Source organism: Xenophilus azovorans DSM 13620, from assembly GCF_000745855.1.
GTDB lineage: Bacteria > Pseudomonadota > Gammaproteobacteria > Burkholderiales > Burkholderiaceae_C > Xenophilus > Xenophilus azovorans.
The window spans coordinates 107,570-162,115 of the sequence record NZ_JQKD01000011.1; the positions used below are offsets into that span (position 1 = coordinate 107,570).

Genomic DNA, 54,546 nt, shown 5'->3' on the forward strand with positions numbered 1-54,546 from the left:
CGCGCTCGTCGGCCGAGATCAACCAGGCGCCCTGAGCGCGTCTTCGGTTCACACCTTCTCAGGCCTGCCGCAGCGTCGCCGGCGCGCTGCCGGGCAGCACCACCGTGCCTTCGCGCAGCGCCCGCAGCAGCACGTGCGGCGTGGCCCAGATGTGGGCCTCCAGCGCCAGCGCGGCGCGCGCCTCCAGGCCGGCGATGGCCAGCTCGTAGATCTCCCGGTGCTCGGCGTGCACGTCGCGCTCGCTGCCGGGCAGGCCCATCGCATAGCTGCGGTAGCGCTCGCTGTGGCGCGACAGCAGGCGCAGCACGTGCAGCGTCCACGGCGAGGCGTGGCCCGACAGCAGCGCCTCGTGGAAGCGCAGGTTCAGCACCTCCCACTGGCGCCGCCGGCCGGGCGCGATCGGCCGCTCCTCGGCCGACAGCGCCTCGTAGGCCGCCGTCAGGGCGTCGCGCCAAGCCGCGTCGCCGTGCCGTATCGACAGCCGCAGCGCCTCGGTCTCGATGTGCACGCGCAGCCGCGTGATGTCCTCCAGTTCCTCGATGGCGATGGGCGCCACGCGAAAGCCGCGCTGGCCCTCGGCGCTGACCAGCGCGTCGCTGACCAGCCGCGTCAGCGCCTCGCGCAGCGTGCCGGCGCCCACCTGGTGCGCCACGCGCAGGTGCTCGATGCGCAGCTTGCTGCCGGGCGCCAGCCGTCCTTCGACGATGGCGTCGCGCAGCGTGGCGTAGGTCTGCTCGATCAGCGTGCGGGAGCCGTTGGTGTCCGGCGCGTCGTTGGCGGGCAGGGCCCGCAGGGGCAGGAATGAACGTTTGGCCATGCTGTGTCAGGAGGCATTGCGTGCGCGCTCCTGCAGGCGCGAGAGGCGATAGCTGAGCTGTGGACGCGTGATGCCGAGCGCGCGCGCCGCCGCGGCCAGGTTGCCGCCGGCGCGCTGCACGGCCTCGCGGATCAGGGCGTCTTCCATCGCGTCCAGGGTGAGGCCGCTGCGCTGCAGCGCCTCGTAGAGCCCGGCGGGGGGCGCGCACACGGCCGGGCTTTCCAGCTGGCCGGCGGCGTTCAGCGTCAGGGCGTCGGCCGAGGGCGCCTGGGGGAACAGCATCGGCGCGTCCACCAGCTCGCCGTGCACGGCCAGGATCACGCCGCGCTCGATCAGGTTCTCCAGCTCGCGCACGTTGCCCGGCCAGTCGTGGTGGCGCATCGCGGTCATCGCCAGGTCGGTGAAGCCGGCCACGCGCTTGCCGTGCGCGGCGGCGTACTGGTGCAGCAGGTGCATGGCCAGCGGCTCGATGTCGTCCACGCGCTCGCGCAGCGGCGGGATGCGGATCGGGTAGACGTTCAGGCGGTAGAGCAGGTCGCGGCGGAAGCGGCCTTCCTCCACCGCCTTCTCCAGGTCGACGTTGGTGGCCGCCACCACGCGCACGTCGACCTTGCGCGGCTGGCTGGCGCCCAGGCGCTCCACCTCGCCCTGCTGCAGCACGCGCAGCAGCTTGGCCTGGGCGGGCAGGGGCAGTTCGCCCAGCTCGTCCAGCAGCAGCGTGCCGCCGTGCGCGCGCTCGAAGCGGCCCACGCGCGCGGCGGTGGCGCCGGTGTAGGCGCCTTTCTCGGCGCCGAAGAGTTCGCTCTCGATCAGCTCGGCGGGCAGCGCGGCGCAGTTCACCGCCACGAAGGGCTTGTCGGCGCGCGGGCCCATGGCGTGCAGGGCGCGGGCGAAGCGCTCCTTGCCCACGCCGGTCTCGCCGGTCAGCAGCACCGTCACCTGCGTCGGCGCGGCCTTGCGCAGCAGCGCCACCGTCTCCTGGAACGCGCGTGAGCGGCCCAGCAGCGGGCCCTGTTCGTCGGCCGGCTCGAGCTGCGTGCGCAGCGCCTCCACCTGCGACTGCAGCTCGTCCAGGCGCACCAGCATCGAGTCGGGGTCGTAGTCGCGCGCGAGCTGCTCGCCGTCGGGCCACTCGTGCACGAAACGGCCTTCGATCAGGCAGTGCTCGGCGCCGCAGGCGGTGCACTGCACTTCCTTGAACAGTGCCGGGCGGCGGAAGAAGCCGCTGGTGTAGCCCGAGGCGTAGCCCAGCAGCATCCAGCACACGGGGGCGTCCTGCGGGCCGAAGTCGCGCTGGTGCACCTCGGCCTCCCAGCTGTGGTCCCACTGGAAGACACCGTGGAAGTGGCCGGCCGCCTCGTCGAGGTCGAACACGCGCGGCGCCACGCGCACCATGCCTTCGAGCATGTGCAGCTGCGGCCCGACCGAGAAGGCATCGAAGACGGAGGCGTCGGGGCGCACCTGCCGCGCCAGCAGCGCGTCGCGCTCGCCCGAGGCGTAGCCCGCGCGCATCAGCAGGCGGCGCGTGTGCGCCGGGCCGATGCTGCTCATCAGCTCGCGCCGCAGCGCCTGGATGGCCGCCGCATGGACCAGCAGCATGCGCTGGCCCGACAGCCAGATGCGGCCGTCGACGGTGGAGAAGTGCACCAGCCGGCGCAGGTCGTCGTCGGAGGGCAGAGGCGGGATCGGCGGCGGCATGTCGGAAAGTATCGATAAATTGGCCTGGACCGTCCACCCGGGGCAATCCCTCGACGCTCCGGGATTGATCTTTTCATGCAGCCGCCCGGCGGGGCTTCATCAAATCATCATGCTGCTGCGCAGCAATCACGCCGCGCCGGCGGGTGCGATCCGCCGAAACGCCGCCGATGCCGGCCGGGACAGGCCGATTCCTAGGGGCAAACCCTCAATTTATCGACATTTTTGGGCGACTGGCACGCACCGTGCAAAACAGGCTGCGCAACGCCGACCTCACGAGAACGCCATGCCCATCCCTGCCACAGACCCCCCCGCCTGCGACCTGAGCCAGCGCTTCGTGCGCGTGCTGGGCCGGCGCGACAACGGCTTCGTCGAGTTCGCGTTCTCGCTCGGCTGGCCCGAGCTGTCGGTGGACCTGCTGCTGCCCGAGCCGGACTTCGAGGCCTTCTGCCGCACGCACCGGGTGCAGCAGCTCGACGACTGAATCCCTTCACCCCGAGGAGACAACGCCCCATGAACATCGACCTGCAGGCGCGCGAGATCCAGCCGCTGCGCCAGACCTTCGCCCGCGTGGCGGCCTACACCGGCGACAAGCCCGCGTCGCGCTACCTCGAGGCCACGCTGGGCGCGCAGCCCGCGGCGAACTTCCACTACCGGCCGACCTGGGAGCCGGAGTTCGAGCTGTTCGACACCGGCCGCACGGCGGTGCGCATGGCCGACTGGTACGCGCTGCGCGATCCGCGCCAGTACTACTACGCCACCTGGACCATGGCCCGCGCGCGCCAGCAGGACGCGATGGAGTCCAACTACCAGTTCGTCGAGTCGCGCGGGCTGGTGGGCAAGATGTCCGACGCGCTGCGCGCCAGGGCCTGCGCCGTGCTGATGCCGCTGCGCCACGTGGCCTGGGGCGGCAACATGAACAACTGCAACGTGTGCGCGCGCGGCTACGGCACCGCCTTCACCGCGCCGGCCATGTTCCACGCGATGGACCACCTGGGCGTGGCCCAGTACCTGACGCGCCTGGGCCTGGTGATGGACGAGCCCGGCGTGCTGGAGGCCGGCCGCAACGACTGGCTGCAGGCGCCGTGCTGGCAGGTGCTGCGCCGCTACGTGGAAGACACGCTGGTGCTGCAGGACCCCTTCGAGCTGTTCGTGGCGCAGAACCTGGCGCTCGACGGCCTGCTGTACCCGCTGATCTACGGCCAGTTCGTCGACGAGCACCTGGCGCTGCAGGGCGGCACCGCGGTGGCGATGCTCACCGCCTTCATGCCCGAGTGGCACGACGAGAGCGCGCGCTGGATCGACGCGGTGGTCAAGGTGGCGGCGGCCGAGTCGCCGGAGAACCTGGCGCTGATCTCCGGCTGGTATGCCGCCTACGCCCAGGCCGCACAGGCCGCGCTGGCGCCGGTGGCCGACCTGGCGCTGGGCGAGCAGGGCGCCGGCGCGCTGCAGGCCGTGCGCGAGGCGCTCGACGCCCGCGCCCGCAAGGCCGGCCTGGCCGTCTGAGGAGCACGCCATGAGCAGCAGCATCTCCAACGTCTTCATCGCCTTCCAGGACAACGAGGAAGCGCGCCCCGTGGTCGAGGCCATCCTGGCCGACAACCCCGATGCCAGCGCGGCGCACACGCCGGGCCTGGTCAAGATCGACGCCCCCGGCCGGCTCACCATCCGCCGCGCCACGATCGAGGAGCAGACCGGCCGCGCCTACGACCTGCAGCAGATCCACGTCAACCTCGTCACCCTCTCGGGCCACATCGACGAGGACGACGACCAGCTCACCCTGAGCTGGAGGCACTGAACCCACACATCACAGGAGACACACGCATGGACACCCGCGTCGCCAAGAAGAAGCTGGGCCTGAAGGAGCGCTACGCCGCCATGACGCGCGGCCTGGCCTGGGACACCAGCTACCAGCCGATGGACAAGGTCTTCCCCTACGACCGCTACGAAGGCATCAGGATCCACGACTGGGACAAGTGGGAGGACCCCTTCCGCCTGACCATGGACGCCTACTGGAAGTACCAGGGCGAGAAGGAGAAGAAGCTCTACGCCGTCATCGAGGCCTTCGCGCAGAACAACGGCCAGCTCGGCGTGGCCGACGCGCGCTACGTCAACGCGCTGAAGCTCTTCATCCAGGGGGTGACGCCGCTGGAGTACTACGCGCACCGCGGCTTCGCGCACGTGGGCCGGCACTTCACCGGCGCCGGCGCGCGGGTGGCGGCGCAGATGCAGTCGATCGACGAGCTGCGCCACTTCCAGACCGAGACGCATGCGCTGAGCCACTACAACAAGTACTTCAACGGCATGCACCAGGCGAACCACTGGTTCGACCGCGTGTGGTACCTCTCGGTGCCCAAGTCCTTCTTCGAGGACGCGCTCACCGCCGGGCCCTTCGAGTTCCTCACCGCCGTCAGCTTCAGCTTCGAGTACGTGCTGACCAACCTGCTGTTCGTGCCCTTCATGTCGGGCGCGGCGCACAACGGCGACATGTCCACCGTCACCTTCGGCTTCTCGGCGCAGAGCGACGAGTCGCGTCACATGACGCTGGGCATCGAGTGCATCAAGTTCATGCTGGAGCAGGACCCGGCCAACGTGGCCGTAGTGCAGAAGTGGATCGACAAGTGGTTCTGGCGCGGCTACCGCGTGCTGACGCTGGTGGCCATGATGCAGGACTACATGCTGCCCAAGCGCGTGATGAGCTGGAAGGAAGCCTGGGAGATGTACGCCGAGCAGAACGGCGGCGCGCTGTTCAGGGACCTGGCGCGCTACGGCATCCGCGAGCCCGCGGGCTGGAAGGCCGCCTGCGAGGGCAAGGACCACATCAGCCACCAGGCCTGGAACACCTTCTACAACTACGCCGCCGCCGCGCCCTTCCACACCTGGGTGCCCAGCGACGAGGAACTGGACTGGCTGTCGCAGAAGTACCCCGACACCTTCGACAGGTACTACCGCCCGCGCCTTTTGCACTACCGCGCGCAGCAGCAGGCCGGCAAGCGCTTCTACAACAAGACGCTGCCGATGCTGTGCACCACCTGCCAGATCCCGATGCTCTTCACCGAGCCGGGAGACGCCAGCCGGATCTGCTACCGCGAGTCCAGCTACCTGGGCGACAAGTACCACTTCTGCAGCGACGGCTGCCAGCACATCGTCGAGGAGGAGCCCGAGAAGTACGTGCAGTCCTGGCTGCCGGTGCACCAGATCTACCAGGGCCACTGCTTCAAGGAGGGCGTCGATCCGACGCAGCCCGGCTTCGACCCGCTGATGGCCGTGCTCGACTGGTACGAGCTGAACGTGGGCCGCGACAACTTCGACTTCGAGGGTTCGGAGGACCAGAAGAACTTCGCCGCCTGGCGCGGCGATGCGCAGCCGGCCGCCGGCGAAGGAGATGCAGCATGAGCACCGTCGCCCTGCACCCTTACGAATTCCCGGCCAAGGACGTGCGCGAGAACTTCCCTGCACCGCTGCTGTACATCGGCTGGGAGGAGCACCTGATGTTCTGCGCCCCCTTCTGCCTGCCGCTGCCGCCGGACATGCCCTTCGGCGCACTGGCCGAGCAGGTGCTGCCCGGCATCTACGGCGAGCACCCGGACTTCGAGCGCATCGATTGGTCGCAGGTGCAGTGGTTCAGGTCCGGCCAGCCCTGGACGCCCGACCCGGCGAAGAGCCTGGCCGACAACGGCCTGGGCCACAAGGACGCGATCCGCTTCCGCACGCCGGGCCTGGCGGGCATCGAGGGATCCTTCTCCTGAGCGGAGGCCGCGATGAGTTACCAGCTCACCATCGAGCCCCTGGGCGCGACCATCGACGTCGAGGAGGGCCAGACCGTCCTCGACGCCGCGCTGCGCCAGGGCATCTACCTGCCGCATGCCTGCTGCCACGGCCTGTGCGGCACCTGCAAGGTGCAGGTGTGCGACGGCGAGGTGGAGCACGGCGCGGCCAACCCCTTCGCGCTGATGGACTTCGAGCGCGACGACGGCAAGACGCTGGCCTGCTGCGCCACGCTGCAGTGCGACGCCACCATCGAGGCCGACATCGACGAGGAGCCCGACGCCGCCGTCATCCCGGTGCGCGACTTCGCGGCCACGCTGGAGCGTATCGAGGCGCTCACGCCGACCATCAAGGCGCTGCACCTGGCACTGGACAAGCCGATCCGTTTTCAGGCGGGGCAGTACGTGCAGCTGGAGATCCCCGGCCTGGGGCAGAGCCGCGCCTTCTCCATCGCCAACCCGCCGGATGCCAACGGCGAGGCGGCGCGCATCGAGCTGAACGTGCGCCACGTGCCCGGCGGCGCCGGCACCACCTGGCTGCACGAGTCGGCGAAGGAGGGCGGCCGCCTGCGCCTGGCCGGGCCCTACGGCCGCTTCTTCGTGCGCCGTTCGGCTGGCCTGCCGATGCTGTTCATGGCGGGCGGCTCGGGCCTGTCGAGCCCGCGCTCGATGATCCTGGAGCTGCTGGCTTCCGGCTGCACCGAGCCGATCACGCTGGTCTACGGCCAGCGCACGGGCGAGGAGCTGTACTACGACGCCGAGTTCCGCGCGCTGGCCGAGGCGTACCCGAACTTCCACTACCTGCCCGCGCTGTCCGGCGAGCCCGAAGGCTCGGCTTGGACGGGCGCCCGCGGCTTCGTGCACGAGGCGGCGAAGGCGCACTTCGACGGCGGCTTCGCCGGCCACAAGGCCTACCTGTGCGGCCCGCCGGCCATGATCGAGGCGTGCATCGCCACGCTGATGCAGGGGCGCCTGTTCGAGCGCGACATCTACACCGAGAAGTTCATCTCGGCGGCCGACGCGCAAGGTGCGCGCAGCCCGTTGTTCAAGCGAGTCTGACGGTGCAGTTCAGCCCCCGACCCACGCTGCAGGTGCACGTCGCGCAGACCGGCGAGTGCTACGCCTGCGCCGGCGACGAGAGCCTGCTCAGGGGCATGCTGCGCCTGGGGCGGCGCGGCATCCCGGTGGGCTGCGTCAACGGCGGCTGCGGCGTGTGCAAGGTGCGCATCGTCGAGGGCAGCGTGCGCGCCCTCGGCCCGGTCAGCCGCGCCCACGTCAGTGCCGACGAGGAGGCGCAGGGCTACACCCTGGCCTGCCGCGTGGCGCCCACCGCCGCGGTGCGGCTGGAGGTCGCCGGGCGGCTCGTCAAACCCTTTTCCGGCGCCAGCGCCATCCCGGCGCGCGCGCATTCACCCACGACCCAACCCAAGGAGACATGACATGGGCGTTCTACGCATAGGCCACGCAAGCCTGAAGGTGATGGACATGGCGGCCGCCGTGCAGCACTACGAGAAGGTGCTGGGCCTGAAGACCACGATGCAGGACAAGGCCGGCAACGTGTACCTCAAGTGCTGGGACGAGTGGGACAAGTACTCGCTCATCCTCACGCCGTCCGACCAGGCCGGCCTGAACCACATCGCCTACAAGGTCGAGAAGGACGCGGACCTGGACACGCTGCGCGAGCGCATCGAGGCCTGGGGCGTGAAGACCGAGATGCTGCCGGAGGGCTCGCTGCCGGCCACCGGCCGCATGCTGCAGTTCAGGCTGCCCAGCGGGCACGAGATGCGCCTGTACGCGATGAAGGAATTCGTCGGCACCGAGGTCGGCTCCACCAACCCCGACCCGTGGCCCGACGGCCTGAAGGGCGCCGGCGCCCACTGGCTGGACCACGCGCTGCTGATGTGCGAGCTGAACCCGGAGACCGGCGTCAACACGGTGGCCGACAACACGCGCTTCATGACCGAGGCGCTGGACTTCTTCCTCACCGAGCAGGTGCTGGTCGGCCCGAACGGCGACATGCAGGCCGCCACCTGGATGGCGCGCACCACCACGCCGCACGACATCGCCTTCGTCGGCGGGCCGCGCAGCGGGCTGCACCACATCGCCTACTTCCTCGACTCCTGGCACGACGTGCTCAAGGCGGCCGACGTGATGGCCAAGAACAAGGTGCGCATCGACGTCGCGCCCACGCGCCACGGCATCACGCGCGGCGAGACCATCTACTTCTTCGACCCCAGCGGCAACCGCAACGAGACCTTCGCCGGCCTGGGCTACCTGGCGCAGCGCGACCGGCCCGTGACCACCTGGACGGAGGACATGCTCGGCAGCGGCATCTTCTATCACACGGGCGACCTGGTGCCGTCCTTCACCGAGGTCTACACCTGATGGACGCCGCCGTGCGCCACAGCGTGCCGCAGCGCTGCATCGGCTGGCAGGCCGCGCATGCCGCGGCCGGCGCGGCGGCGGCCGAGGCCGCGCGCCTGGGTGCGGCCGTGAACATCGCGCTGGTCGATCCGGCCGGCCTGCTCGCCGCCTTCGTGCGCATGCCCGGCGCGCCGCTGCATTCGGTGGAGATCGCCATCGACAAGGCCTACACCGCCGCCAGCTTCGGCCTGCCCACCGCGCAGTGGCACGCGGCGCTGGAGGGCCATTCGCCCGCGGTGCGCGACGGCCTGTTGCGGCGAGCGCGCTTCGTCGCCTTCGGCGGCGGGCTGCCGGTGCTGGAGGGCGGCGAGCGCATCGGCGGCATCGGCGTCTCGGGCGGCAGCGAGGCGCAGGACGAGGCCATCGCCCGCGCCGGCCTTGCGGCGCTGGGCCTCATTGACAAGGACCCGACATGAAACAGATCCTGAACTTCATCCACGGCGAATACGCCGCCGCGGGGCGCACCTTCGACAAGCATTCGCCGCTCACCGGCGAGGTGATCGCCCAGGTGCACGAGGCCGGCCGCGCCGAGGTGGATGCCGCCGTGGCCGCCGCGCGCGCCGCGCTGGCCGGCCCCTGGGGCCGCATGAGCGTGGCCGAGCGCGTGGAGCGCCTGTACGCGGTGGCCGACGGCATCCACCGCCGCTTCGAGGAATTCCTGGCCGCCGAATGCCAGGACACCGGCAAGCCGCGCAGCCTGGCCAGCCACATCGACATCCCGCGCGGCGCGGCCAACTTCAAGGTCTTCGCCGACGTGGTGAAGAACGTGCCCACCGAGTTCTTCGAGACCGCCACGCCCGACGGCCGCGGCGCCATCAACTACGGCTGGCGCACGCCGGTGGGCGTGGTGGGCGTGATCTGCCCGTGGAACCTGCCGCTGCTGCTGATGACCTGGAAGGTCGGCCCGGCGCTGGCCTGCGGCAACACGGTGGTGGTCAAGCCCTCGGAAGAGACCCCGCAGACCGCCGCGCTGCTGGGCGAGGTGATGAACGAGGCCGGCATCCCGCCCGGCGTCTACAACGTGGTGCACGGCTTCGGGCCGGACTCGGCGGGCGAGTTCCTGACCACGCACCCGGGCGTGGACGCGATCACCTTCACCGGCGAGACGCGCACCGGCGAGGTCATCATGAAGGCCGCCGCCCAGGGCGCGCGGCCGGTGAGCCTGGAGATGGGCGGCAAGAACGCGGCCATCGTCTTCGACGACTGCGACTTCGACGCCGCCATCGAGGGCACCATGCGCAGCGTGTTCGCCAACTGCGGGCAGGTGTGCCTGGGCACCGAGCGCGTGTACGTGCAGCGCCCGCTGTTCGAGCGCTTCGTGGCCGCGCTGAAGCAGCAGGCCGAGGCGCTGAAGCTCGGCGTGCCCGACGACGACGCCACCGGCATGGGGCCGCTGATCAGCAAGGAACACCAGGACAAGGTGCTGTCGTACTACCGGCTCGCGGTGGAAGAGGGCGCCACCGTGGTCACCGGCGGCGGCGTGCCCGACATGGGCGCACGGCTCGCGGGCGGCGCCTGGGTGCAGCCCACGATCTGGACCGGCCTGCCCGAGACGGCGCGCGTCATCAAGGAGGAGATCTTCGGCCCCTGCTGCCACATCGCCCCCTTCGACACCGAGGAGGAAGTGCTCGCCAAGGCCAACGACAACGCCTACGGCCTGGCCACCGCGATCTGGACGCGCGACCTGGCGCGCGCGCACCGCGTTGCGCAGCGCATGCAGGTGGGGCTGTCCTGGGTCAACTCCTGGTTCCTGCGCGACCTGCGCACGCCCTTCGGCGGTGCCAAGCAGTCGGGCATCGGGCGCGAGGGCGGGGTGCACTCGCTGGAGTTTTACACGGAGCAGAAGAATGTCTGCATCAAGCTCTGACGCAAACCCGGAGATCGGCCGCACGGTGCGGGCGAACGGCGTCCGCACCAACTACCACGACCTGGGCAGCGGCGCGCCGGTGCTGCTGATCCACGGCTCGGGCCCCGGCGTGTCGGCCTGGGCCAACTGGCGGCTGGCGATGCCCGAGTTGGCAAAGCGCGCACGGGTGATCGCGCCGGACATGGCCGGCTTCGGCTACAGCGAACGCCCGGCAGGCTTCGTCTACGGCATGGACGCCTGGGTCGGCCAGGCGGTGGGCCTGCTCGATGCGCTGGACATCGACCGCACCGACCTGGTGGGCAATTCCTTCGGCGGTGCATTGGCGCTGGCGCTCGCCATCCGCCACCCGCGGCGCGTGCGCCGGCTGGTGCTGATGGGCAGCGTGGGCGTGCCCTTCGCGATCACGCCGGGGCTGGATGCCGTGTGGGGCTACACGCCGTCCCTCGAGGCGATGCGCGGGCTGCTGGACATCTTCGCCTTCGACCGCCGGCTGGTGACCGACGAACTCGCGCAGTTGCGCTACGAGGCCAGCATCCGCCCGGGCTTCCAGGAGTCCTTCGCCGCGATGTTCCCCGCGCCGCGCCAGCGCTGGGTCGACGCGATGGCCAGCCGCGAGGCCGACATCCGCCGCATCGCGCACGAGACGCTGGTGGTGCACGGCCGCGAGGACCGAGTGATCCCGCTCGCGAACTCGCTCGCCCTGGCCGACTGGATCCCGCGCGCGCAGCTGCACGTGTACGGCCGCTGCGGCCACTGGACGCAGATCGAGCACGCGGCGCGCTTCGCGCGGCTGGTCGGCGACTTCCTGGCCGAGGCCCGGGCCGACGAACCCCTTCCCCTCCAGGACTGACCCCATGAACACCGAATCGATAGACCCGCTCGGCGACGAGCTGTACGAAGCGCTCCAGGCGCGCCGCGTGGTCGAGCCGCTGAGCGCTCGCCACCCGGACATCGGCATCGAGCAGGCCTACCGCGTGCAGCAGCGCATGCTCGCGCGCCGCCTCGAGGCCGGCGAGCGCGTGATCGGCAAGAAGATCGGCGTCACCTCGCAGGCGGTGATGGACATGCTCGGCGTGTTCCAGCCCGACTTCGGCTGGCTCACCGACGGCATGGTCTACAACGAGGGCGAGGCCGTGCCCGCCGCCTCGCTGATCCAGCCCAAGGCCGAGGGCGAGATCGCCTTCGTGCTGAAGAAGACGCTCAAGGGCCCGGGCGTGACGGCGGCCGATGTGCTGGCTGCCACCGAGGGCGTGATGGCCTGCTTCGAGATCGTCGATTCGCGCATCCGCGACTGGAAGATCAAGATCCAGGACACCGTGGCCGACAACGCGAGCTGCGGCGTGTTCGTGCTGGGCGACCGGCTGGTCGACCCGCGCGAGGTCGACCTGGGCACCTGCGGCATGGTGCTGGAGAAGAACGGCGAGATCGTCGCCACCGGCGCGGGCGCCGCGGCGCTGGGCCACCCGGCCAATGCGGTCGCTTGGCTGGCCAACACGCTCGGCGCGCTCGACATCGCGCTGGAGGCCGGCGAGGTCGTGCTGTCCGGGTCGCTGGCCGCGATGGTGCCGGTGAAGGCCGGCGACAACCTGCGCGTGACCATCGGCGGCATCGGCGGCTGCTCCGTCCGCTTCATCTGATTCCAACAAAGGACTCCCCATGAGCAAGAAGATCAAGTGTGCCCTCATCGGCCCCGGCAACATCGGCACCGACCTGCTGGCCAAGCTGCAGCGCAGCCCGGTGCTGGCGCCGGTGTGGATGGTGGGCATCGACCCCGAGTCCGACGGCCTCAAGCGCGCCCGCGAGCTGGGCATCAAGACCACGGCCGACGGCGTGGACGGCCTGCTGCCGCACCTGGAGGCCGACGGCGTGCAGATCGTGTTCGACGCCACCAGCGCCTACGTGCATGCCGAGAACAGCCGCAAGGTCAACGAGCGCGGTGCGCTGATGATCGACCTCACGCCCGCGGCCATCGGTCCCTTCTGCGTGCCGCCCGTCAACCTGGCGGAGCTGCTGGACTCCGGCGCCATGAACGTCAACATGGTCACCTGCGGCGGCCAGGCCACCATCCCGATGGTGCGCGCCGTCTCGCGCGTGCAGCCGGTGGACTACGCGGAGATCGTCGCCACCGTGTCCTCGCGCAGCGCCGGCCCCGGCACGCGCAAGAACATCGACGAGTTCACGCGCACCACCGCCGGCGCCGTGGCCCAGGTGGGCGGCGCCAAGCAGGGCAAGGCCATCATCGTCATCAACCCGGCCGAGCCGCCGCTGATCATGCGCGACACCGTGCACTGCCTGGTCGAAGGCGCGCCGCGCGAGGCCGAGATCCGCGCCTCCGTCGAGCAGATGCTGCGCGAGGTGCAGAAGTACGTGCCCGGCTACCGCATCGTCAACGGCCCGGTGTTCGACGGCCAGCGCGTCTCCATCTACCTGGAGGTCGAGGGCCTGGGCGACTACCTGCCCAAGTACTCCGGCAACCTGGACATCATGACCGCCGCCGCCGCGCGCACCGCCGAGATGTTTGCCGAGGCGCTGCTGGCCGGCCGGCTGGCGCTGCAGCCCGCCGAAGCCGCCGCCGCCTGAACCCACGAGGAGAAACACCATGAGCCACCTTGAAGGCAGGCGCGTCACCCTGCACGACATGACGCTGCGCGACGGCATGCACCCCAAGCGCCACCAGATGAGCCTGCAGCAGATGAAGGACATCGCCCGCGGCCTGGACGCCGCCGGCGTGCCGCTGATCGAGGTCACGCACGGCGACGGGCTGGGCGGCAGCTCGGTCAACTACGGCTTCCCGGCACACACCGACGAGGAGTACCTCGGCGCCGTCATCCCGCTGATGAAGCAGGCGAAGGTGTCGGCCCTGCTGCTGCCCGGCATCGGCACCGTGGACCACCTGAAGATGGCGCACGGCCTGGGCGTCGCCACCATCCGCGTCGCCACCCACTGCACCGAGGCCGACGTGAGCGAGCAGCACATCACGGCCGCGCGCAAGCTCGGCATGGACACGGTCGGCTTCCTGATGATGGCGCACATGAACAGCCCCGAGGGGCTGGTGAAGCAGGCGAAGCTGATGGAAGGCTACGGCGCCAACTGCATCTACGTGACCGACTCGGCCGGCTACCTGCTGCCCGAGCAGGTGAAGGAGCGCATCGCCGCCGTGCGCGCCGCGCTCCAACCCGAAACCGAGCTGGGCTTCCACGGCCACCACAACCTCGCGATGGGCGTGGCCAACTCCATCGCCGCCATCGAAGCCGGCGCCAACCGCATCGACGCCGCCTCGGCCGGCCTGGGCGCCGGCGCCGGCAACACGCCGATGGAGGTGCTGGTGGCCGTGTGCGAGCGCATGGGCATCGTCACCGGCGTGGACCTGTGGAAGATCCAGGACGTGGCGGACGACCTGGTGGTGCCGATCATGGACTTCCCGATCCGCATCGACCGCGATGCGCTCACGCTGGGCTATGCCGGCGTGTACGGCTCCTTCCTGCTGTTCGCCAAGCGCGCCGAGAAGAAGTACGGCGTGCCCGCGCGCGAACTGCTGGTGGAGCTGGGCCGGCGCGGCATGGTCGGCGGGCAGGAGGACATGATCGAGGACACCGCGCTGACCCTGGCGCGCGAACGCGGCCTGCTGGCTGCCTGAAGGGGAAGCGCATGGCACTCGACAGGAACACCATCGACCAGCTCGCCGCCCACCTGGAGACCTGCGAACTGGAGGCGCGGGACACGCCCAAGATCACCGACGAGCACCCCGGCATGGACTGGGACGACGCCTACGCGATCCAGGACGCGATCCTCGCGCGCAAGCTGGCCCGCGGCGCGCGCGTGGTGGGCCTCAAGGCCGGCCTGACCTCGCACGCCAAGATGAAGCAGATGGGCGTGGACAGCCCCGTCTTCGGCTTCCTCGTGGACGCGTTCAGCGTGCCCGAGGGCGCCTCGGTGAAGACGGCCGAGCTGATCCACCCCAAGGTCGAGCCCGAGATCGCCTTCGTGCTCAAGCACGCGCTCAAGGGGCCGGGCTGCCACATCGGCGCCGTGCTCGCGGCCACCGACTTCGTGCTGCCCGGCATCGAGGTGATCGACAGCCGCTACCGCGACTTCAAGTTCGACCTCAAGAGCGTGGTGGCCGACAACACCTCGGCCGCGCGCTTCGTGGTCGGCGGCCGCGCGCTGCGGCCCGAGCAGGTGGATCTGCGCACCGTCGGCATCGTGCTGGAGAAGAACGGCGCGCCGGTGGCGCTGGGGGCCGGCGCCTCGGTGCTGGGCCACCCGGCCGCCGCGGTCGCCATGCTGGCCAACCACCTGGGCCGGCAGGGCAGGGAGATTCCTGCCGGCAGCCTAGTCCTCTCGGGCGGCGCCACCGAGGCAGTGGCGGTGGAGGCGGGCGACGCGGTGACGCTGCGCGTGCAGGGCATGGGCAGCGTCGGGCTGCGCTTCGCCTGAGCGCAGGGAGGCACGGCCATGCCCTTCGCCCAGATCTACATGATCGAAGGCCGCACCGAGGCGCAGAAGAAGGCGGTGATCGAGAAGGTCTCGCAGGCGCTGGTGGAGGCCACCGGCGCGCCGATGGCCAACGTGCGCGTCTGGATCCAGGAGGTGCCCAAGGAGAACTGGGGCATCGCCGGCGTCAGCGCCAAGGAGCTGGGGCGCTAGCCGTCAGGCGCAGACGGTGGGGTTCACCAGCCGCTTGAGCGCGTCCGCGTCGAGGATGCGCACGTGGCGCTGGTTCACCTCGACCAGACCGTCCTCGACGAACTTGGAGAGCGTGCGGCTCACGGTCTCCAGCTTCAGGCCCAGGTAGCTGCCGATCTCCTCGCGCGTCATGCGCAGCACCAGTTCGCTGGCCGAGAAGCCGCGCGCGTGCAGGCGCTGCACCAGGTTCAGCAGGAAGGCGGCCAGGCGCTCCTCGGCGCGCATGCTGCCCAGCAGCAGCATCACGCCGTGCTCGCGCACGATCTCGCGGCTCATGATCTGGTGCACGTGGCGCTGCAGCGCCGTGACCTCGCGCGACAGCTCCTCGATGCGGTCGAAGGGCATCACGCAGACCTCCGCGTCCTCCAGCGCCACGGCGTCGCAGGTGTGGTGGTTGTTGACGATGCCGTCCAGGCCGATGATCTCGCCGGCCATCTGGAAGCCGGTGACCTGGTCGCGCCCGTCCTCGGCCGTCACCTGGGTCTTGAAGACGCCGGTGCGGATGGCGTAGAGCGCCGAGAAGCGCTCGCCGTTGCGGAACAGCGTCTCCTTGCGTTTGACCTTGCGCCGCGTGGCCACGAGGTCGTCGATGCGCTCCAGTTCGGTCGGCTGCAGGCCCACCGGCATGCAAAGCTCCCGCAGGTTGCAGTTCGAGCAGGCGACTTTGATCTTTTCGGGCGTCATGGTCATCAGGTGAGTCGGTCCGACGGTGGCGCCGACGGGCACGAGGCGCGGATCCGCGGCCCTCGACGGCATTGTGCGCGTGCAATCCTCCGGCGGATTGATCCAGGTCAAACAAGCCGAAGCCCAACCGCCGCACAGTGCAAGGGTACCCCCGCCACGGGGGCTTTGCCCACCCCGGCCGCCACGATGAGTCCGCTGACCCTCAACCCTTCTCCCGCCGCCCGCGATGCGGCGGCCGCCGAACCCGTGCTGTCCCCGGCGCTGCTGCGCCGCTTCGATGTGCCCGGCCCGCGCTACACCTCCTATCCCACGGCCGACCGCTTCGTGGAGGCCTTCGGCGCCGACGACTACGCCCAGGCGCTGGCCCAGCGCCGGCAGGCCGGCCGCGCGGCGGGGCTGCCGCTGTCGCTGTACGTCCACATCCCCTTCTGCCACTCGCTGTGCTACTACTGCGCGTGCAACAAGATCGTCACCAAGCGGCACGAGAAGGGGCGCGAGTACCTGCAGTACCTGCGCCGCGAGATCGCGCTGCAGGTCGAGCACCTGGGGCAGGGCGCGCCGGTCAGCCAGCTGCACCTGGGCGGCGGCACGCCCACCTTCCTGAACGACGGCGAGCTGGCGCAGCTGATGGACATGCTGCGCCAGGCCTTCGCCTTCGCGCCGCAGGGCGAATATTCCATCGAGGTCGACCCGCGCACCGTCGACGAGGCGCGGCTGGCCCGCCTGGCGGAGCTGGGCTTCAACCGGCTGAGCTTCGGCGTGCAGGACTTCGACCCGGACGTGCAGAAGGCGGTGCACCGCGTGCAGCCGGCGGCCGAGGTGTTCGCCCTGGTGGCGGCCGCGCGGCGCCTGGGCTTCGGCTCGATCAACGTCGACCTGATCTACGGCCTGCCGCGCCAGAACGCCGAGTCCTTCGAGCGGACGCTGGCCCAGGTGGGCGAGCTGCGGCCCGACCGCATCGCGCTGTACGCCTATGCCCACCTGCCCGAGCGCTTCAAGCCGCAGCGCCGCATCGACGCCGCCGAACTGCCGCCGGCCGGCGCCAAGGTGGAGATGCTCTCGCGCGCCATCGCGTCCTTCGCCGAGGCCGGCTACAGCTACATCGGCATGGACCACTTCGCGCTGCCCGACGACACGCTGGCCGTCGCCCGGCGGCAGGGGCGGCTGCACCGCAACTTCCAGGGCTACAGCACACAGCCGGATTGCGACATCATCGGCCTGGGCGTGTCGGCGATCGGACGCGTGGGCGCCACCTACAGCCAGAACGCCAAGTCGCTGGAGGAGTACTACGACCTGATCGGCCAGGGCCGCCTGCCCGTGGTGCGGGGCCTGGCCCTGACGCGCGACGACCTGCTGCGGCGCACCGTCATCATGGCCCTGATGTGCCAGGGGCGGGTGGACTTCGAGGCGGTGGGCGCGGCGCACCTGATCGACTTCCAGCGCCATTTCGCGGCCGAGCTGGAGGCGCTGCAGTCGCTGGCCGGCGAGGGCCTGGTGCGGGTGGACGCGCATGCCATCGAGGTCACGCCCACCGGCTGGTTCTTCGTGCGCGCCATCGCGATGGTGTTCGACCGCTACCTGCAGGCCGATCGCGCTCGCTCGCGTTTTTCACGAATTATTTGAATGCACCCCCAGTCTTCGCGGACTTCGTTCCGCTTCGCCAACCCCCTTCCAGGGGGCACACGCCGCGGCCCGGCCAAGCCGGTTCCGCGCGTGTTCCCGCATGGCCTGCTCCGCGGCCTTCGGAGTGTGGCGGGCCGGGCGAGGGGCGCATCGCTGGTATGAACGTCTCCCTGGCAGCGACGGTCTTCCTGATGGGCCTGGCCGGCGGTCCGCACTGCGTGGCCATGTGCGGCGCGGCCTGCGCCGGGCTGGGGCAGGCGGCCGGCGCGCACCGCGGGCGGGCGCTGTGGGGCTTCCAGGCCGGGCGGCTGGCCGGCTACTCGGCGCTGGGTGCGCTGGCGGCGGCCACGGTGCAGGGGCTGGGCTGGCTCGGCGGGCAGGTCGCGGCGCTGCGGCCGCTGTGGACGCTGCTGCACGTCGCGGCGCTGGTGCTGGGCCTGGCACTGCTGTTGCGGGCACGCCAGCCCGTCTGGCTGGACCGCCCGGCGCGCGGCGTCTGGCGGCAGGTGCAGCGCCTGGGCGCCACGCGCAGCGGGCCGCTGCTGCTGGGCGCGCTGTGGTCGCTGCTGCCCTGCGGGCTGCTCTGGTCGGCGTTGCTCGTCGCGGCGCTGGCGGGCGACGCCTGGGCCGGCGCCGGCAGCATGGCGCTGTTCGCGCTCGGCAGCGGCCTGTGGCTGCTGGCGGGGCCCTGGCTCTGGCTGCGCCTGGCCAACGCCGGCTGGCGCGGCGCGCAGGCCGGCGCCGCCACCTTGCGCGGCGAATGGGGCGTACGCATCGCAGGCGGGGCGCTGGCGGCCAGCGCGCTGTGGATGCTGCTGCACGGCACGCCCTCCGGCCGGGCCTTCATGGCCTGGTGCCTGGGCTGAGGGTTCAGGGCGGCCCGTCGCCGCGGCGGAAGGCCGCCGGCGCCACGCCCGCATGCTGCTGGAAGGCCTGGGCGAAGCGCCCGGCACAGGACCATCCGCATTCGGCCGCCACGTCCGCGATGGGCAGGCGCGTGCTGCGCAGGAGCCGCGTGGCCAGCGCCAGCCGCTGCGCCTTCACGTAGCGGTGGACGCTCAGCCCGGTGTCGCGGCGGAAGGCGCTCTGCAGGCTGGTGGCGTTCCAGGCCAGGCGGCGGGCGAGGGCGTCGACGCTCCAGGCCTCGCCGGGGCTGGCGTCGATCAGCCGGCGTGCGGCCTGCACCCGGCCCGCGCCGGGCGCCCGTGAGGGCGGCCGGCTGCGCGCGCCCTCCAGCAGCGACTCGAACTCGCGCGACAGCAGCGTCATCAGCTCGACCGAGCGGGCCATGAAGCGCGGCGCGAAGGCCGCGTCGTCGCTGTTCCAGGCCGACAGCTCGCGCAGCGCCGCCCCGGTGGCCGCGCTCCAGGCGGCGTTGCACAGCACCAGCGGGCGCTCCTCGCCCAGCAGCCGGGTCGTGCGTTGCGACAGCCCGGCGCCGGTGGTGCGCAGCCACTCCAGCAGGCGCGGCCGCTCGAAGCGGATCTGCACGAAGCGGTGCCGCTGCGCGCCGGGAATGCGGATGGCGTAGCCGCCGGCGCGGTTGGGCATGCGCACCATGGTGTGGCAGGGGCGGAACTCGAGGTCGTCCTGCCCGGTGCCGACGGTGCTGCCCGACAGGCAGCCGTCGAGGAAGAAGGAGGCCAGCACGTCGTCGCGCGGCGCCAGCGTGACCTGCATGTCGCTGCCCACGTCGAACTCGCAGTACAGGGCGTGGATGCCGGCGAAGGGCTCCACGCGCAGGTAGCGCACGCGGCCGCCGCCCAGCGGCCAGCGCGCGTCGGCGTCGTACACGTTGCCGCCGAAGGCGAAGCCGCCGCGCCAGCGCGAGTGCGCCACCAGTGCGTCGAACTGCGCCTCGGTCAGGAGATGGGGCGGTTGCTTCTGCACCAAAGTCCGTTGCTTCTGCATCGTGACGATCGCGGGGCCGTTCCTATAGTCGCTCGCAGCAGACACGATGCCTGCTGTCGTCCTGGAGGTCAAGAAACGGTGAAGCCCCTCTCATCCCGCGTCTGGTGGCGCATCGCCCTCGCGATCGGCATCGCGCTGCCCTTGGCCGTGCCGGCCGGCGCGCAGGACTACCCGAGCCGGCCGCTGCGCATGATCGTGCCCTTTCCCGCCGGCGGCGGCGGCGACGTGACGGCCCGCGTGGTGGCGCGCAAGCTGGAGGAGCAGCTCGGCCAGAGCGTGGTCGTCGACAACAAGCCGGGCGGCAATTCCCTGATCGGCGCCCAGGAGCTGGTCAAGGCGCAGCCGGACGGCTACACGCTGCTGTGGAGCATCGACCAGACCTACGTGCTCAACCAGGCGCTCTACCGGAAGCTGCCCTACGACCCGCGCAAGGATTTCGCGCCGGTGACGCTGACCATCGCCAGCCCGATCGTGCTGGTGACGCGCGCCGACTCCGGCATCGGCAGCGTGGCCGACCTGGTGGCGCGCGCCCGCGCCGAGCCCGGCAAGGTCAACGCCGGCGTGGCGGCGATGCTCGCCCACGTCGCCCAGGGGCTGTTCGACCAGTCGGCCGGCGTGCGCAGCACGCGTATCCCCTACAAGGGCAGCTCCGAGCTGGCGACCGGCACCATGGCCGGCGACGTCGACCTGGCTTTCGACGGCATCGCGCCTTTCCTGCAGTTCGCGCGCAGCGGCCGCGCGCGGGTGCTGGCGAGCACCGCGCCGGCGCGGCTGGCCGCGATGCCCAACGTCCCGACGCTGACGGAGCTGGGCTTCCGGGACATGAGCTTCGGCGTGTGGTTCGCGGTGGCGGCGCCGGCCGGCACGCCGCAGCCGGTGATCGACCGGCTGAACAGCGCGTTCTCGGCCGCGCTGGACGACGCCGGCGTGCGCGAGCGCCTCGCCACCTTCGGCTTCGAGCCCGTGGCGCAGCGCGGGCCGGCCGCGATGGCGCAGCGCATGGAGGCCGACCTGCAGCGCTTCGGCCCCGTGGCCCGCGCGCTGGGCCTGCAGCTCGACTGACGGAGCCGGACCCATGCAGACGCAGCCCGGCCCCGTGCCGCACTTCGACCTGGACCACCTCATGCTCAAGGTGGACGACCTGGCCGCGGCCCGCGCGGCGATGGGCCGGCTGGGCTTCACCACCTCGCCCTACCGCACCAACGACCCGATGGGCGGCGGCCGCACCGGCGGGCGCGGCGGCAACCACCTGGTGCTGTTCGAGCCGCTGGTGCCCGACACCACCAACATGCTCGAACTGGCCTACTGCGACGTGCCGCACGCCATGCCCGCGATGCGCGAGGTGCTGGGCGGTCCGCAGGGCTTCGCGATGCTGGTGGTCAGCCCGGCCGACCTGAGGGCCTTGCGAGCGTGGTGGACCGCGCAGGGCTTCGACTTCTCGCCGGTGATCGGGCAGCGCTTCGACTGGCAGGACCCGGAGACGGGCCAGCGCGACCTGATCCACTTCGAGGTCGTCGTGCCGCAATCGCATCCGTGGGTCTATCCCTTCAACGCGGCGAAGATGCTGGACTTCACGCACTACGAGCGGCCCGCCTGGCGGCGCCACGCGAACACGGCGCGCCACTGGACGGCCTGCACCGTGGCGGTGGACGACGCCGATTTCGAGGCCGGCCCGGCGATGCTGCAGCGCATCTACGGGCAGGAGAACGTGGCGGCCGAGGCGGGCGGCCTGCAGGTGCGGCGCGGCCCGCTGCGCTTCGTCGTCATGCGGCGCAGCGCCTTCGCCGAGCATCTGCGGGACGCGCTCGGCGACGCGGCGATGCCGTGCCATTCGTCCATCCATGTCCAGGTCGATTCGCTGGACCAGGCGGCGCGGGTGATGTCCGGCAACGGCGTTTCCTTCGTGCGCGCCGGCTCCGGCCTGCTGGTGCCGCCGGCCTGCGGCTGCGGCGTGGCCTACGCCTTCTCCGAAGCGCCGGCATGACGGCGCCGCCGCCCGGTTTCGAGCACGCCTTCGTGGCGCTGGAGGGAGGGCGCCGGGCGCACTGCGTGCGCGGCCCGCGCAACGGCCCGCCGCTGGTCTTGCTGCCGGGGCTGATGGACCCGTGGTCCGGCTTCGCGGCGGTGGCGCCGCCGCTGGCGGAGCGCTTCTGGGTCCATCTCGTGTCGCTGGCCGGGCACGGGCCGTCCAGCCCCACGGCCGACCGCCGCTATGCCGTGCCGGACTACGGCCGCGACGTGGCCGCGCTACTGGCGGATGCCTTCGACGAGCCGGCCTGCATCAGCGGCAATTCCCTGGGCGGCCTGATCGCGCTGTGGCTCGCCGTGCATCACCCGCGGCGCGTGCGCGCCATCTGCCTGGAGGATGCGCCGCTGTTCGTCACGGAGGCGCCTGCTTGGGACGCGCACTGGATGCGGCCCGGCTTCGCCCGGGTGGTGGAGGCGATGGAGGCGGCGCGGGGCGATGTCGAGGCCCTGGCGGCGCGCATCGCCGCCATGCCGGTCATCCGGCCGAAGGTGCATGCGACGCGGCAGGAGCGCGCCCGCACGCTGGAGCGCCTTCGCCGGCTGCTGGGGCCTGCGGCTTCGGAGCCCCGCCTGGCGGCGGCGTGGGCCGCTTACGAGGAAGAGGGCAGGCAGCCCGCGGTGGCGGACTTCTATCCGGCCGGCGCGGCGCGCGAGATGGCGCTCGCGCTGTCGGAGGTCGACGTGAACGCGCCGCGCGAGGTGGTGCAGGGCCGGCTCAACACGGGCTTCGGCCACGCGGACCACCTGGCGCGGGTGCGGCAGCCGGCGCTGGTGATGGAGGCCGACCGGCTGCTCAGCGGCATCGTCGAGCCCGCCCTGTTCGACGAGGCATGCCGCTTGCTGGGCCGGCACGGGCAGCGCGCCTATGCCGACGGCGCCGGGCACCTCGTCCACCTGGACGCGCCCGGGTGGTTCGCCCAAACGCTGGCGGAATTCTTCCTGCCGGCCTCCTAGCCGCTCAGGCCCTTCCAGAGCATGTACGCCGCCAGCAGATACAGGATGCTGGCGAACACGCGCTTGAGCTTCGACACCGGCAGCGCATGCGCCGCCTTCGCGCCCAGCGGCGCCATCAGCACGCTGCACACGGCGATGACCACCAGCGCCGGCAGCCAGATGTAGCCGAAGGAGCCCGCTGGCAGGCCCTGCAGCGACCAGCCGGAGACGACGTAGCCGGCCACGTTGGCCGCCGCGATCGGGAAGCCCAGCGCGGCGCTGGTCGCCACCGCGTTGTGGATGGCGACGTTGCACCAGGTCATGAAGGGCACGCTGATGAAGCCGCCGCCCGCGCCGACCAGGCCGGAGACGAAGCCGATCACGCCGCCCGCGGCGAGCTGCCCGCCGGTGCCCGGCATCTGCCGCGTCGGCTTGGGCTTCTTGTCCAGGAACATCTGCGTGGCCGAGAAGCCGACGAACAGGGCGAAGAAGATTGCCAGCGCCGTCCCCTTGAGCAGCGCGAACACGCCCAGGCTGCCCAGCAGGCTGCCGAGGACGATGCCCGGCGCCAGGCGCGCCACGATGTCCCAGCGCACCGCGCCGCGCCTGTGGTGCGCGCGCACGCTGGAGACGGACGTGAAGATGATGGTCGCCATCGAGGTCGCGATGGCCATCTTCACCGCCAGGTCGGCCGGCGCGCCGCGGTGGCCGAGGATGAAGGTGAGGAAGGGCACCATCAGCATGCCGCCGCCGATGCCCAGCAGGCCCGCCAGGAAGCCGGTGGCCAGGCCGAGCAGGGCGAGTTCGACGACGAGCAGCGGTTCGATCGGCATGTGCGGGGCGCTCTCCACAAGAAAACGGCCCGCCATCGAGGGGCGGGCCGTGGGAAGAAGGTGTCTGCTGGTGCCACCGGACCGTCATCCTGAACGCAGGGTTCAGGTGGGCGAGGGCAGCAAGGCATTGGGTTCGTCTGACGCGAGACGATCACGCCTGCCAAGCGATGTACCAAGCCCGGGCTCCGTAGAGCATTGGTTCAAGGAAATATAAAGCCCGGCATGCACCGCAGACGCCCTCGATTTTACCCACGGGGCGCGCGGCGTACAGGCTTGACAAGGACGCGCGGGCGTGTGCGCGGCGGCGGCCTACAGCAGCAGCCCGTCGCCGGCCAGGGCCTGGTCCAGCTTCTGGACGAGCTGGGCGGCGCGCTGCGCATCCGCGTCCGGGTCGCCGGCAGTAGCGGCCTGCGCCGGCGCGGCCGCCAGCTCGCGCTCGCGCTGCGCCAGGTCGAAGGCGATGTTGAGCGAGGCCAGCACCGCGATGCGGTCGCGCGCCTTGACCTTGCCGGCGTCGCGGATGCCGCACATGGCGGCGTCCACGCGCTGCACGGCCTCGCGCAACTGCGCCTCGCCGTCCTCGGGGCAGCCGAGCAGGTAGCTCTGGCCCATGATCTGCACTTCGATCTGTTTCACGGCGTGTCGTCGGGATGAAGGTCGGGGGCGCCGCCGTCTTCGGCCGGCAGCCGTTCGAGCATCGCGTCGATGCGGGTGCGCGCCGCCGCCAGCCGCGCCTTGAGCGCATCGCGCTCGCGCGTCAGCGCGTCGACCTGCTGCGTCAGCAGCGCGTTGGTGCGCTGCATCTCCTCGTGGCGCACGAGCAGCCGTTCCACGCGCTCGGCGATCTGATCGATGGGGCTGGGGGCGGGCATGGGGCGGCATTGTAGGTGGCTGCTTTCGGACGCCCCCGCGGCGGCGGCGCGCGGCCGCGTCGCATGCGTGCAGAATCTACAAAGCATCTTTTCATTTCCTGTCCGCATGGCACCCGGGGGCGCCGCTTAGACTGAATTTGATCTACATCGAAGTCAGGAGACAGGCCGATGCGCCTCCCCAAATACCTTGGCTGCCTGGTCGTGGGACTGGCGGCCTTCGCCGGCGCCGCCCAGGCCCAGCAGGCCACCCGGATCGTCGTTCCCTTCGCCGCCGGCGGCGGCACCGACCAGTACGCGCGGCTGCTGGCGGCCGAGCTGACCCGGCAGGGCACCCAGACCATCGTCGAGAACAAGCCCGGCGCGAGCGGCATCATCGCGGCCAGCTACGTCGCGCAGGCCCGGCCCGACGGCACCACCGTGCTGCTGACCTCGCTCAGCACCCTGGTCACCAACGCGGTGATGTACGAGAAGCTGCCCTACGACCCGGCGAAGAGCTTCGTGCCCGTTACGCAGATAGCCTACCAGCCCACCATCGTCGTGGGCCGCACCGACCTGCCGTACAAGGACATCAAGGGCATGGTGGCCTACGCCAAGGCCAACCCCGGCAAGATCAACCGCGGCTCGCCCGGGGCCTCGATCCTGACCAACCTGGCACCCGTCGCCTTCGAGGGCATGGCCGGCATCAGCACCACGCACATCCCCTTCAACGGCGACACGCCCGGCCTGCAGGCGCTGCTGGGCGGCCAGATCGACGTCCAGGGCACCTCGATCACCGGGCCGCTCTCGCACATCCGCGCCGGCAAGATGCGCGTCCTGGGCGTCATGGACGCCAGGCGCATGCCGCAGATGCCCGATGCGCCGACCTTCAAGGAGCAGGGCTACGACATCGAGGCGCTGCTCTGGTATGGCCTGTCCGCGCCGGCGGCCACGCCGCGCGGCGCGGTCGAGGAGCTGAACCGCAAGGTGAACCGGCTGCTGTCCGACCCCGAGTTCATCGAGCGTGCGCGCGCCATGGGCATGGAGCCGCGGGGCGGCACGCCGGAGCAGTACGGCCAGTACGTGCAGGCCGAGGCCGAGCGCTGGGTGCCGATCCTGCAGCGCCTGAACCTGCCCAAGCAGATGCATTGACGCGGCCACCGGCCGTGTTCGATGGCCGGCAGCCTCACGCCATGGACGTCCGCATCCGCAGAATCGGCGAGACGAAGGACCAGCTCGGCGAAAGCCCCTGCTGGCTGGAGGACGCGCAGGCGCTGTGCTGGATCGACGCGCTGGCCGGCCACCTCTGGCGGCTGCATCCCGGCAGCGGCGCGCTGGAGCGGCACCACCTGCCGGCGCCCGTCGGCTCCGTCGCGCCGTGCGGCGGCGACGCCGTGGTGGTGGCGTTGCGCAACAGCTTCGCGCGCTACGACTTCGCCACGCGCTCCCTGCGGGAACTGGGCACGATCCCGGTGGACGACCCCCAGGTGCGCTTCAACGACGGCAAGTGCGACCCCGCGGGCCACTTCGTCGCCGGCACCATGCACATGGCGCGCGCGCCCGGGGAGCGCGTGCGCGGCGGGCTCTACCGCCTGCGCGCGGACGACGGCCGCATCGAGCAGATCGCCGACGACAACGGTTTCGTCAACGGCCCGTGCTTCAGCCCCGACGGCGGCACCTTCTACGTGGGCGACAGCCTGGAGCGCGTCATCTGGGCCTACGACTACGACCCCGACGGGCCGTTGCGCAACAAGCGCCTCTTCCTCGCCACCGGCGAGTTCGACTGCGGGCCGGACGGCGCGACGGTGGACGCGCAGGGCTTCCTGTGGACGGTGCTGGCCCGCGCGGCGCGCATCGCCCGCGTGGCGCCCGACGGGCGGATCGAGCGGCTGATCGAGGCGCCGCCGACCTATCCCACGAGCCTGTGCTTCGGCGGCGCGCGCCTCGACCGGCTGTACCTCACCTCCATCTCCCGCAGCGCCCGGCTCGAAGGGCGCCAGCCGCAGGACGGCGGCCTGTTCCTGATCGAGGACCTGCCCGCGGCAGGGCTGGCGCCGCAGCGCTACCGGGGCGCCGCCTAGCGCAGCCCCGACTGCCGGTCTGCCGCGCTCACCAGTTGCAGCAGGCCCGGGCCGATGGTCTCGAGCAGCTGCGCCTTCTTCCAGCGGAAGCCCGGCACCGCGCAGTTGAACAGCAGCCGGCGCGGCCCGTAGCGCATGCGGGCCGCCACGCCCACCGCCAGCACGCCGAAGCCGGCGTCGCCCAGGTTGATCGCGAAGCCCCGCCTGGCGTAGTGCGCCAGGCTTTCGCGCACGCCTTCGCCGCAGCGGGCGACTTCGTCGGGACGCTCGCGCTTCGCGCGCGCCAGGAAGGCCTGCCGCTCGCCCGCCGGCAGCTGGGCCAGCCAGGCGCGGCCCATCGCGGTCTCCACGATGCCGCGCACCGCGCCCACGCCGGGGCGCTTGAGGGTGCCGTCCTCGTGGCTGCAGGTCTCCAGGTAGACCACGTCCAGGTCCATGGTCACGCCCACCGACACCGCGCCCTCGATGCGGTCGGCCAGCTGCTGCATGGCCGGCCGCACCAGGCCCAGCATGGGCGTGTTGATCACGTAGGGGTAGCCCAGCGCCACCGCGGCCGGGCCGATGAAGTAGCGGTCGAGGCGCTCGTCATGGTCCAGGAAACCCATGGTGAGCAGGCTGCGGCACAGGCGAGAGACGGTCGGGCGCGACAGCCCCAGCTTGGCCGCGAATTCGCTGTTGGCGTGCGCGCGCGGATCGCTCACGAAGGTCTGCAGGATGAGCAGCCCCTTGGCCAGCGTGCCGGCGAAGTAGGGGTCTTCATCGCGCAGGCGCCTCAGGTCCTGGTGGTCCTTCATGCTTTGGTGGGGCGGGTGGGCCTGGCGGCGATTCTGGGCGGGGCGGGCCATGAAAGCGGATCGGAATTTCAATAGTTGAAACGCAGTGCCGGTGATTGTGGACCTTCTCCATACAGTCGCGCCCACCATGATCCGAGACGACGACCGCATCGAAGCCCTGCTGGGCGACATCCGCGCCTTCGTGCGCGAACGCTGGCATCCGCTGGAAGAGCGCGTCAGCCGCGACAACGACATCCCGCCCGACGTGGTGGACGAGCTGCGCCGCAAGGGCTACTTCGGCTGGAGCATTCCCGAGGCCTACGGCGGCCTGGGCCTCACGACCGAGGAACTGGTCCTGTGCGCGATGGAGCTGTCGCAGTCGTCGGTGGCGCTGCGCGCCCGCGTGGGCACCAACACCGGCATCGGCTCGGAGGCGCTGGTGGCCGACGGCACCGAGGAGCAGAAGCGGCGCTGGCTGCCGCGCATGGCCAGCGGCGAGCTCACCGGCTGCCTGGCGCTCACCGAGCCCGAGGCCGGTTCGGAGGCGAGCAACGTGCAGACCACCGCGCGCCGCGAGGGCGAGCACTACGTGCTCGACGGCAGCAAGCGCTTCATCACCAACGCGCCGGTGGCCGACGTGTTCACCGTCGTCGCCCGCACGGAAGAGGGCACCCGGGGCAGCAAGGGCGTGTCGGCCTTCCTGGTCGAGCGCGGCCCGGGCCTGTCGACCGGCGAGCCCTACCGCATGATGGGCCAGGCCGGCTCCTTCGTGTCGGACGTGCGCTTCGAAGGCTGCCGCGTGCACGCCGGCCAGCTCATCGGCGGGCGCGAGGGCGCCGGCTTCCAGACGGTGATGAAGGTGCTCAACAAGCAGCGCCTGCACCTGGCGGCGCTGTGCACCGGGCCGGCCATCCGCATGCTTGACCTGGCCATCGCGCACACCACGCGGCGCCGCCAGTTCGGCCAGCCGGTGGCGGACTTCCAGCTGGTGCAGGCCATGATCGCCGACTGCCGCACCGAGATCTTCGCGGCCCGTTCCATGATCCTGGAGGCGGCGCGCGCGCGCGACCGCGGCGAGGACGTGGCGCTGCAGGCCTCCATGTGCAAGTACTTCGCCTCCGAGATGTGCGGCCGCGTGGCCGACCGCGCGGTGCAGATGTTCGGCGGCTCCGGCTACGTGGCCGACTTCAGCCCCATCGAGCGCTACTACCGCGACGTGCGCCTGTTCCGCCTGTACGAGGGCACCAGCCAGATCCACCAGCTCAACATCGCCAGGCTGGCGCTGCGCGAGGCGGACGGGCGATGAGCGGCCGGGTGGACCTCGTCGCGCGGGTGCGCCGCTTCGTCGAGCGGCACTGCATCCCGCTCGAATCGAAGGCGCACGTGCACGACCCGGCGGCGCTGGACGCCGCGCTCGCGCAGTTGCGTCCCGTCGCGCGCGAGCTGGGCCTGTACCTGCCGCAGATGCCGGTGGAGCAGGGCGGGCTGGGCCTGTCCTGGGTGGAGCGCGCCGCGGTGTTCGAGGAGGCCGGGCGCAGCTACCTGGGCCCGGCCGCGCTCAACTGCGCGGCGCCCGACCAGCCCAACATGATCAGCCTGCTGCGCCAGGGCACGCCGGAGCAGCAGCGGCGCTACCTGCGGCCGCTGGCCGAAGGCCGCATGCGCTCCTGCTTCGCCATGACCGAGCCGGCACCGGGCGCGGGCTCCGACCCGTCGATGCTGTGCACCACCGCGCGGCGCGAGGGCGGCGGGTGGGTGATCGACGGCCACAAGTGGTTCATCACCGGTGCGGTGGGCGCGGCCTTCTGCATCGTGCTGGCGCAGACCGGCGAGGGCCCCACGCAGTTCATCGTGGACATGGACAACCCCGGGCTGGAATGCGTGCGCGCCATCCGGGCCATCGACCCGTATGCGGTGGGCGGCCACGGCGAGCTGCGCTTCACCGCCTGCCGCGTGGCGGCCGACGCGGTGCTGGGCGAGGTGGGCCGGGGCTTCGTGTACGCGCAGCAGCGGCTGGAGCCGGCGCGGCTGTCGCACTGCCTGCGGCTCATGGGCCGCGCGCGGCGCGCGCTGGAAGCCGCGCAGGCCTACGTGCGCGAGCGTTCGTCCTTCGGCGACCGCCTGGCCGACCTGCAGCAGATCCAGGCCATGGTGGCCGACTGCCACATCGACCTGCATGCCAGCCGCCTGATGAGCCTGGACTGCGCGCGCCGCATGGACGAGGGCCTTGCGGTGAAGACCGAGTCGGCGATGACCAAGGTCTTCGTCTCCGAGGCGCTGAACCGCATCGCCGACCGCGCGGCGCAGATGTGCGGCGCGCTGGGCATGTCGGAGGACGACTCGCCCGTCGCGCTGATCCTGCGCGAGCTGCGGCCCTTCCGCATCTACGACGGCGCCTCCGAGCTGCATCGCGCGACGCTGGGCCGGCGCTTTCTCTCTTCCAAGACCTGAGATCGAAACCCCCTGGAGACAGACCATGAAGCATTCGCTCAAGAAGACGCTCGCGCGCCTGGCCGCCGGCCTGGCGCTGGGCCTGGCCGCATCGCTGGCCGCGGCCGCCTTTCCCGACCGCCCGGTGAAGCTGGTGGTGCCCTTCCCCGCGGGCGGCAGCACCGACCTGGTGGCGCGTGAGGTGGCGCTGGAGATGGGCAAGGCCCTGGGCCAGCCGGTCGTGGTGGAGAACAGGGCCGGTGCCGGCAGCCTGATCGGCTCGGAGCTGGTGGCCAAGTCCGCGCCCGACGGCTACACGCTGCTGATGGCGGGCCTGACCAACATCTTCCTGCCCTACGTCCACAAGGGCCTGAACTGGCATCCGGTGGACGACTTCACCGCCGTCGGCCTGGTGGCCGACCTGCCCAATGTCATCGCCGTGAACGCGGCGACGCCCTACAGGACACTGGCCGACCTCATCGCCGCCGACAAGGCCAAGCCGGGCCAGCTGTCCTTCGGGTCCGCCGGCGTGGCCACGCCATCGCACCTGGTGTGCGAGATGGTGAACCACCAGGCCGGCACCAAGCTGCAGCACGTGCCCTACAAGGGCAACGCGCCGGCGGTGAGCGACGTGATGGCGGGCCACATCCCGGTGATGTGCAACAACCTGGGCGGCACGCTGCCCTACATGAACGGCGGCCAGATCCGCATCCTGGCGCAGACCGGCCGCACGCGTTCGCCCTCCGTGCCCGACGTGCCCACCTTCGCCGAGCTGGGCCTGCAGGGCCTGGACAGCGGCCTGTGGATGGGCATCGTCGCGCCCAAGGGCACGCCCGACGCCGCCCTGGCGCCGCTGCGCGCCGCGCTGGCCAAGGCCATGGCGCTGCCTTCGCTCCGGGACAAGCTGGCCAAGCTGGGCGCCGCGCCGCTGGACCCGTCGGTGGCGGCGTACGACAGGCGCATCGCGGCCGACCGCAAGGCCTGGGACCCGGTGCTCGGGCGCGTGGACCTGAAGGGCAACTGATGGAAGGGCAATCGCAGGGAGGCGGCCCGCTGCGCGGGGTGCGCATCCTGGACATGGCGACCGTGCTGGCGGCGCCTTTCTCCGCGACGCTGTGCGGCGACATGGGCGCCGAGGTGGTCAAGCTGGAGCTGCCCGCCGGCGGCGATCCGCTGCGCGGCCTGACGCCGGTGCACGAGGGCCATCCGCTGTTCTGGAAGACCGCCAACCGTGGCAAGAAGGGCATCTCGCTGGACGTGCGCAAGCCCGAGGGCCGCGCGCTGTTCCTGCGGCTCATCGCCGGCTTCGACGTGCTGGTGGAGAACTTCCGCACCGGCACGCTGGACGGATGGGGCCTGGACATCGGCACGCTGCACGCGGCCAACCCGCGCCTGATCGTGCTGCGCCTCACCGGCTTCGGCCAGACCGGCCCCTACGCGCGGCGTCCCGGCTTCGCGCGCATCTTCGAGGCGATGAGCGGCTTCACGCACCTGACCGGCGAGCCGGGCGGCCCGCCGCAGCACATGAACTATCCGCTGGGCGACGTGGTGGCGGGCCTGTTCGGCGCCTTCGCCATCAGCACCGCGCTGGCCGAGCGCAACGCGTCGCCGCCGCAACAGTACCGGGGCGCCGAGATCGACCTCTCGGCCACCGAGGCCATGGCGCGCCTGCTCGATCCGCTGGCGGCGGAGCACCGCATCGGCGGCGTGGTGCGCGGGCGCACCGGCTCGCGCGCCACCTACACCGCGCCCTCCAACGTGTTCCGCGCGGCCGACGGCGTGTGGTTCACGCTGGTGGGCACCGGCGGGCCGATCTTCGCGCGCATCTGCCGTGCGATCGGCCGCGAGGACCTGCTGAGCGATGCCCGCTTCTGCGACAACGCGGCGCGCCTGCGCCACCTGGAGGCGCTGGACCGGATCCTCGCCGACTGGTGCGCCGCCCGGACCTTCGAGGAACTGGCTGCGCTGCTCGACCGGGAGGACGTGCCCTACAGCAAGGTGTTCTCGATCGCCGACCTGCAGGCCGACCCGCACATGCGCGAGCGCGGCGCCTTCGTCGACCTGCCGGACGAGGAGTTCGGCGGCGTGCCGGCGCCGGCGCCGGTGCCGCGCTTCGTGGGGCGCGGGTCCGCGCCGCCGCCTGCCACCGGGCCGCGCACAGGCCAGCACAACCGCGAGGTGTACGGCGCGCTCGGCCTCGGCGAGGCGCAGCTTGCGGCGCTGCGCGAGGCCGGCGTCGTCTGAGATCCTAGGCGCCTTCGTTCTTCAGCGCGTCGGCCACGAAGTCGACGAAGGCCCGCACCTTCAGCGGCAGCGTCCGGCTGTGGCGGAAGACGGCGAAGATGCCGTTGGAGAAGCCACGCACGGCGAAGCGGTACTCGGGCAGCAGCCGCACCAGCGTGCCGTCCCGCAGGTCGCTGCGCACGGTCGCCTCCGACAGCAGGGCCACCCCCATCCCGCCGATGGCGGCCAGCCGCAGCAGCTCGCCGTTGTTGGCGCTGAGCACGCCCTGGATCGCCAGCTCCTGTTCCTGGCCGCCCTGGGCCGCGTCGATGTAGCGCCAGGTCGTCTGCTCGTGTTCGCGGCGGTAGGTCAGGCAGCGCAGCTGCGGCAGCTCGCTCGGGTGCCGCAGGCGCGCGTAGGCGCGGGCCAGCGCGGGGCTGGCGACCAGCACCTCGTCGCTGGACAGGAGGCGCTTGATGACGAAGCCCGAGTCGGCCGACTTGCCGGTGCGGATGTCGATGTCGAAGTCCTGCTCCACCAGGTTGACCGGGTGCTCCGAGAGCTCGATCTCCACGCGGATGTCGGGGTAGGCCTGGGCGAAGCGCGGCAGCAGCGGCGCCACCACGCGCAGGCCGATGTGGGTGCGCGAGTGCACCCGCAGGCGCCCCTCGGGCCGCTGGCGCGCGTCGAGCGCGGCCTGCTGTGCCTCGGCCATCGCCTCGAGCACGACCTCGGCCCGTTCCAGGAAGGCCTGGCCGGCCTCGGTCACCTTGAGGTTGCGGCTGGTGCGGTCGACCAGCTTCACGCCCAGTTCCTCCTCCAGCGCGCTGATGCGCCGCGAGATGGTGGCCGGCGACAGGCTGAGGCTGCGGGCCGCCGCCGAGAGGCTGCCTTTTCTTTGCGTGGCGACGAAGATGCGGAGCGAATCCAGGGCCTTCATGGGCGCGCACTCCACCGCATGAGGGGCGTTGTCGTCAAGTCATTCCTGTGCGGGCGTGCGGTTGGCCTGGAGGACGCGGGCGCCCAGCGCGGTGCCGTGGACGGCCAGGTGGGCGCCCATCTGGACGGCCTGCAGCAGCTCGGCCGGCGCCGCGCCCTGCGCCAGCGCGGTGGCGGCGATCCGGCGCACGGCGCCCGGGTTGAAGGCCGTGAAGCAGGCATGCAGCGCCAGCTGCACCAGGCTGCGCTCCGCATCGCCCAGGCCCGCGCCGGGCCGGCCCTGCTCGACGAAGTCGAGCAGCACCTGCGCGTAGCCGGGGTCCAGCCGCGCCACGCCGGCCAGGGGGAGGGCGTGCGCCGGCCCGAGCCGGTCGATGCGGGCCTGCAGCGCGGGGTCGATCGGCGCCGCCGCGGGCAGGTCCGCGAGTTCGGCCAGGATGTCGGCGGCCTGGCACGCGCTGGCGGCGCCCTGCACCGCCACCAGGTGCAGCACGTCGACGATGTCCGCCTCGCTGGCGCCGCAGGCGATCGCCCGCGCCATGTGGGTCTGCAGGCCGGGCTCGTAGAGATGGGACGCCGAGGCGTCGAGCGCCACGTAGATCAGCTCCACCATGCGCTCGCTCAGCGGCCCGGTGCGCGCCGGGTAGCCGGCGTAGTTCGCGTACTGCTGCACGAAGCCGGGACAGGCCTGCAGCATGGTGTCGGTCCACGGGCGCCAGTAGCCGCGCTCGGCGACGAAGAGCGCCTTGATGCGCGCGCGCTCGGCGTCGAGGGGGTCGTCGGTGGTGGTGTTCATCGGGATGCGCAGACGAGGGTCTGTCCGGTCAGGTACTGCGCGGCGGGTCCGGCCACGTAGCGCAGCAGGGCGTGCAGCGCGGGCGGGTCCAGGTCGGCCGGCACCTGCAAGGCGTTGATGCGCAGGGCGCGGCTGCCCCATTCGCAGGCCAGGGTGGATACGAGCATGCGGGCCGCCGCGCCGTCGCCGGCGTCCTGCCAGCGGCTCTCGGCCGCGGCGGGCAGCAGCAGCGTGAGGCTGGCCTGCTGCGCATGGCGTGCCGCGAAGCGCGCGGCAGCGGCATGCACCGCGTGCAGGAGCTTGCCTGCGCCGGCATGCAGCGGCGAGAGGTCGAGGCAGGCCGCGTAGTGCGGCTGCCCGGCGGAGCCGGGCGCCACGGCCCGCCAGGGGGCGGCATCGCCGCCGCAGACTTCCAGTTGCAGCGGCGTGTCCTGCGGCAGTGGCGCCAGCGTGGCGGGCGCAAAGCCCTGGCTGCCGCCGTAGATGGAGGAGCCGCCGTTCACCGCCAGCACCTGTCCGCTCAGGGGCAGGGCGCCGGGGCTGCACAGGAACTGCAGCGCCTGCGCCATCTCGGCGGGCGATGCCATGCGCCCGAGCGGGATCTTGTTCACTGCGCGCGCCGGGTCGATGCGGCCGGCTTGGATCAGCCCGTCCACCAGCTCGGTGCGCACGAAGCCGGGCGCCAGCACGGTCACGCACCAGTCGGGCCGCGCCTGCGCCAGCGCCAGGGTCTGCGCGATCAGGCCCGCCTTGCTCGGGCTATAGGCGCCGCGCCAGGGGATGGCATGCAGGCCGGCGCCGGAAGCCACGTTGACGACGCGCGCGCCCGGCTCGAGCAGCGGCGCGCAGGCGTCGATCACCGCGGCCGGCGCCGCCAGGTTGAGGGCCAGCAGGCGGTCCAGTTGCACCGCGTCCTGCTCGGCCAGCGGCGTGCCGGACGGGTCGGACATGCCGGCGTTGTTGACGAGGGCGTCGAGCGTGGGCGTGCCCTGGCCCAGCGTGGCGACCTGCCGCGCGTCGGTCAGGTCGACGGCGCGCAGCACGTGCGCCGCCGCCGCCGTGCAGGGCAGGCTGCGTCCCAGGGCGGCCAGCGCCTCTTCGTTGCGGTCGACCAGCACGCACTGCCAGCCCGCGCCGGCGAACAGCCGCGCCGCCTCGCGGCCGATGCCGGAGGCCGCGCCGGTGATCAGGACCGTCTGCATGAGCGGTGCGGCTGCGCGCGTCAGATGTTGGTGAGCGTGACGCCGCCGTCCACCGTCAGCGCCTGCGCGGTGATGAAGCCGGCCTCGTCGCTGGCGAGGAAGCAGATCGCGCGCGCGATGTCCTCCACCGTGCCGAGCCGGCCCAGCGGCGTGCGGGCGATGCGGGCGGCATCGCGCTCGGCGTTGCGGTTGCGCTGCGTGCCCTCGGTGGGCACGGCCGAGGGGCACACGGCGTTGACGCGGATGCGCCGCGCGCCCAGTTCGGCCGCCGCGGCGCGCGTGATGCCCAGGATGCCCGACTTGATGCCGGAGTACACCACCGAGTTCGGCGCCGAGCGCAGCGCGGCGACCGAGGCCACGTTCACGATCGCGCCGCCGCGCTCGGGGTCCATCACGGCCACGGCTTCCTGCAGGCTCCAGATGACCGAGCGGAAGCCCACGTCCAGCATGCGTTCCACGGTCTCCGGCAGGATGTCCGGGATGGCCTGGTAGCGCACCCAGGCCGCGTTGTTGACCAGGATGTCGAAGCGCCCGCCGCCGTGCTCGGCGGCGCGCTGGATGGCCTCGCGGATGCCTTCGCGGCTGGCGATGTTCTGCACGATGCCGAAGGCCTGGCCGCCGTCGGCGCGGATGGCCTCGACCACGGGCGCGACGAACTCCTCCTTCAGGTCGTTCACGCAGACCACGGCGCCGCGGGCCGCCATCTGGCAGGCCGTCTCGCGGCCGATGCCGGCGCCCGCGCCGGTGACGAGGGCGACGCGCCCCTGCAGGTCCTGATGCATGTCGGTTCCTTGGCTCACACGGATTGGATGAAGTCCCGGCCGGCCTGGCGGGCGGGGGCGCCCGCGCCGAAGGCGGCGTCGAACTTGCGCACTTCGCGCAGGGCGTGGTGCAGCGGCACTTCCCAGGTGAAGCCCATGCCGCCGTGCAGGTGGATGGACTTCTCCAGCACGAAGGCCGCGCTGTCCAGGGCCTGGGACAGCACCGCCCGGGTGCCGCGCTCGCCGCCGAACTCGTCGGCGCGCAGCACGCGCCGGATGCCGGCGCCGGCGGCCTCCTGCAGCAGCCGCATCTTCGCCAGGTGGTGGCGCACCGCCTGCTTGGCCGACAGCGGGCGGCCGAACTGCACGCGGGTGGCCATGTAGCCCGCCGTGGTGGCGAGCGCGCCCTCGGCGGCGCCGTGGACCCAGCCGGCGACGAGGATCTGCAGGTCGCGCTGCAGCGCGGCGAAGGCGGCGGCGTCGAGTTCGGCGAGCACCTTGGCGCCTTCGAGCGTCAGGAAGCACTGCGGATGTTCCGGGTCCAGCGCCTCGTCGGTCTCGGTCTCGACGCTGGACAGGTCGAGCAGGGCGCCGCCGCCCCGGCCGTCGGCCACCAGCACCCAGTCGCAGTGCTGCGCGTGGCGCGCATGCCCCGCGAAGCCGTCCTGCAGGCTGCCCTGCAGCGCCCAGGTGGCGGCGCGCTCGCCGCTGCACAGCTCGGCGGCCAGCGGCGACGTGCCCAGCGCCTTGGCGATCAGCAGGGTTTCGAGCAGCGGCCATTGCAGGCGCAGCCGGCCGGCCTCGGTGACGATGGGCAGCGCGAATTCGATGCCCAGCGCCAGGCCGCCGGCCTCCTCGGCCGCGCACACGCCGCACAGGCCCGCGGCGGCCAGCACCCGGCCCGTCTCGCGGAAGCCGCGGGCCTGCGCGTCGGCGATGGCCTCGGCAGCGGCCTGGGCGAACTCTTCGGGCTGAAGGTCGTTGTCTTGCATGCTCATGCCAGGTCCTTCGGCAGATCCATGATCCGCTGGGCGATGATGTCCAGTTGCACTTCGGTGGTGCCCGCGTAGATGGTCTCGGCGCGGGCGTAGAGGTAGGCGTTGGCGAAGGCCTTGCGCGCACGCCGGGCCTGCGGGCTGGAGCGCGGCGTGACCTGCGACACCAGCGACAGCGCCAGCCCCATGAAGGCCTGGTGGCACTCGGACCAGAAGAGCTTGGTCAGCGAGCCGCGCGCGCCGATCCTGGCGCCGGCGGTCATTTGGTCCACCGTGTGCTCGACCAGGCCCTTGAGGGCGTCGATCTGGCCGAGCACCTCGCCGATGCGGCGCTGGTGGTGGCCGTCGTCCAGCAGCTTCGCCAGCGCCGGATCCGACTTGCAGGCGGCGACGAGGTGGCGCAGTTCGGCCTCGAAGCGCCAGGCGCGGTACATGCGGTTGGTCGCGCGCTCGATCGACAGCACGCGGATGGCGGCGTTCCAGCCCTCGTCGGGCGCGCCGAGGCGGGCGCTGTCGGGCACCACCACGTTGTCGAAGAAGACCTCGGCGAAGGACTCCTTGCCGTCGATCGACTTGATCGGCACCACGCGGATGCCGGGCGTGTCCATGGGCACGGCGAACATCAGCAGGCCGCGGTGCTTGTCGGCCACCGTGCCGGTGCGCGTCAGCAGCAGGCAGTAGTGGGCCTTGGCCGCGCCGCTGGTCCAGATCTTCTGGCCGTTGATGCGCCAGGCGCCGCCTTCGGGCACGGCCTTGGTCCGCAGGCGGGCCAGGTCGGAGCCGGCGTCGGGCTCGGAGAAGCCCTGGCACCAGTAGTCCTGCATGGCGAGGATGCGCGGCAGGAACTGCTGCTTCTGTTCCTCCGTGCCCACGGTCTGGATGATGGGGCCGGCCAGCTCCTTGCCGATGGAGCTCACGCTCTCGGGCATGAGCAGGGCGCCCACCTCCTTGTTCACGATCAGGTGCTCGCGCAGCGTCAGGCCCATGCCGCCGTAGGCGGTGGGCCAGGTCATGCCCGCCAGGCCGGCCTCGTACATCGAGGCTTCCCATGCGCGGCATTCGTCCAGCGTGGGGGAGCGATAGTCGAGGCTGTCCGCGCGCATGTGCTCGGGCAGGTGGGAGCGCAGCCACTGGCGCGCGTACTGGCGATAGGCGGCCGGGCCTTCGGCGGCCGCCGCCAGGGCCGGATGCTTTTCCGTGTGCATGGGGTCTCTCAGGGTGCGGGGGTGTTGCGCGGGGTGGGGACCATCAGGGCATCCAGGACCAGGACGCCTTCGCCCTCGGGACGGACCAGGATGGGGTTCATGTCGATCTCGGCCACCTCGGCGGCGTGGCGGCAGGCGAATTCCGACAGCCGCGCCACCGTGCGCGCGGCGGCGGCCACGTCGGCCTTGGGCCGGCCGCGCGCGCCGTCGAGCAGCGGGAACATGCGCAGGCCGCGGATCATGTGCTGCGCCTCCTCCTCGGACACCGGCGCGACCTGCACCGCCACGTCCTTGAGGATCTCGGCGTAGATGCCGCCGAAGCCGACCATGACCACCGGGCCGAAGACCGGGTCGCGCGAGACGCCGGCGATCAGCTCCACGCCGCCGCGCACCATCGGCGCCACCAGCACGCCGCCCAGGCGCGCGGCGGGCGCACGGGTGCGGGCGTTGTCCATGATGCGGCCGTAGGCCTGGCGCACGGCCTCGTCGTCGGCCAGGTCCAGCGCGACGCCGCCGATCTCGGTCTTGTGGGCGATGTCCTCGGAGGCGATCTTCAGCACCACCGGGTAGCCGGTGGCCCGCGCGCTGCGCACGGCTTCGTCGGCGCTGGCAACCACTTCCTCGCGCGGCACGCTGATGCCCGCCGTGGCCAACGCCTTCTTGGCATGGAACTCGTTGCGGAACACGGCTGGATCGACCGCGTCGACCGGGCCGCTGTAGGCCGCGGCCGGGGGCAGGGCGGCGAGCCGGCCGAGCCGCACCAGCCCGGCCATGCCGGCGGCGGCGGCCGGGATGCTGGGGAACACCGGGATGCCCAGCGCGTTGATTTCGGCCACCGCGTCGGGCGGGCCCTGGCTGATGATGACCAGCAGCCGGTCCGGGTGGCTGGCGCGGATCTTCGAGAGCGCCTCCAGGTACACGCCGCGCAGCCGCGGGTTGTACAGCGACAGCGCCAGCAGCAGCACCAGCGTGCTGCCGCTCGCGTCGCCCTGCAGCGCGCTCAGCATCTTCAGCAGGATGTCGGGCCGGGCCGACATCTGCGCCGAGGCATCCACCGGGTTGTGGGTGCCGGCGGTCGGCACGGCCTCGCGGATCAGCGCCCGCGTGGCCTCGGCCAGCGGGGGCAGCGTCATGCCGGCCTGCACCATCGCGTCGGCCATCATGATGCCGAAGCCGCCGGAGGCGGCCACCAGCGTCACGCCGTCGGTGGCGGGCAGGCGTTCGGGGCCGAGCAGGGCGGCGGCATGGCCCACGTCGAGCAGTTCCTCGAAGGAGCGCACGCGCAGCACGCCGTGGCGGCGGAACACCGCGTCGAACACCGCGTCGGAGCCGGTCAGCGCGCCGGTGTGCGAGGCGGCGGCGGCCTGGCCCTGCTCGGTGGCGCCGATCTTCAGCACGATCACCGGCTTGTTCCGCGCGCGCGCCATCTCCAGCGCCGCGGCGAGCCGGCCGGCGTGGCGGCAGGTCTCCATGCAGCACAGGATGATGCGGGTGGCGTCGTCCTGCGCCAGCGCGGCGATGCCGTCGGCGACGTCCACGTCGGCCTCGTTGCCGGTGGCGATGAAGCGGCTCACGCCCAGGCCGCGGCTGGCCATGTTGCGCATGGTCAGGCTGCCGATGTTGCCGGACTGCGAGACGATGCCCGCCTGGCCGGCCGGCGGCATGCTCTGCTCCAGCGCGATGGAGAAGGAGCCCACCAGGCTGTTCGCCACGTTGACCGCGCCCAGGCAGTTCGGGCCCAGCAGGCGCATGCCGTGCTCGCGCGCCACGCGCACCATCCCGGCCTGCAGGGCGGCGCCCTCGGGGCCGGCCTCGGCGAAGCCGGCCGACAGCACGATCACGCCGCGTACGCCGCGCTCGGCGCAGTCGCGCACCGCCTGCAGTGCGGCCGGCGCCGGCACCGCCAGGATGGCCAGCGCGGGCGCCGTCGGCGTGTCGAGGACCGAGGCGTAGCCCGGCAGGCCCTGGATGGTGCCGCCCTTGGGATTGACCGGGTAGATGGCGCCGGCATAGCCGTACTTGCGCAGCAGCTGGACCGGGCGGCCGCCGATCTTGGTGACGTCGTCGGAGGCGCCGACGACGGCCACGGCATCGGCCTCGAAGAAGGCGTCGAGGCCGGCGCCGGGGGCTTGCTGGAGCGGGGCGGACATGGGTTCAGCGCCCCTTGAACACGGGTGCGCGCTTTTCCAGGAAGGCCATGCGCGCCTCGCGGGCGTCCTCGGTCTTCGACAGCGCCACGGTGAACTCCTGCTCGAAGCGGTAGGCGTCGCGCTGCGGCATCAGGTCGACCATGTTGGCGGCGCGCTTGGCGTAGGCGATGGCCAGCGGGGCCTTGGAGGCGATCTCGCGGGCCAGCGCCATGGTCACGGGCAGCAGGTCCTTCTCGGCCAGCACGTCCTCGATGACGTTGCGCTTGAGCAGGTCGTGCGCGCTCAGGCGCTGCCCGGTGAAGAACATGCGGCGCAGCGTGGAGCGGCCGAACAGCGTCTTGAGCATGGAGGCGCCGCCGGCCAGGCCGACGTTGATCTCGGGCATGCCCACGGTGGCGTTCTCGGAGGCGTACAGGATGTCGCAGGCCGCCGCCAGGCCGAAGCCCGCGCCCAGGGCCGCGCCGTTGATGGCGGCGATCACCGGCTTGGCGCATTCGCGGATGGCGTTGCCGGTCTCGCGGGTGATGCGGTTGTGCTCCAGGAAGTCGCCCGCGACGTCGGGGTCGGGGCGGTCCTTCAGGTCGGCGCCGGCGCAGAACATGCTGCCGGTGCCGGTCAGCACGGCGCAGCGGACGTCCTCGCGCTCGGAGATGGCGTCGAAGGTGGCCACCAGTTGGCGCCGCATCTCCCGGTTCAGCGCATTGACCGGCTTGCGGTCCAGCGTGACCAGGCCGACGCCGTCGGCCACTTCCAAACGAACCCACTCATCACTCATACGCACCTCCAGGCAAAAGAAGGCCAGCCTGCCGCGGCGCAGGGCTGGTCGGGGAACACGTGTTCGACAAACGGAGCGCGGCCCGCCGGCTTCGGGCGGGCGCATGGATTTGCGCGGCTTTGTCTCGGTGTCGATTTCCGGCGGATTATAGAAATCGGGCTGGAATTGATTTCCAACCAATCCGCGGGAGTGTCCTGCAGAAAATGCAGGAATCGGGGAAATTCAATTGAATTGAATTGCGGGAATTCAATTCAATTGACGCGGCCGGCGCGCCGAATTAACCGGCGGGCTGCGGGTCCAGCCCGGCCGTGCGGCCGTGTGCGACGAAGCGCAGCTCGCGCCCGGCCACGTGCTCGGCCACGAAATCCAGGAACAGCCGGATCTTGGCGGGGATGATGGGCGTGTCGAGGATGGTGGCGTACATCCCCTCGTCGAAGCCCTTGTTGCTGATGCGATGGTCGTCCAGCACACGGACCAGGCGGCCCAGGCGGATGTCGTTGTGCACGGTGTAGTCGTCCAGCAGCGCCAGGCCTTCGCCCAGGCGCGCCAGTTCCAGCAGGGCGATGCCGCTGTTGCTGACGTGACGGGGCTGGAAGACGATCTCGTTGACCGCGTCCTGCTGCTTGAACAGCCACGTGTAGCGATCGCCCGGCAACTGGTAGGCCAGGCACTCGTGCGCCAGGATGTCCTCGGGCACGCGCGGCGCGGGCCGGTCGGCCAGGTAGGAGGGCGCCGACACCAGGTAGCGCTCGCTCTGGAACAGCATCCGGCGCTTGACGCCGGCCTCCACCGGCGGCGAGATGCGGAAGTCGATGTCGAACTGGTCGCGCCGCAGGTCCACCGGCGCCTCGGTCAGCGTGAGCTGGATGTGGATGGCCGGGTACAGCTTGCGGAAGGCCGCCACCAGCGGGGGCAGCACCCCCAGTCCGAACATCACCCGGGAGTGCACCCGCAGTTGCCCCTGCGGCGCGCTGCTGATGGCGGTGACGTTGGCCTGCAGCTCCTTGATGCGCCACAGGATGTCTTCCAGCTGGCGGGCGTATTCCTGGCCCGACTCGGTCAGCGTCACCTGGCGCGTGGAGCGCAGCAGGAGCTTGACCTTCATCTGGTCCTCGATCTCCGTGATCATGCGCGACACCCCGGTGGCCGAGATGCCGAAGCGGCGCGCCGTCTCGGAGAAATTCCGGGTCTGGGAGATCGAGAGGAAGAGCTCCATCGCCCGCAGCTTATCCATACATCCTCCAGTTCTCGCAGTTCTGATCTGCAGTTTCTGCAGTAACCATTTCCGGTTCGCTCCCTAGAATTCGGCAGACCACGCGGACGCCGTTTTCAGGGGCAGCGAATTGAATTGAAATCCGCGCGGGGAATTCCATCGTTTTTCTTGCGGCAGGCCGCCGGGCATCCGGTTTCCGGAAATCCGCATTGTAAAAGAAATGGAATTGAAAAAGGCATTTGATGGCCTCGATTCTTATACAGCCCCCTCAGGAGACCGCATGAGCCACACCTCCCTCCAACGACGCACCGTCCTGCTGGGCGGCGTGCTGCTGGGCGCCGGCGCCCGTGCCTTTGCCAGCGCGGACGCCTGGCCGGGCCGGCCCATCCGCCTGGTGGTCGCCGGCTCGGCCGGCGCGGGCGGCGACATCTTCGCCCGCCTCATCGCCGACCCGCTCTCGCGCGTGCTCAAGCAGCCCATCGTGGTGGACCCGAAGCCGGGCGCCAACGGCCTGATCGCCTGCGACACCGTGGCCAAGGCGGCGGGCGACGGCTACACGCTGCTGTTCGCGCCGTCGTCCTCCATCCTCATCAACCCGGTGATCCACCCGAAGCTGCCCTACGACGCGGAGAAGGACCTGGTGCCCATCACGCAGGTCGGCGCGGCGGGCATCCTGCTGGTCGCCAACCCGGGCACGGGCTTCAGGAACCTGGCGGACATGGTGGCCTATGCCAAGGCCAACCCGGGCAAGCTCGCCTACGGCTCGTGGGGCACCGGCTCGTCGGGCCACCTCGCCATGGAAGGCATCAAGGCGCACTACGGGCTGGACATGCCGCATGCGCCCTACAAGACGCTGGTCACCGAGGTGAGCGACATCATGGCCAACAACATCAGCGTCGGCTTCACCGACATCGCGTCGCCCATCCCGCACATGCGCGCCGGCCGGCTGGTGGGGCTGGGGCAGACGGGCTCGCAGCGCTGGCCCGCCACGCAGGACCTGCCCACGCTGGCGGAGCAGGGCTACAAGTTCGAGGCCGACGGCTGGTACGGCGTGTTCGCGCCGGCGGGCACGCCCGCCGCGGTCATCGACCGGCTCAACGCGGAGATCAACCGTCTGCAGAAGACCGACGAGGTCCGCCAGCGGATCGAGGGGCAGAACATGGTGGTGCCGCCGAGCCGCTCCGCGCAGCAGTTCGCGGCGTCCATCAGGAAGGACGCGGCCATCTGGCAGGGGCTGGCGAGGATGACGGAGCTGAAGGACAAGTAGGCGCGCCGCGCGCGCAGCGCATGCCATGCAGAACCGGGCCCGCGAGCCCGGTTTTCTCGTTGATGGAGCGCCCCTTCGCGTCGCTTCGCCGCGGCTGGCTCCTGCACTTTCTGCAGGACTGAACCACGCACCTTCCGTATTCTCGATCGCAGGGCCCACCGGGAGAATTTCCCTCATCGCATTCATCCCCCTTTGACGCGGAGAGACCATGGAATTCGGCGTATTCATCCTGGCGCAGCAGCGCGGCTATCACCAGAGCTCGCAGCAGGTCATCCAGAACTCGATCGAGCAGACGGTGGTGGCCGAGCAGGCCGGCTTCGACACTGCCTGGTACGCCGAGCACCACTTCAACAACTACTCGCTCTCGCCCTCGCCGCTGATGATGGTGGCGCACATGGCGGCCAAGACCCAGCGCATCCGCCTGGGCACGGCCGTGTGCATCCTGCCGCTGTACCACCCGGCGCGCTTCCTGGCCGAGGTGGGCTTCGTCGACACCGTGTCCAACGGCCGCCTGGAGCTGGGCATCGGCTCGGGCTACCAGGAGTTCGAGTTCGAGCGCTTCGGCGTGAAGATCGAGGAGTCGGGCGCCATCTACAACGAGTTCCTGGACATCATCCCCAAGGGCCTGACGCAGAAGATCGTGGAGTACGAGGGCAAGTACCTCAAGCTGCCGCCCAGCTCCATCGCCGTGCGCCCGGTGCAGGGCCCCATGCCGCCGCTGTGGATCACCTCCGGCAACCCGGTCACCCTGGGGCGCGGCGTGCGCGAGGGGCACAACCTGTTCGTGACGGCGCTGCTCAACGGCAACGACGCCATCGCCGCCCTGCGCGAGCGGCTGGACAAGGTGGCGCAGGACAACGGCGCCAGCCTCGACGAGGACGTGAAGTTCGGCTTCCTGCGCTGCGCCTTCGCCTCCGACAACCAGGCCGAGATCGACGCCTACCTGGACAACGCGCGCTTTCAGCGCCGCATCTCCGAGAGCCTGAAGTTCCGCCGCGCCCAGTCCGACGACGGTTACATGGTCAAGGAAGTGCCGTCGCCCACCGACCCGAGCTTCGAGCAGTTGCGCAAGAACCTGCCAGTGGGCTCGGTCAACCAGGTGATCGACAAGATGCTGGAGGAGATCAGCATCCTGCGGCCGAAGCACATCGCGCTGCAGACGCAGCTGGGCGACTTCGACCAGCAGACCATGCTGCGCCAGATCGAGCTGTGGGGCGAGCGGATCATCCCGGCCATCCGCAAGGAGGTCGACTCGATGAACGCGGTGTCGGCCTGAGCGGGCCGCGCGTCCATGAGCAGTCCCGCCCCCTTCGCCGATGACGCCCTGCGCGGCAGGGTGGCCGTGGTCACCGGCGCGTCCGGCGGCCTCGGCCTGGCGATCTGCCGGCAGCTGCGCGCCATGGGCGCCAGCGTGGTGCAGGCCGACATCGGCCACCCCGAGGCGCCGGCCGAGGCCGACGGCCTGCTGACCGTGCGCGCTGACATCGCGGACCCGGCCTCGGTCGACGCCCTGGCGGCGCTGACGCGCGAGCGCTTCGGCCGCTGCGACGTGCTGGTGAACAACGCGGCCATCACCGCCGCGCCGGTGGCGCTGGAGCGCCTGCCGCTGGAACTGTGGGACCGCATCTTCCAGGTGAACCTGCGCGGCGCGCTGCTGTGCGCGCAGGCCCTGGTGCCGATGATGTTCGAGCGGCAGGCCGGCAGCATCGTCAACGTGGCGTCCATCGCCGCGCGGGCGCCGTCGCAGGGCGGCGCCTACGGCCCGGCCAAGGCCGCCATGCAGGCGCTGACCCGCCAGATGGCGGTGGAGTGGGGGCCGCGCGGCCTGCGGGCCAACACGGTCAGCCCCGGCATGATCCGCACGCCGCTGTCGGAGCCGCACTACCGCCGCGAAGGCGCGCTCGAAAGCCGCATCGCCGCCATCCCGGCGCGGCGCATCGGCCTGCCCGAGGACATCGCCGCGGCCGTCGCCTTCCTGGCCAGCGACGGCGCGGCCTACGTCAACGGACAGGACCTCGTGGTCGACGGCGGCTTCCTCAAGGCGCCCCTGACCAACCTCTATCGCAACGGCGGCGCACCCCGGGCCGCTTCCTGAGACAAAGCAACGCCCATGGAATCGCCAAAGCGCCTTCAGAACGTGTTCGTGGTGGCCGAGCGGCCCGCCGAACTCCATGCCTTCTACACGTCCGCGCTGGGCCTCGCGCTCAAGTTCCGCGACGAGGACCGCTGGATCCAGTACGGCGTCGGCGCGGCCAGCGTGGCGCTGGCCTGCCGCGAGGAGGCCGCGCCGGCGCAGTCCGGCCTGGTGATGGTGTTCGAGGTGGACGATTTCGCGGGCGCCGAGGCGCGCATCGCCGCCGCGGGCGGCACGGTGCTCGGCACGCGCGACATGGGCTCGCACGGCGCCGTGATGTCGCTGCGCGACCCCGAGGGCAACATCGTCCAGCTCTTCAAGCGCCAGGGGACGCCTGCGCCATGAGCACGGAGACGAGCATCGACCCCAAGCTGTTCCGGCAGTTGCTGGGCTGCTTCCCGACGGGCGTGGCCATCATCACCACCCACACGGCCGAGGGGCAGCCCGTCGGCCTGACCTGCAACTCCTTCAGCTCCGTGTCGCTGGAGCCGCCCCTGGTGCTGTTCAGCCTGCGCAAGGCGAGCAGCCTGCTCGGCGTGTTCGCGCAGGCGGATTCGTTCGCCATCAACATCCTGTCGCAGAGCCAGGACGCACTGTCCGGCCGCTTCGCGTCGAGCAAGGTCGCCGACAAGTTCGAAGGCGTGGCGTGGCGCCGGGGCGAGCTCGGCACGCCGCTCATCGACGACTGCCTGGCCAGCTTCGAGTGCCGGGTGCATGCGCGGCACGAGGCCGGCGACCACGACATCTTCATCGGCGAGGTGCGGCACATGGGCACCGGCCCGGCCGACCACGCGCTGGTGTTCTACAAGGGCGCCTACATGATGCTCGCCGAGTCGCTGCGCAAGCTGGTGCTCGAGGGGCGCCTGGGCACGGCCGACATCGACGAGGCCTACCGCGCGCTGTACGGCACGCTGCTGCGGCTGGCCTGCGAGCGGGCCTCCGAGGCGGAGGTCGATGCGATCGAGGCGGCCGTCGCCGAGATCGAGCAGCACCAGGGCGAGCAGGCGCTGCCCCGGCGCATCGAGGCCACGGCGAGCTTCTTCTCCTCGATCGCGCTGGCCGGCCACAACGAGGCCCTGCGGCTGATGGCGCAGACGATGACCGCCGTGCTGCGCGAGCGCATGACGCACGTGATCCCGGCGCGCCCCCGGCCCGACGTGTTCCCGCTGCGGCGCAAGCTCGTGCATTCGCTGCGCGGCCGCGACGCGCAGGGCGCCGTCGCCGCCCTGGACGAACTCATCGCGATGCTGCGCAAGGACGGCGACGCCGACGCAGGCGCGGCCCAGGAGGCCGCCGCCCTCTGAGCGGCGCGCCGGGCGCCTCGCCCGCATAGAATCCGCGCCGTTGGTGCTCGTGCCGCGGTTCGCGCGGCACAGTTCAACGGGAAGCAGGAGCCGAGGGACTTTCCAGTCGCCAGAGCCGGCCTGCGCTGCCCCCGCAACGGTCAAGCAGCCGGCCCCGCGCGCATCGCGTGCGTGGCCACCTCGTCCAATCCAGCCACTGGGCGCCGTCGACACGCGGCGCCTGGGAAGGCGGCCGAGGCGCGCTGTCAGCCCGGATACCGGCCAACAAGGCGGCTGCCGCGTTTTCTCCAGGCGCGGCGGCCTTGGTGCCCAGGGCCGGCGGGGAAGCTGGCCAGGGCTCTTGAGCAGGAAACGTCGCTCCCATGACCCCCCGTGACCCCTCGTCGCGCGCCGCACCGCGCGTTTCGTCCCTTGCCGCCGCGCTGGCCGCGGCCTTCGCCTCTTCTGCCTTCGCCCAGGGCGCGCACCCCGCGCTGCAGGAAACCGTCGTCACCGCCACGCGCGTGGAGCAGCCGCTGTCGGAACTGGTGTCCGACGTCTCCGTGATCGAGCGCGAGACCATCGAGCACAGCGGCGCCACCGGCGTGGCCGACCTGCTGGCGCGGCTGCCCGGCGTGGAGCTCACGCGCAACGGCGGCATCGGCAACAGCACCAGCCTGTTCCTGCGCGGCGCCGAGACGCGCTTCACCGCCGTCTACCTGGACGGCGTCCGGCTGGACGCGCAGTCCACCGGCGGCGTGATGTGGGAGACGATCCCGCTGGCGCAGATCGACCGCATCGAGGTGCTGCGCGGCCCGGCCGCCGCGGTGTACGGCTCCGACGCGGTGGCGGGCGTGGTGCAGCTGTTCACCCGCAAGGGCGAGGGCAGGGCCACGCCCTTCGTCAGCTACGGCATCGGCAGCCGCCGCACCTCGAAGACGCAGCTCGGCGTGAGCGGCGCCATCGGCGCCTTCGACTACTCGGTGGGCGCCTCCTACGAGCAGAGCCGCAACTTCGACGTGCGCACGCCCAACGTCAAGCACAACCCGGACGACGACTACTACAAGAACAGCGCGGCCAACGTGCGCCTGGGCTGGCAGATCGGCGAGCGCCACCGGCTGGACTTCACCACGCTGGAGAACACGCTGGACTCGGGCTACGACGGCTTCACCTACGACCCGCTGCGGCCGGTGGACGACCGCAACCGCTACCACCTGCGCGCCAGCGGCCTCACGTGGACGGCGAAGTGGACGCCCGAGTACACGACCAGGCTGTCGGTCACCGACTCCAACACGCGCTACGAGACGGTGGTGAAGAACGCGGTGCCCGACTACGTCACCCAGACGCGCCTGCGCGGCTACCTGTTCCAGAACGAATACCGGCTCGGCGCGCACCTGTTCACCGCTGCGCTGGAGCGCCGCGAGGACAAGCTATACAACCCGGCGCTGGACGAGTGGAGCACCACCATCGCCCGCGAGCGCTCGCAGGACGGCCTGGCGCTGGGCTACGGCTACAGCGCCGGCGCGCACTCGCTGCAGGTCAACCTGCGCCACGACCGCGACAGCGAGTTCGGCGGCAAGACCACCGGCAGCGCCGCCTACGGCTACGAGTTCGCCAAAGGCTGGCGCGTCACCGCCTCGGCCGGCACCTCCTTCCGGGCGCCCACGCTGTACCAGCGCTTCAGCGAGTACGGCGTGGCGGGCCTGAAGCCCGAGACCGGCCGCAACGCCGAGCTGGGCCTGCGCTACGCCGACGCCGCCACCACCGCCAGCCTGACGCTCTACCGCAACCGCGTGCGCAACCTGATCGTCTTCGACTACGACGCCACCGGCTGCGACTCCTTCTTCGGCTGCTACGCGAACGTGGGCCGCGGCGAGTACAAGGGCATCACGCTGGCGGCCAGCCACAGCTTCGGCGACGTGACGCTGCGCGGCTCGCTGGACCTGCAGGAGCCGCGCGACAAGGACACCGGCCACCTGCTGGCGCGCCGCGCGCGCGTGCACGGCACCCTGGGCGCGGACTGGCGCGTGGCCGGCTGGACGCTGGGCGCCGAGCTGCAGGCCTCGGGGCGCCGCTGGGACGACGCGGCCAACACGCGCGAGCTGGGCGGCTACGGCCTGGTCAACCTCAGCGCCAGCACCAGCTTCGCGCGCGACTGGACCTTCACCGCGCGCGTCGACAATGCCGGCGACAAGCGCTACCAGGTGGCGCGCGACTACGCCACCGCCGGCCGCACGGTCTATGTCGGCCTGAAGTGGCAGCCGCATTGGTGAAGAACGGAAGGGACACGGCGCATCCATGAGCGAAGAAGGCGGGCACGGCGCGGCGGACATCGCCGCCAGCGAATTCATCCTCGGCGGGCAGAAGAGCGGCAAGTCGCGCCGCGGCGAGGCGCTGGCCGCGGCCTGGCTGGCGCGCTCGCCCGCGCACCGCGCCGTGCTGGTGGCCACCGGGCAGGCCTGGGACGAGGAGATGCGCCAGCGCATCGCGCTGCACCAGTTCGAGCGCGCCGCGCGGGTGCCGGCGCTGGAGACCATCGAGGAGCCGCTGCGCGTGCCCGAGGCCGTCATGGCCGCCAGCACGCCCGAGACGCTGGTGCTGGTGGATTGCCTGACGCTGTGGCTGACCAATCTGATGATGCCGCCCGAGCTGGACCCGGCCCGCGCCGCGGGCCCCGACTGGCAGGACGGCGTGGCGCTGCTGCCCGAGGCGCTGGCCGCGGCGCAGGGGCCGGTGGTGCTGGTGAGCAACGAGATCGGCCTGGGCGTCATCCCGCTGGGGGCCGAGACGCGCGCCTTCGTCGACGTGCTGGGGCGCCTGAACCAGCAGGTGGCCGCCGCCTGCGAGCGCGTGACGCTGATGGCCGCCGGGCTGCCGCTGCGGCTGAAGGGCGGGGCGGCATGAGGCGGCTGCTCCTCTGGACGCTGGCGCTGTGCGCAGCGGGCGGCGCCCTGGCCGCGCCGCTGGAGGCGGTGGACGACCGCGGCACCACCGTGCGCCTGGCCGCGCCGCCGCAGCGCATCGTCTCGATCCTGCCCTCGCTGACCGAGACCGTGTGCGAACTCGGCGCCTGCGGCCGGCTGGTCGGCGTGGACCGCTATTCCAACTGGCCCGCGCCGGTGCGCGCGCTGCCGCTGGTGGGCGGCGGCATCGACCCGAACGTGGAGGCCATCGTCGCGCTCAAGCCCGACCTGGTGCTGGCCGCGCCGTCCTCGCGGGTGGCGTCGCGCCTGGAATCGCTGGGCATCACCGTGGCCGTGCTGGAGCCGAAGAACCAGGCCGGCATGCAGCGCGTGATCGGCCAGGTGGCGCGGCTGCTGGACGTGCCGCCGGCCGAGGCCGACGCGCTGTGGCGCCGCATCGACGCGGGCGTGAACGCGGCGGCCGAATCGGTGCCCGCCACGGCGCGCGGCGCGCGGGTGTACTTCGAGGTCAACAACGGCCCCTATGCGGCCGGCGAGTCCTCCTTCATGGGCGAGACGATGGCGCGGCTGGGCGCGCGCAACATCATCCCGGCGGCGCTCGGCCCCTTTCCCAAGATCAGCCCCGAGTTCGTCGTGCGCGCCGACCCGCAGGTGATCATGGTCGGCCAGCGCAGCGGGCAGGGGCTGGAGCAGCGGCCCGGCTGGGCCGCCATCCGCGCGGTGCGCGAGCGCCGCGTGTGCCGCTTCGACGCCGAGCAGAGCGACATCCTGGTGCGCCCCGGCCCGCGCATGGCCGAGGCCGCGCGGCTGATGGCCGACTGCCTGGCGCGCCGGCCGGCCGCGGACGCAGGCGCCGTCCGCTGATGCAGTCGCGCCGCGCCAACGCCGTGCTGGCCGCCCTGCTGGGCGCCGCCGTGCTGGTGCTGGTGCTCGGCGCCGCGGTGGGCAGCACCGGCCTGCACGCGCTGTGGGGCCCGCAGGCCGACCCGGTCGCCTGGCAGATCGTGCGCGACATCCGGCTGCCGCGCGCCGCCGGCGCCTGGCTGGCCGGCGCGCTGCTGGGACTGGCCGGCGCGGTGGCGCAGGGCCTGTTCCGCAACCCGCTGGCCGATCCGTACCTGCTCGGCAGCGCCTCGGGCGCCGGGCTGGGCGTGGCGCTGGCGCTCACGCTGTTCGGCGCCACGGCCCAGTCCACGCAGTGGGTGGTGCGCCTGGGCCTCACGGGCGCCGCCTTCCTCGGCGCGGTGGTGGCGGTGCTGCTCACGCTGACGCTGGCACGCGGCGTGCAGCAGACGCTGCGCCTGCTGCTGGCCGGCGTGATCGTCGGCGTGGTGCTGGGCGCGCTGAAGGACCTCGTCAGCATCGCCTCGGCCGACATCCTGCAGGCGCTGCAGGGCTTCATGCTCGGCACCACGGGCCTGCTGGGCTGGAGCGCCTGCGCGCTGATGGCCGGCGTGCTGGCCGCGTGCCTGCTGGCGGGCTGGCTGCTCGCGCCGGTGCTCGACGGGCTGGCGCTGGGCGAGGACACCGCCGCCAGCCTGGGCCTGCCGCTGCCGGCCCTGCGCGCCGCGCTGGTGGGCGTGCTCGCGCTGGCTACGGGCGCGGCCGTCGCGCAGACCGGGCTGATCGCCTTCGTCGGGCTGGCGGCGCCGCACCTGGTGCGCTCGCTGGTCAAGACGCCGCACGCGCGGCTGCTGCTGCTCTCGTCGCTGATGGGCGGCCTGCTGCTGGCGGCGGCGGACCTGCTGGCGCGCTGGCTGATCGCGCCGCAGGAGCTGCCGGTGGGCGTGCTCACCGCGGTGCTGGGCGGCGGCTACCTGCTGTGGCTGATGCACCGCCGCGCGGTGCGGAGCGTGGCATGAACGCGGCAGCCGCCTGCATGCTCCGGGCGCGCGGCCTGCATGCGCGGCTGGGCGGCGCGCCGGTGCTGCACGGCATCGACCTCGCCCTGCCGGCCGGCCGCTGGACCAGCATCGTCGGCCCCAACGGCGCCGGAAAGTCCACCCTGCTGCGCTGCCTGGCCGGGCTGCTGCGCTGCACCGGCGAGGTGGAACTGGCCGGCCGGCCGCTGGCGGGCTGGACGCCGCGCGAGCGCGCCCGCCGCCTGGCCTGGCTGGGGCAGGGCGGCGCGGCCGACCCGGCAGCCGACGAACTCACCGTCCACGACGTCGCGATGCTCGGCCGCCTGCCGCACCAGCGCTGGCTGGCGGCTCCCTCGGCCGCCGACCGCGCGGTGGTGGAGGTGGCGCTGCGCCGCACCCAGGCGTGGGACTGGCGCGAGCGTCCGCTGGGGCAGCTGTCCGGCGGCGAGCGCCAGCGCGTGCTGCTGGCCCGCGCGCTGGCGGTGCAGGCCGACGTGCTGCTGATGGACGAGCCGCTGGCCAACCTCGATCCGCCGCACCAGTCCGACTGGCTCGCCACGGCGCGCGAGCTGGCCGATGGCGGCTGCACGGTGGTCAGCGTGCTGCACGAACTGCACGCGGCGCTGGCGGCCGACGAATTGGTCGTGATGGCCGGCGGTCGCGTGATGCACCACGGCGCGACCGGCGACGCGGCCACGCACCGCGCGCTGGAGGCCGTGTTCGATGGCCGCGTGGCGGTGCACCGTGTCGAGGGGCAGTGGATCGCGCTGCCTCGCTGAAGGAGAAAGAGACCCATGCAGATCGAGACCCCACCCTCCGCCAAGCCCTACGACAAGCCCGAAGGCGAGCGCCGCGGCCTGGTGATCGTCAACACCGGCGACGGCAAGGGCAAGAGCACGGCCGCCTTCGGCCTGGCCCTGCGCGCGCATGGCCGCGGCAAGGCGGTGAAGATCTTCCAGTTCATGAAGGTGCCCACGGCGCGCTTCGGCGAGCACCGCGCGTTCGAGCAGCTTGAGGCATTCCGTCCGGCGCCGGGCCGCCCCAAGCCGGACGCGGCCCCCTCGGGGGGCAGCGAGGACACGGAGTGCCGAGCGTGGGGGCCCATGATCGAAGGATTGGGCGACGGCTTCAGCTGGAAGAGCCAGGACCTGGAGCGCTCGGCGCAACTGGCGCGCGACGGCTGGAAGAGGGCGAGGGCGGCCATCCTCTCGGGCGAGTATTTCCTCGTGGTGCTGGACGAGATCACCTACCCGCTGATCTACGGCTGGCTGCCGCCGGGCGAGGTGCTGGCCGCGCTGCGCGAGCGGCCCAGGGACGTGCACGTGGTGCTGACCGGCCGCCGCTGCCCGCAGGAGATCGTCGACATCGCCGACACCGTGACCGAGATGCGGCTGGTCAAGCACGCCTTCCAGGCCGGCGTGCCGGCGCAGCGCGGCATCGAAGACTGACGCATGCCGCTGCCGTCCTCATTCACCGCGGGCCCGCCCTCCTGATGCTGGAGCTGGCCGCCACTCCGCTGCTGGCGCTGGCCGCCGACCGGCTGCTGGGCGAACCGCCGGCGCGCTGGCATCCGGTGGTGTGGATGGGGCGCTACCTGGGCTGGGCCGGCGCACGGCTGGCGCCCCGCGCCGGCGCGCCGCGGGTGCTGTCGGACCGGCGCGTGTTCTGGGGCGCGGCGCTGACCTGGTGCGCTGCCGCCGCGGCGGTCTTCGCGCTGGCCTGGCTGCTGCAGCGCTGGCTGCTGGCGCAGCCGGCCTGGCTGGCGCTGCCCGCGCTGGCGCTCTGCGTCAAGCCGCAGCTTTCCTGGGCGCTGCTGCGCAGCGAGGTGCAGGCGGTGGAATCGGCGCTGGCCGTGTCGCTGGACGCCGGCCGCGAACGGCTGGCGTGGCTGGTCAGCCGCGACGTGCGCGCCCTCGACGCCGCGGCGGTGCGCGAGAGCGCCATCGAGTCGCTGGCCGAGAACCTGACCGACTCGGTGGTCGCGCCGCTGCTGTGGTTCGCGCTGCTGGGCCTGCCGGGCGCGGCGCTGTACCGCTTCGCCAACACCGCCGACGCGATGTGGGGCTACCGCGGCGAACGCGGCGGGCATGACTGGACCTGGGCCGGCAAGTGGGCCGCCCGCGCCGACGACCTGCTGTCGTGGCTGCCGGCGCGCATCACCGCGCTGCTGCTGGCCCTGGCGGCGCTGCGCTGGCCGCGCACGCTGGCACGCGAGGCGGCGCGCACGCCGTCGCCCAACGGCGGCTGGCCGATGGCGGCCGCCGCGCTGCTGCTCGGCGTGCGACTGGGCAAGCCGGGCGTGTACGTGCTGAACGCGGCCGGGGCCGTGCCGCGGGCCGACGACACGCGCCGCGCGATCGTGCTCGCCGGCCGGGCCGCGTGGCTGGCCGGGCTGGCCTGCACAGCGGTGCTGGCCGCGGCGGGCGGATGGGCCCCTGCATGAACGCCGACGCCGCACCCGTGCACGGCGGACCGGACGCAGCCGGCGCGGCGCCGCACGACTTCTCGACCAACGCCAACGCCTGCGGACCGTGCCCTCCGGCGCTGGCCGCCGTGCAGGCGGCGGACCCGACGCGCTACCCCGATCCGGCCTGCACCGACCTGCGCGAGCGCATCGCCGCCTTCCACGGTGTGGCGCGCGAGCGCATCGTCGTCGCCGCCAGCGGCAGCGAGTTCATCGCGCGCATCACGGCTGCCGTCGCGCAGGCGTCGCGCGGCCGCGGCACGGTGCGGGTGCCGGCCTGGGCCTACGGCGACTACGCGCGGGCCGCGCGCGCGCAGGGCCTGGGCGTGGCGCGCGGCCTGCCGGCGCGGGGCGAGGTGCTCTCCTGGGGCTGCGATCCGTCTTCGCCGCTGGGCGACACGCCGCCCGACCTGGCCGCGCGCGTCGATGCGCTGCCGACCGGCGTGCCTCTCGTGCTCGACCGCGCCTATGCCCCGCTGCGGCTGGCCGGCGTGCCGGCGCTGGACGGCGCCCGCCTGGCGCGCGTGTGGCAGTTGTGGTCGCCCAACAAGGCGCTGGGCCTGACGGGCGTGCGCGGCGCCTATGCCATTGCGCCGGCAGGCGATGCCGCCTCGCCGCTGCTGCACGCGCTGCAGCGCCTGGCGCCCTCATGGCCGCTGGGCGCGCACGGCGTGGCGATGCTCCAGGCCTGGACCGAGCCCGCCGCGCAGGACTGGCTGGCCGCCAGCCTGCCCGTGCTGCGCGACTGGAAGGACCGCCAGCTCGCGCTGTGCCGCCGCCTCGGCTGGGCGCCGCTGGCGAGCGACGCCAGCTTCTTCTGCGTGCGGCTGCCCGACGGCGACGCGGGCCCGCTGCTGCGCCGCCTGCGCGCGGCCGGCGTCCAGTTGCGCGACTGCGCCTCCTTCGGGCTGCACGGGCACGCACGGCTGGGCGTGCGGCCGCCGGCCAGCCAG

The 54,546-nt window shown here is 72.1% G+C and carries 58 protein-coding genes and 1 riboswitch (2 of these 59 only partly in view); of the genes, 41 read left to right on the top strand and 17 right to left on the bottom strand.

The annotated features are described in order from the left end of the window. Window positions 1-35, top strand: partial view of a hypothetical protein gene (locus Q392_RS08410; RefSeq protein WP_038204547.1) — the end only. Its footprint begins 208 nt before the window's first position; the window shows 35 of its 243 coding nt (coding positions 209-243); its start codon lies beyond the left edge, outside the window; its stop codon occupies window positions 33-35. A 23-nt stretch (window positions 36-58) separates the two neighbouring features. Here the strand turns inward: Q392_RS08410 and Q392_RS08415 are convergent, their stop codons facing one another. Continuing rightward, entirely contained in the window at window positions 59-817 is a 759-nt protein-coding gene (locus Q392_RS08415) for a GntR family transcriptional regulator (RefSeq protein ID WP_038204550.1), read from the bottom strand. A 6-nt stretch (window positions 818-823) separates the two neighbouring features. After that, window positions 824-2,515 (bottom strand): sigma-54-dependent Fis family transcriptional regulator, encoded by a 1,692-nt coding sequence (locus tag Q392_RS08420; protein ID WP_038204553.1) that lies wholly within the window; start codon window positions 2,513-2,515, stop codon window positions 824-826. Window positions 2,516-2,798: 283 nt separating this feature from the next. Between Q392_RS08420 and Q392_RS08425 the strand changes: the two genes are divergently transcribed. The 16 genes from Q392_RS08425 to Q392_RS08500 are packed head-to-tail and all read left to right on the top strand — an operon-like array spanning window position 2,799 to window position 15,217. After that, window positions 2,799-2,996, top strand: coding sequence for a phenol hydroxylase subunit (locus tag Q392_RS08425; protein WP_038204556.1), 198 nt, complete (start codon window positions 2,799-2,801; stop codon window positions 2,994-2,996). 29 nt (window positions 2,997-3,025) lie between these two features. Then, a complete protein-coding gene (locus tag Q392_RS08430; protein WP_038204572.1) occupies window positions 3,026-4,018 on the top strand; it encodes a ferritin family protein in 993 nt (330 codons plus the stop codon). A 22-nt stretch (window positions 4,019-4,040) separates the two neighbouring features. After that, window positions 4,041-4,310, top strand: coding sequence for an MmoB/DmpM family protein (locus Q392_RS08435; RefSeq protein ID WP_038204808.1), 270 nt, complete (start codon window positions 4,041-4,043; stop codon window positions 4,308-4,310). A 26-nt stretch (window positions 4,311-4,336) separates the two neighbouring features. After that, the gene (locus tag Q392_RS08440; RefSeq protein WP_038204575.1) at window positions 4,337-5,908 is read left to right on the top strand and encodes an aromatic/alkene/methane monooxygenase hydroxylase/oxygenase subunit alpha; all 1,572 of its coding nucleotides are present in this window, start codon (window positions 4,337-4,339) and stop codon (window positions 5,906-5,908) included. Further along, window positions 5,905-6,261 carry a phenol hydroxylase subunit P4 gene (locus tag Q392_RS08445; RefSeq protein WP_038204578.1) on the top strand — a complete coding sequence of 119 codons (357 nt, stop codon included), beginning with the start codon at window positions 5,905-5,907 and terminating at the stop codon, window positions 6,259-6,261. The genes Q392_RS08440 and Q392_RS08445 overlap by 4 nt, the downstream gene beginning before the upstream one ends. Before the next feature lie 12 nt (window positions 6,262-6,273). Continuing rightward, window positions 6,274-7,338 (top strand): NADH:ubiquinone reductase (Na(+)-transporting) subunit F, encoded by a 1,065-nt coding sequence (locus Q392_RS08450; protein WP_038204580.1) that lies wholly within the window; start codon window positions 6,274-6,276, stop codon window positions 7,336-7,338. Beyond that, a complete protein-coding gene (locus Q392_RS08455; protein WP_425425173.1) occupies window positions 7,335-7,718 on the top strand; it encodes a 2Fe-2S iron-sulfur cluster-binding protein in 384 nt (127 codons plus the stop codon). The genes Q392_RS08450 and Q392_RS08455 overlap by 4 nt, the downstream gene beginning before the upstream one ends. Before the next feature lies 1 nt (window position 7,719). Then, the gene (locus Q392_RS08460) at window positions 7,720-8,664 is read left to right on the top strand and encodes a catechol 2,3-dioxygenase (RefSeq protein WP_038204586.1); all 945 of its coding nucleotides are present in this window, start codon (window positions 7,720-7,722) and stop codon (window positions 8,662-8,664) included. Next, complete coding sequence (locus Q392_RS08465) at window positions 8,664-9,119, top strand: GlcG/HbpS family heme-binding protein (RefSeq protein WP_038204589.1); 456 nt, start codon at window positions 8,664-8,666, stop codon at window positions 9,117-9,119. The genes Q392_RS08460 and Q392_RS08465 overlap by 1 nt, the downstream gene beginning before the upstream one ends. Then, window positions 9,116-10,570 carry a 2-hydroxymuconic semialdehyde dehydrogenase gene (locus Q392_RS08470; protein ID WP_038204593.1) on the top strand — a complete coding sequence of 485 codons (1,455 nt, stop codon included), beginning with the start codon at window positions 9,116-9,118 and terminating at the stop codon, window positions 10,568-10,570. The genes Q392_RS08465 and Q392_RS08470 overlap by 4 nt, the downstream gene beginning before the upstream one ends. Next, entirely contained in the window at window positions 10,551-11,420 is an 870-nt protein-coding gene (locus tag Q392_RS08475; protein ID WP_038204609.1) for an alpha/beta fold hydrolase, read from the top strand. The genes Q392_RS08470 and Q392_RS08475 overlap by 20 nt, the downstream gene beginning before the upstream one ends. A gap of 4 nt (window positions 11,421-11,424) precedes the next feature. After that, entirely contained in the window at window positions 11,425-12,207 is a 783-nt protein-coding gene (gene dmpE, locus Q392_RS08480; protein WP_038204612.1) for a 2-oxopent-4-enoate hydratase, read from the top strand. Between the two features lie 19 nt (window positions 12,208-12,226). After that, window positions 12,227-13,150: an acetaldehyde dehydrogenase (acetylating) gene (locus Q392_RS08485; protein ID WP_038204615.1), complete on the top strand. Its 924-nt coding sequence runs from the start codon at window positions 12,227-12,229 to the stop codon at window positions 13,148-13,150. Window positions 13,151-13,169: 19 nt separating this feature from the next. Beyond that, complete coding sequence (dmpG, locus tag Q392_RS08490) at window positions 13,170-14,207, top strand: 4-hydroxy-2-oxovalerate aldolase (RefSeq protein WP_038204619.1); 1,038 nt, start codon at window positions 13,170-13,172, stop codon at window positions 14,205-14,207. A gap of 11 nt (window positions 14,208-14,218) precedes the next feature. Further along, on the top strand, window positions 14,219-15,007 hold the full coding sequence (gene dmpH / locus Q392_RS08495; RefSeq protein WP_038204622.1) for a 2-oxo-3-hexenedioate decarboxylase: 789 nt from the start codon (window positions 14,219-14,221) through the stop codon (window positions 15,005-15,007). 18 nt (window positions 15,008-15,025) lie between these two features. Then, window positions 15,026-15,217, top strand: coding sequence for a 2-hydroxymuconate tautomerase (locus tag Q392_RS08500; protein WP_032490131.1), 192 nt, complete (start codon window positions 15,026-15,028; stop codon window positions 15,215-15,217). 3 nt (window positions 15,218-15,220) lie between these two features. Here Q392_RS08500 and fnr read toward each other — a convergent pair whose 3' ends face one another. Then, a complete protein-coding gene (gene fnr / locus Q392_RS08505; RefSeq protein WP_038204810.1) occupies window positions 15,221-15,940 on the bottom strand; it encodes a fumarate/nitrate reduction transcriptional regulator Fnr in 720 nt (239 codons plus the stop codon). A 186-nt stretch (window positions 15,941-16,126) separates the two neighbouring features. Here fnr and hemN point away from each other — a divergent pair, with 186 nt between their 5' ends. After that, window positions 16,127-17,563, top strand: a complete 1,437-nt coding sequence (gene hemN, locus Q392_RS08510) for an oxygen-independent coproporphyrinogen III oxidase (RefSeq protein WP_084216944.1) — start codon at window positions 16,127-16,129, stop codon at window positions 17,561-17,563. Window positions 17,564-17,721: 158 nt separating this feature from the next. Beyond that, window positions 17,722-18,429, top strand: coding sequence for a sulfite exporter TauE/SafE family protein (locus Q392_RS08515; protein WP_038204627.1), 708 nt, complete (start codon window positions 17,722-17,724; stop codon window positions 18,427-18,429). A gap of 4 nt (window positions 18,430-18,433) precedes the next feature. Here Q392_RS08515 and Q392_RS31250 read toward each other — a convergent pair whose 3' ends face one another. Then, window positions 18,434-19,453, bottom strand: coding sequence for a helix-turn-helix domain-containing protein (locus Q392_RS31250; RefSeq protein WP_157007843.1), 1,020 nt, complete (start codon window positions 19,451-19,453; stop codon window positions 18,434-18,436). Window positions 19,454-19,552: 99 nt separating this feature from the next. Between Q392_RS31250 and Q392_RS08525 the strand changes: the two genes are divergently transcribed. The 3 genes from Q392_RS08525 to Q392_RS31255 are packed head-to-tail and all read left to right on the top strand — an operon-like array spanning window position 19,553 to window position 22,456. Then, window positions 19,553-20,536, top strand: coding sequence for a Bug family tripartite tricarboxylate transporter substrate binding protein (locus Q392_RS08525; protein WP_038204642.1), 984 nt, complete (start codon window positions 19,553-19,555; stop codon window positions 20,534-20,536). 13 nt (window positions 20,537-20,549) lie between these two features. Further along, entirely contained in the window at window positions 20,550-21,458 is a 909-nt protein-coding gene (locus tag Q392_RS08530) for a VOC family protein (protein WP_038204646.1), read from the top strand. Next, window positions 21,455-22,456: an alpha/beta fold hydrolase gene (locus Q392_RS31255; protein ID WP_051953098.1), complete on the top strand. Its 1,002-nt coding sequence runs from the start codon at window positions 21,455-21,457 to the stop codon at window positions 22,454-22,456. The genes Q392_RS08530 and Q392_RS31255 overlap by 4 nt, the downstream gene beginning before the upstream one ends. Here the strand turns inward: Q392_RS31255 and Q392_RS08540 are convergent. From Q392_RS08540 to Q392_RS08550, 3 genes are all read right to left on the bottom strand, one after another. After that, complete coding sequence (locus Q392_RS08540; protein ID WP_038204654.1) at window positions 22,453-23,268, bottom strand: sulfite exporter TauE/SafE family protein; 816 nt, start codon at window positions 23,266-23,268, stop codon at window positions 22,453-22,455. The two genes, Q392_RS31255 and Q392_RS08540, sit on opposite strands and share 4 nt — an antisense overlap. Before the next feature lie 309 nt (window positions 23,269-23,577). Beyond that, window positions 23,578-23,904, bottom strand: a complete 327-nt coding sequence (locus Q392_RS08545) for a cell division protein ZapA (RefSeq protein ID WP_038204657.1) — start codon at window positions 23,902-23,904, stop codon at window positions 23,578-23,580. Beyond that, the gene (locus Q392_RS08550; protein ID WP_051953102.1) at window positions 23,901-24,140 is read right to left on the bottom strand and encodes a hypothetical protein; all 240 of its coding nucleotides are present in this window, start codon (window positions 24,138-24,140) and stop codon (window positions 23,901-23,903) included. Before Q392_RS08550 ends, Q392_RS08545 begins: the two co-directional genes overlap by 4 nt. 168 nt (window positions 24,141-24,308) lie before the next feature. On the opposite strand from Q392_RS08550, the gene Q392_RS08555 reads away from it, so the two are divergent. Together Q392_RS08555 and Q392_RS08560 are read left to right on the top strand one after the other, a co-directional pair. After that, window positions 24,309-25,268: a Bug family tripartite tricarboxylate transporter substrate binding protein gene (locus tag Q392_RS08555; protein ID WP_038204660.1), complete on the top strand. Its 960-nt coding sequence runs from the start codon at window positions 24,309-24,311 to the stop codon at window positions 25,266-25,268. A gap of 41 nt (window positions 25,269-25,309) precedes the next feature. Next, window positions 25,310-26,197 carry an SMP-30/gluconolactonase/LRE family protein gene (locus Q392_RS08560; RefSeq protein WP_038204663.1) on the top strand — a complete coding sequence of 296 codons (888 nt, stop codon included), beginning with the start codon at window positions 25,310-25,312 and terminating at the stop codon, window positions 26,195-26,197. On the opposite strand, the gene Q392_RS08565 is transcribed toward Q392_RS08560, so the two are convergent. After that, window positions 26,194-26,991: an IclR family transcriptional regulator gene (locus Q392_RS08565; RefSeq protein WP_245610675.1), complete on the bottom strand. Its 798-nt coding sequence runs from the start codon at window positions 26,989-26,991 to the stop codon at window positions 26,194-26,196. The two genes, Q392_RS08560 and Q392_RS08565, sit on opposite strands and share 4 nt — an antisense overlap. 127 nt (window positions 26,992-27,118) lie before the next feature. Between Q392_RS08565 and Q392_RS08570 the strand changes: the two genes are divergently transcribed. Genes Q392_RS08570 through Q392_RS08585 form a run of 4 tightly spaced genes read left to right on the top strand, consistent with a single transcriptional unit; the run spans window position 27,119 to window position 31,644 of the window. Next, window positions 27,119-28,276 (top strand): acyl-CoA dehydrogenase family protein, encoded by a 1,158-nt coding sequence (locus Q392_RS08570; RefSeq protein WP_038204678.1) that lies wholly within the window; start codon window positions 27,119-27,121, stop codon window positions 28,274-28,276. After that, window positions 28,273-29,421: an acyl-CoA dehydrogenase family protein gene (locus tag Q392_RS08575; RefSeq protein WP_038204681.1), complete on the top strand. Its 1,149-nt coding sequence runs from the start codon at window positions 28,273-28,275 to the stop codon at window positions 29,419-29,421. Before Q392_RS08570 ends, Q392_RS08575 begins: the two co-directional genes overlap by 4 nt. A 25-nt stretch (window positions 29,422-29,446) precedes the next feature. Continuing rightward, a complete protein-coding gene (locus Q392_RS08580) occupies window positions 29,447-30,424 on the top strand; it encodes a Bug family tripartite tricarboxylate transporter substrate binding protein (protein WP_038204683.1) in 978 nt (325 codons plus the stop codon). Beyond that, window positions 30,424-31,644, top strand: a complete 1,221-nt coding sequence (locus tag Q392_RS08585; RefSeq protein ID WP_038204686.1) for a CaiB/BaiF CoA transferase family protein — start codon at window positions 30,424-30,426, stop codon at window positions 31,642-31,644. Before Q392_RS08580 ends, Q392_RS08585 begins: the two co-directional genes overlap by 1 nt. A 4-nt stretch (window positions 31,645-31,648) precedes the next feature. On the opposite strand, the gene Q392_RS08590 is transcribed toward Q392_RS08585, so the two are convergent. The 9 genes from Q392_RS08590 to Q392_RS08630 form a co-directional block, all read right to left on the bottom strand. Continuing rightward, window positions 31,649-32,563: a LysR family transcriptional regulator gene (locus Q392_RS08590; protein WP_038204689.1), complete on the bottom strand. Its 915-nt coding sequence runs from the start codon at window positions 32,561-32,563 to the stop codon at window positions 31,649-31,651. A 39-nt stretch (window positions 32,564-32,602) separates the two neighbouring features. After that, window positions 32,603-33,358, bottom strand: a complete 756-nt coding sequence (locus tag Q392_RS08595) for a carboxymuconolactone decarboxylase family protein (RefSeq protein ID WP_051953103.1) — start codon at window positions 33,356-33,358, stop codon at window positions 32,603-32,605. Next, a complete protein-coding gene (locus tag Q392_RS08600) occupies window positions 33,355-34,560 on the bottom strand; it encodes an SDR family NAD(P)-dependent oxidoreductase (protein ID WP_038204692.1) in 1,206 nt (401 codons plus the stop codon). Before Q392_RS08600 ends, Q392_RS08595 begins: the two co-directional genes overlap by 4 nt. Before the next feature lie 20 nt (window positions 34,561-34,580). Next, window positions 34,581-35,342, bottom strand: coding sequence for an SDR family NAD(P)-dependent oxidoreductase (locus Q392_RS08605; RefSeq protein WP_038204708.1), 762 nt, complete (start codon window positions 35,340-35,342; stop codon window positions 34,581-34,583). A gap of 14 nt (window positions 35,343-35,356) precedes the next feature. Then, the gene (locus Q392_RS08610; protein WP_038204711.1) at window positions 35,357-36,319 is read right to left on the bottom strand and encodes an acyl-CoA dehydrogenase family protein; all 963 of its coding nucleotides are present in this window, start codon (window positions 36,317-36,319) and stop codon (window positions 35,357-35,359) included. Further along, window positions 36,316-37,521: an acyl-CoA dehydrogenase family protein gene (locus Q392_RS08615; protein ID WP_038204714.1), complete on the bottom strand. Its 1,206-nt coding sequence runs from the start codon at window positions 37,519-37,521 to the stop codon at window positions 36,316-36,318. Before Q392_RS08615 ends, Q392_RS08610 begins: the two co-directional genes overlap by 4 nt. 8 nt (window positions 37,522-37,529) lie before the next feature. Then, window positions 37,530-39,671, bottom strand: coding sequence for an acetate--CoA ligase family protein (locus Q392_RS08620; RefSeq protein WP_038204716.1), 2,142 nt, complete (start codon window positions 39,669-39,671; stop codon window positions 37,530-37,532). A gap of 4 nt (window positions 39,672-39,675) precedes the next feature. After that, a complete protein-coding gene (locus Q392_RS08625) occupies window positions 39,676-40,446 on the bottom strand; it encodes an enoyl-CoA hydratase/isomerase family protein (protein WP_038204718.1) in 771 nt (256 codons plus the stop codon). A 277-nt stretch (window positions 40,447-40,723) separates the two neighbouring features. Then, a complete protein-coding gene (locus Q392_RS08630; protein WP_038204721.1) occupies window positions 40,724-41,680 on the bottom strand; it encodes a LysR family transcriptional regulator in 957 nt (318 codons plus the stop codon). Window positions 41,681-41,939: 259 nt separating this feature from the next. On the opposite strand from Q392_RS08630, the gene Q392_RS08635 reads away from it, so the two are divergent. From Q392_RS08635 to Q392_RS08695, 13 genes are all read left to right on the top strand, one after another. Next, on the top strand, window positions 41,940-42,926 hold the full coding sequence (locus Q392_RS08635) for a Bug family tripartite tricarboxylate transporter substrate binding protein (protein WP_038204737.1): 987 nt from the start codon (window positions 41,940-41,942) through the stop codon (window positions 42,924-42,926). A 208-nt stretch (window positions 42,927-43,134) separates the two neighbouring features. Further along, a complete protein-coding gene (locus tag Q392_RS08640; RefSeq protein WP_038204740.1) occupies window positions 43,135-44,202 on the top strand; it encodes an LLM class flavin-dependent oxidoreductase in 1,068 nt (355 codons plus the stop codon). Window positions 44,203-44,217: 15 nt separating this feature from the next. After that, a complete protein-coding gene (locus Q392_RS08645; RefSeq protein ID WP_038204743.1) occupies window positions 44,218-45,021 on the top strand; it encodes an SDR family NAD(P)-dependent oxidoreductase in 804 nt (267 codons plus the stop codon). Window positions 45,022-45,036: 15 nt separating this feature from the next. Next, on the top strand, window positions 45,037-45,405 hold the full coding sequence (locus tag Q392_RS08650) for a VOC family protein (RefSeq protein WP_038204746.1): 369 nt from the start codon (window positions 45,037-45,039) through the stop codon (window positions 45,403-45,405). Beyond that, a complete protein-coding gene (locus Q392_RS08655) occupies window positions 45,402-46,364 on the top strand; it encodes a flavin reductase (protein ID WP_051953105.1) in 963 nt (320 codons plus the stop codon). Before Q392_RS08650 ends, Q392_RS08655 begins: the two co-directional genes overlap by 4 nt. A 24-nt stretch (window positions 46,365-46,388) precedes the next feature. Then, a riboswitch (cobalamin riboswitch) is annotated at window positions 46,389-46,644 on the top strand. An 82-nt stretch (window positions 46,645-46,726) separates the two neighbouring features. Next, entirely contained in the window at window positions 46,727-48,616 is a 1,890-nt protein-coding gene (locus Q392_RS08660) for a TonB-dependent receptor domain-containing protein (protein WP_038204749.1), read from the top strand. Between the two features lie 25 nt (window positions 48,617-48,641). Continuing rightward, entirely contained in the window at window positions 48,642-49,247 is a 606-nt protein-coding gene (locus tag Q392_RS08665; RefSeq protein ID WP_038204752.1) for a bifunctional adenosylcobinamide kinase/adenosylcobinamide-phosphate guanylyltransferase, read from the top strand. Beyond that, entirely contained in the window at window positions 49,244-50,131 is an 888-nt protein-coding gene (locus Q392_RS08670) for an ABC transporter substrate-binding protein (protein WP_038204755.1), read from the top strand. The genes Q392_RS08665 and Q392_RS08670 overlap by 4 nt, the downstream gene beginning before the upstream one ends. Beyond that, the gene (locus Q392_RS08675) at window positions 50,131-51,129 is read left to right on the top strand and encodes a FecCD family ABC transporter permease (protein ID WP_038204758.1); all 999 of its coding nucleotides are present in this window, start codon (window positions 50,131-50,133) and stop codon (window positions 51,127-51,129) included. Before Q392_RS08670 ends, Q392_RS08675 begins: the two co-directional genes overlap by 1 nt. After that, a complete protein-coding gene (locus Q392_RS08680) occupies window positions 51,126-51,908 on the top strand; it encodes an ABC transporter ATP-binding protein (RefSeq protein WP_038204760.1) in 783 nt (260 codons plus the stop codon). Before Q392_RS08675 ends, Q392_RS08680 begins: the two co-directional genes overlap by 4 nt. Before the next feature lie 15 nt (window positions 51,909-51,923). Further along, complete coding sequence (gene cobO / locus Q392_RS08685) at window positions 51,924-52,577, top strand: cob(I)yrinic acid a,c-diamide adenosyltransferase (RefSeq protein ID WP_038204763.1); 654 nt, start codon at window positions 51,924-51,926, stop codon at window positions 52,575-52,577. 44 nt (window positions 52,578-52,621) lie between these two features. After that, window positions 52,622-53,572, top strand: coding sequence for an adenosylcobinamide-phosphate synthase CbiB (gene cbiB / locus Q392_RS08690; RefSeq protein WP_038204776.1), 951 nt, complete (start codon window positions 52,622-52,624; stop codon window positions 53,570-53,572). Then, window positions 53,569-54,546: the 5' portion of an aminotransferase class I/II-fold pyridoxal phosphate-dependent enzyme gene (locus Q392_RS08695; protein ID WP_038204829.1), read on the top strand. Its footprint extends 33 nt past the window's final position; the window shows 978 of its 1,011 coding nt (coding positions 1-978); its start codon is at window positions 53,569-53,571; its stop codon lies off the right edge, out of view. The genes cbiB and Q392_RS08695 overlap by 4 nt, the downstream gene beginning before the upstream one ends.

Coding starts and splice junctions, on each gene's coding strand:
- Q392_RS08415 (WP_038204550.1), bottom strand. CDS start 817: ATGGCCAAACGTTCATTCCTGCCCCTGCGGGCCCTGCCCGCCAACGAC.
- Q392_RS08420 (WP_038204553.1), bottom strand. CDS start 2,515: ATGCCGCCGCCGATCCCGCCTCTGCCCTCCGACGACGACCTGCGCCGG.
- Q392_RS08425 (WP_038204556.1), top strand. CDS start 2,799: ATGCCCATCCCTGCCACAGACCCCCCCGCCTGCGACCTGAGCCAGCGC.
- Q392_RS08430 (WP_038204572.1), top strand. CDS start 3,026: ATGAACATCGACCTGCAGGCGCGCGAGATCCAGCCGCTGCGCCAGACC.
- Q392_RS08440 (WP_038204575.1), top strand. CDS start 4,337: ATGGACACCCGCGTCGCCAAGAAGAAGCTGGGCCTGAAGGAGCGCTAC.
- Q392_RS08445 (WP_038204578.1), top strand. CDS start 5,905: ATGAGCACCGTCGCCCTGCACCCTTACGAATTCCCGGCCAAGGACGTG.
- Q392_RS08450 (WP_038204580.1), top strand. CDS start 6,274: ATGAGTTACCAGCTCACCATCGAGCCCCTGGGCGCGACCATCGACGTC.
- Q392_RS08460 (WP_038204586.1), top strand. CDS start 7,720: ATGGGCGTTCTACGCATAGGCCACGCAAGCCTGAAGGTGATGGACATG.
- Q392_RS08465 (WP_038204589.1), top strand. CDS start 8,664: ATGGACGCCGCCGTGCGCCACAGCGTGCCGCAGCGCTGCATCGGCTGG.
- Q392_RS08470 (WP_038204593.1), top strand. CDS start 9,116: ATGAAACAGATCCTGAACTTCATCCACGGCGAATACGCCGCCGCGGGG.
- Q392_RS08475 (WP_038204609.1), top strand. CDS start 10,551: ATGTCTGCATCAAGCTCTGACGCAAACCCGGAGATCGGCCGCACGGTG.
- dmpE (WP_038204612.1), top strand. CDS start 11,425: ATGAACACCGAATCGATAGACCCGCTCGGCGACGAGCTGTACGAAGCG.
- Q392_RS08485 (WP_038204615.1), top strand. CDS start 12,227: ATGAGCAAGAAGATCAAGTGTGCCCTCATCGGCCCCGGCAACATCGGC.
- dmpG (WP_038204619.1), top strand. CDS start 13,170: ATGAGCCACCTTGAAGGCAGGCGCGTCACCCTGCACGACATGACGCTG.
- dmpH (WP_038204622.1), top strand. CDS start 14,219: ATGGCACTCGACAGGAACACCATCGACCAGCTCGCCGCCCACCTGGAG.
- Q392_RS08500 (WP_032490131.1), top strand. CDS start 15,026: ATGCCCTTCGCCCAGATCTACATGATCGAAGGCCGCACCGAGGCGCAG.
- fnr (WP_038204810.1), bottom strand. CDS start 15,940: ATGACGCCCGAAAAGATCAAAGTCGCCTGCTCGAACTGCAACCTGCGG.
- hemN (WP_084216944.1), top strand. CDS start 16,127: ATGAGTCCGCTGACCCTCAACCCTTCTCCCGCCGCCCGCGATGCGGCG.
- Q392_RS08515 (WP_038204627.1), top strand. CDS start 17,722: ATGAACGTCTCCCTGGCAGCGACGGTCTTCCTGATGGGCCTGGCCGGC.
- Q392_RS08530 (WP_038204646.1), top strand. CDS start 20,550: ATGCAGACGCAGCCCGGCCCCGTGCCGCACTTCGACCTGGACCACCTC.
- Q392_RS31255 (WP_051953098.1), top strand. CDS start 21,455: ATGACGGCGCCGCCGCCCGGTTTCGAGCACGCCTTCGTGGCGCTGGAG.
- Q392_RS08540 (WP_038204654.1), bottom strand. CDS start 23,268: ATGCCGATCGAACCGCTGCTCGTCGTCGAACTCGCCCTGCTCGGCCTG.
- Q392_RS08550 (WP_051953102.1), bottom strand. CDS start 24,140: ATGCCCGCCCCCAGCCCCATCGATCAGATCGCCGAGCGCGTGGAACGG.
- Q392_RS08555 (WP_038204660.1), top strand. CDS start 24,309: ATGCGCCTCCCCAAATACCTTGGCTGCCTGGTCGTGGGACTGGCGGCC.
- Q392_RS08560 (WP_038204663.1), top strand. CDS start 25,310: ATGGACGTCCGCATCCGCAGAATCGGCGAGACGAAGGACCAGCTCGGC.
- Q392_RS08565 (WP_245610675.1), bottom strand. CDS start 26,991: ATGAAGGACCACCAGGACCTGAGGCGCCTGCGCGATGAAGACCCCTAC.
- Q392_RS08570 (WP_038204678.1), top strand. CDS start 27,119: ATGATCCGAGACGACGACCGCATCGAAGCCCTGCTGGGCGACATCCGC.
- Q392_RS08575 (WP_038204681.1), top strand. CDS start 28,273: ATGAGCGGCCGGGTGGACCTCGTCGCGCGGGTGCGCCGCTTCGTCGAG.
- Q392_RS08580 (WP_038204683.1), top strand. CDS start 29,447: ATGAAGCATTCGCTCAAGAAGACGCTCGCGCGCCTGGCCGCCGGCCTG.
- Q392_RS08585 (WP_038204686.1), top strand. CDS start 30,424: ATGGAAGGGCAATCGCAGGGAGGCGGCCCGCTGCGCGGGGTGCGCATC.
- Q392_RS08590 (WP_038204689.1), bottom strand. CDS start 32,563: ATGAAGGCCCTGGATTCGCTCCGCATCTTCGTCGCCACGCAAAGAAAA.
- Q392_RS08595 (WP_051953103.1), bottom strand. CDS start 33,358: ATGAACACCACCACCGACGACCCCCTCGACGCCGAGCGCGCGCGCATC.
- Q392_RS08600 (WP_038204692.1), bottom strand. CDS start 34,560: ATGCAGACGGTCCTGATCACCGGCGCGGCCTCCGGCATCGGCCGCGAG.
- Q392_RS08605 (WP_038204708.1), bottom strand. CDS start 35,342: ATGCATCAGGACCTGCAGGGGCGCGTCGCCCTCGTCACCGGCGCGGGC.
- Q392_RS08610 (WP_038204711.1), bottom strand. CDS start 36,319: ATGAGCATGCAAGACAACGACCTTCAGCCCGAAGAGTTCGCCCAGGCC.
- Q392_RS08615 (WP_038204714.1), bottom strand. CDS start 37,521: ATGCACACGGAAAAGCATCCGGCCCTGGCGGCGGCCGCCGAAGGCCCG.
- Q392_RS08620 (WP_038204716.1), bottom strand. CDS start 39,671: ATGTCCGCCCCGCTCCAGCAAGCCCCCGGCGCCGGCCTCGACGCCTTC.
- Q392_RS08625 (WP_038204718.1), bottom strand. CDS start 40,446: ATGAGTGATGAGTGGGTTCGTTTGGAAGTGGCCGACGGCGTCGGCCTG.
- Q392_RS08630 (WP_038204721.1), bottom strand. CDS start 41,680: ATGGATAAGCTGCGGGCGATGGAGCTCTTCCTCTCGATCTCCCAGACC.
- Q392_RS08635 (WP_038204737.1), top strand. CDS start 41,940: ATGAGCCACACCTCCCTCCAACGACGCACCGTCCTGCTGGGCGGCGTG.
- Q392_RS08640 (WP_038204740.1), top strand. CDS start 43,135: ATGGAATTCGGCGTATTCATCCTGGCGCAGCAGCGCGGCTATCACCAG.
- Q392_RS08645 (WP_038204743.1), top strand. CDS start 44,218: ATGAGCAGTCCCGCCCCCTTCGCCGATGACGCCCTGCGCGGCAGGGTG.
- Q392_RS08650 (WP_038204746.1), top strand. CDS start 45,037: ATGGAATCGCCAAAGCGCCTTCAGAACGTGTTCGTGGTGGCCGAGCGG.
- Q392_RS08655 (WP_051953105.1), top strand. CDS start 45,402: ATGAGCACGGAGACGAGCATCGACCCCAAGCTGTTCCGGCAGTTGCTG.
- Q392_RS08660 (WP_038204749.1), top strand. CDS start 46,727: ATGACCCCCCGTGACCCCTCGTCGCGCGCCGCACCGCGCGTTTCGTCC.
- Q392_RS08665 (WP_038204752.1), top strand. CDS start 48,642: ATGAGCGAAGAAGGCGGGCACGGCGCGGCGGACATCGCCGCCAGCGAA.
- Q392_RS08670 (WP_038204755.1), top strand. CDS start 49,244: ATGAGGCGGCTGCTCCTCTGGACGCTGGCGCTGTGCGCAGCGGGCGGC.
- Q392_RS08675 (WP_038204758.1), top strand. CDS start 50,131: ATGCAGTCGCGCCGCGCCAACGCCGTGCTGGCCGCCCTGCTGGGCGCC.
- Q392_RS08680 (WP_038204760.1), top strand. CDS start 51,126: ATGAACGCGGCAGCCGCCTGCATGCTCCGGGCGCGCGGCCTGCATGCG.
- cobO (WP_038204763.1), top strand. CDS start 51,924: ATGCAGATCGAGACCCCACCCTCCGCCAAGCCCTACGACAAGCCCGAA.
- cbiB (WP_038204776.1), top strand. CDS start 52,622: ATGCTGGAGCTGGCCGCCACTCCGCTGCTGGCGCTGGCCGCCGACCGG.